Origin of the sequence: Actinophytocola xinjiangensis (assembly GCF_001921215.1) — a bacterium.
Taxonomy (GTDB): domain Bacteria; phylum Actinomycetota; class Actinomycetes; order Mycobacteriales; family Pseudonocardiaceae; genus Actinophytocola; species Actinophytocola xinjiangensis.
This window is the reverse complement of the sequence record NZ_MSIF01000013.1, coordinates 1-55,500: the sequence shown is the minus strand read 5'-3', so window position 1 is coordinate 55,500 and position 55,500 is coordinate 1. Positions and strand designations below refer to the sequence as shown.

The 55,500-nt window shown below is 71.4% G+C and carries 55 protein-coding genes and 1 pseudogene (1 of these 56 only partly in view); 32 read left to right on the top strand and 24 right to left on the bottom strand.

What is annotated here, in order from left to right; translation table 11 throughout:
* From BLA60_RS24500 to BLA60_RS24455, 10 genes are all read left to right on the top strand, one after another.
* On the top strand, positions 1-2,148 hold the 3' portion of the coding sequence (locus BLA60_RS24500; RefSeq protein WP_084735235.1) for a M14 family zinc carboxypeptidase. It extends 444 nt beyond the left edge of the window; the window shows 2,148 of its 2,592 coding nt (coding positions 445-2,592); its start codon lies off the left edge, out of view; its stop codon occupies positions 2,146-2,148.
* Between the two features lie 63 nt (positions 2,149-2,211).
* Positions 2,212-3,432: a threonine synthase gene (locus BLA60_RS24495; RefSeq protein WP_075135338.1), complete on the top strand. Its 1,221-nt coding sequence runs from the start codon at positions 2,212-2,214 to the stop codon at positions 3,430-3,432.
* Positions 3,429-4,166, top strand: a complete 738-nt coding sequence (locus tag BLA60_RS24490; protein ID WP_075135337.1) for an amino acid ABC transporter ATP-binding protein — start codon at positions 3,429-3,431, stop codon at positions 4,164-4,166. The genes BLA60_RS24495 and BLA60_RS24490 overlap by 4 nt, the downstream gene beginning before the upstream one ends.
* 14 nt (positions 4,167-4,180) lie before the next feature.
* Positions 4,181-5,080: a transporter substrate-binding domain-containing protein gene (locus tag BLA60_RS24485; protein ID WP_075135336.1), complete on the top strand. Its 900-nt coding sequence runs from the start codon at positions 4,181-4,183 to the stop codon at positions 5,078-5,080.
* Between the two features lie 4 nt (positions 5,081-5,084).
* Positions 5,085-5,753: an amino acid ABC transporter permease gene (locus tag BLA60_RS24480; RefSeq protein WP_075135335.1), complete on the top strand. Its 669-nt coding sequence runs from the start codon at positions 5,085-5,087 to the stop codon at positions 5,751-5,753.
* Positions 5,753-6,409, top strand: a complete 657-nt coding sequence (locus tag BLA60_RS24475) for an amino acid ABC transporter permease (RefSeq protein ID WP_075135334.1) — start codon at positions 5,753-5,755, stop codon at positions 6,407-6,409. The genes BLA60_RS24480 and BLA60_RS24475 overlap by 1 nt, the downstream gene beginning before the upstream one ends.
* Positions 6,410-6,423: 14 nt before the next feature.
* A complete protein-coding gene (locus BLA60_RS24470; RefSeq protein ID WP_075135333.1) occupies positions 6,424-7,104 on the top strand; it encodes a hypothetical protein in 681 nt (226 codons plus the stop codon).
* Positions 7,105-7,166: 62 nt separating this feature from the next.
* Positions 7,167-8,600, top strand: a complete 1,434-nt coding sequence (locus tag BLA60_RS24465; protein ID WP_075135332.1) for a pyridoxal phosphate-dependent decarboxylase family protein — start codon at positions 7,167-7,169, stop codon at positions 8,598-8,600.
* 22 nt (positions 8,601-8,622) lie between these two features.
* A complete protein-coding gene (locus BLA60_RS24460) occupies positions 8,623-9,012 on the top strand; it encodes a VOC family protein (protein WP_211288836.1) in 390 nt (129 codons plus the stop codon).
* A gap of 34 nt (positions 9,013-9,046) precedes the next feature.
* Positions 9,047-10,579, top strand: coding sequence for a hypothetical protein (locus BLA60_RS24455; protein ID WP_245812132.1), 1,533 nt, complete (start codon positions 9,047-9,049; stop codon positions 10,577-10,579).
* Positions 10,580-10,741: 162 nt separating this feature from the next.
* Here the strand turns inward: BLA60_RS24455 and BLA60_RS24450 are convergent, their stop codons facing one another.
* The 3 genes from BLA60_RS24450 to BLA60_RS24440 all read right to left on the bottom strand — a co-directional run bounded on the left by BLA60_RS24450 (position 10,742) and on the right by BLA60_RS24440 (position 13,750).
* Positions 10,742-11,746, bottom strand: coding sequence for a hemolysin family protein (locus BLA60_RS24450; RefSeq protein WP_075135330.1), 1,005 nt, complete (start codon positions 11,744-11,746; stop codon positions 10,742-10,744).
* Positions 11,743-13,113 (bottom strand): hemolysin family protein, encoded by a 1,371-nt coding sequence (locus tag BLA60_RS24445; protein WP_075135329.1) that lies wholly within the window; start codon positions 13,111-13,113, stop codon positions 11,743-11,745. Before BLA60_RS24445 ends, BLA60_RS24450 begins: the two co-directional genes overlap by 4 nt.
* 226 nt (positions 13,114-13,339) lie before the next feature.
* Positions 13,340-13,750, bottom strand: coding sequence for a VOC family protein (locus tag BLA60_RS24440; RefSeq protein WP_075135328.1), 411 nt, complete (start codon positions 13,748-13,750; stop codon positions 13,340-13,342).
* A 54-nt stretch (positions 13,751-13,804) separates the two neighbouring features.
* Between BLA60_RS24440 and BLA60_RS24435 the strand changes: the two genes are divergently transcribed.
* Complete coding sequence (locus BLA60_RS24435) at positions 13,805-14,344, top strand: GNAT family N-acetyltransferase (protein WP_075135327.1); 540 nt, start codon at positions 13,805-13,807, stop codon at positions 14,342-14,344.
* A 4-nt stretch (positions 14,345-14,348) separates the two neighbouring features.
* Here the strand turns inward: BLA60_RS24435 and BLA60_RS24430 are convergent, their stop codons facing one another.
* Genes BLA60_RS24430 through BLA60_RS24390 form a run of 9 tightly spaced genes read right to left on the bottom strand, consistent with a single transcriptional unit; the run spans position 14,349 to position 23,378 of the window.
* Entirely contained in the window at positions 14,349-15,524 is a 1,176-nt protein-coding gene (locus BLA60_RS24430) for an MFS transporter (RefSeq protein WP_162293006.1), read from the bottom strand.
* Positions 15,508-16,161 carry a UbiX family flavin prenyltransferase gene (locus BLA60_RS24425; RefSeq protein WP_075135326.1) on the bottom strand — a complete coding sequence of 218 codons (654 nt, stop codon included), beginning with the start codon at positions 16,159-16,161 and terminating at the stop codon, positions 15,508-15,510. Before BLA60_RS24425 ends, BLA60_RS24430 begins: the two co-directional genes overlap by 17 nt.
* A complete protein-coding gene (locus BLA60_RS24420; RefSeq protein WP_162293005.1) occupies positions 16,158-16,925 on the bottom strand; it encodes an IclR family transcriptional regulator in 768 nt (255 codons plus the stop codon). The genes BLA60_RS24425 and BLA60_RS24420 overlap by 4 nt, the downstream gene beginning before the upstream one ends.
* Before the next feature lie 18 nt (positions 16,926-16,943).
* Positions 16,944-18,380: a UbiD family decarboxylase gene (locus BLA60_RS24415; RefSeq protein WP_075135324.1), complete on the bottom strand. Its 1,437-nt coding sequence runs from the start codon at positions 18,378-18,380 to the stop codon at positions 16,944-16,946.
* Positions 18,377-19,111: an alpha/beta fold hydrolase gene (locus BLA60_RS24410; RefSeq protein WP_075135323.1), complete on the bottom strand. Its 735-nt coding sequence runs from the start codon at positions 19,109-19,111 to the stop codon at positions 18,377-18,379. Before BLA60_RS24410 ends, BLA60_RS24415 begins: the two co-directional genes overlap by 4 nt.
* The gene (locus BLA60_RS24405) at positions 19,108-19,572 is read right to left on the bottom strand and encodes a (2Fe-2S)-binding protein (RefSeq protein ID WP_075135322.1); all 465 of its coding nucleotides are present in this window, start codon (positions 19,570-19,572) and stop codon (positions 19,108-19,110) included. Before BLA60_RS24405 ends, BLA60_RS24410 begins: the two co-directional genes overlap by 4 nt.
* Positions 19,569-21,884, bottom strand: coding sequence for a xanthine dehydrogenase family protein molybdopterin-binding subunit (locus BLA60_RS24400; protein ID WP_075135321.1), 2,316 nt, complete (start codon positions 21,882-21,884; stop codon positions 19,569-19,571). The genes BLA60_RS24405 and BLA60_RS24400 overlap by 4 nt, the downstream gene beginning before the upstream one ends.
* Positions 21,877-22,704, bottom strand: coding sequence for an FAD binding domain-containing protein (locus BLA60_RS24395; RefSeq protein ID WP_245812131.1), 828 nt, complete (start codon positions 22,702-22,704; stop codon positions 21,877-21,879). Before BLA60_RS24395 ends, BLA60_RS24400 begins: the two co-directional genes overlap by 8 nt.
* Positions 22,704-23,378 (bottom strand): SRPBCC family protein, encoded by a 675-nt coding sequence (locus BLA60_RS24390; RefSeq protein ID WP_075135320.1) that lies wholly within the window; start codon positions 23,376-23,378, stop codon positions 22,704-22,706. Before BLA60_RS24390 ends, BLA60_RS24395 begins: the two co-directional genes overlap by 1 nt.
* Before the next feature lie 172 nt (positions 23,379-23,550).
* Here BLA60_RS24390 and BLA60_RS24385 point away from each other — a divergent pair, with 172 nt between their 5' ends.
* From BLA60_RS24385 to BLA60_RS45685, 6 genes and pseudogenes are all read left to right on the top strand, one after another.
* Positions 23,551-24,516, top strand: a complete 966-nt coding sequence (locus BLA60_RS24385; protein ID WP_075135319.1) for an ABC transporter substrate-binding protein — start codon at positions 23,551-23,553, stop codon at positions 24,514-24,516.
* 1 nt (position 24,517) lies between these two features.
* Positions 24,518-25,168, top strand: a complete 651-nt coding sequence (locus tag BLA60_RS24380) for an isochorismatase family protein (protein ID WP_075135318.1) — start codon at positions 24,518-24,520, stop codon at positions 25,166-25,168.
* Positions 25,165-25,950 (top strand): ABC transporter ATP-binding protein, encoded by a 786-nt coding sequence (locus BLA60_RS24375; RefSeq protein WP_075135317.1) that lies wholly within the window; start codon positions 25,165-25,167, stop codon positions 25,948-25,950. Before BLA60_RS24380 ends, BLA60_RS24375 begins: the two co-directional genes overlap by 4 nt.
* Positions 25,943-26,713: an ABC transporter permease gene (locus BLA60_RS24370; protein ID WP_154814554.1), complete on the top strand. Its 771-nt coding sequence runs from the start codon at positions 25,943-25,945 to the stop codon at positions 26,711-26,713. The genes BLA60_RS24375 and BLA60_RS24370 overlap by 8 nt, the downstream gene beginning before the upstream one ends.
* On the top strand, positions 26,710-27,474 hold the full coding sequence (locus tag BLA60_RS24365; protein ID WP_075135315.1) for an ABC transporter permease: 765 nt from the start codon (positions 26,710-26,712) through the stop codon (positions 27,472-27,474). The genes BLA60_RS24370 and BLA60_RS24365 overlap by 4 nt, the downstream gene beginning before the upstream one ends.
* A gap of 129 nt (positions 27,475-27,603) precedes the next feature.
* Positions 27,604-27,783 (top strand): annotated as a pseudogene (locus BLA60_RS45685) (sigma factor-like helix-turn-helix DNA-binding protein); the annotation flags it as partial.
* Here BLA60_RS45685 and BLA60_RS24355 read toward each other — a convergent pair.
* The 3 genes from BLA60_RS24355 to BLA60_RS24345 all read right to left on the bottom strand — a co-directional run bounded on the left by BLA60_RS24355 (position 27,768) and on the right by BLA60_RS24345 (position 32,284).
* Positions 27,768-28,997, bottom strand: a complete 1,230-nt coding sequence (locus BLA60_RS24355) for a phospholipase D-like domain-containing protein (RefSeq protein WP_084735231.1) — start codon at positions 28,995-28,997, stop codon at positions 27,768-27,770. The pseudogene BLA60_RS45685 and the gene BLA60_RS24355 overlap by 16 nt on opposite strands.
* A gap of 72 nt (positions 28,998-29,069) precedes the next feature.
* A complete protein-coding gene (locus tag BLA60_RS24350; protein ID WP_154814553.1) occupies positions 29,070-31,547 on the bottom strand; it encodes an ABC transporter permease in 2,478 nt (825 codons plus the stop codon).
* A complete protein-coding gene (locus tag BLA60_RS24345; protein ID WP_075135311.1) occupies positions 31,544-32,284 on the bottom strand; it encodes an ABC transporter ATP-binding protein in 741 nt (246 codons plus the stop codon). The genes BLA60_RS24350 and BLA60_RS24345 overlap by 4 nt, the downstream gene beginning before the upstream one ends.
* 83 nt (positions 32,285-32,367) lie before the next feature.
* Between BLA60_RS24345 and BLA60_RS24340 the strand changes: the two genes are divergently transcribed.
* From BLA60_RS24340 to BLA60_RS24330, 3 genes are read left to right on the top strand one after another with little or no spacing between them, the layout of a single operon-like run.
* Positions 32,368-33,543, top strand: a complete 1,176-nt coding sequence (locus BLA60_RS24340) for a sensor histidine kinase (protein WP_075135310.1) — start codon at positions 32,368-32,370, stop codon at positions 33,541-33,543.
* Positions 33,531-34,184: a response regulator gene (locus BLA60_RS24335; RefSeq protein ID WP_075135309.1), complete on the top strand. Its 654-nt coding sequence runs from the start codon at positions 33,531-33,533 to the stop codon at positions 34,182-34,184. The genes BLA60_RS24340 and BLA60_RS24335 overlap by 13 nt, the downstream gene beginning before the upstream one ends.
* Positions 34,185-34,237: 53 nt before the next feature.
* Positions 34,238-34,456 (top strand): antitoxin, encoded by a 219-nt coding sequence (locus BLA60_RS24330; protein WP_075135308.1) that lies wholly within the window; start codon positions 34,238-34,240, stop codon positions 34,454-34,456.
* A gap of 3 nt (positions 34,457-34,459) precedes the next feature.
* On the opposite strand, the gene BLA60_RS24325 is transcribed toward BLA60_RS24330, so the two are convergent.
* Complete coding sequence (locus tag BLA60_RS24325; protein WP_075135307.1) at positions 34,460-34,900, bottom strand: pyridoxamine 5'-phosphate oxidase family protein; 441 nt, start codon at positions 34,898-34,900, stop codon at positions 34,460-34,462.
* A 295-nt stretch (positions 34,901-35,195) separates the two neighbouring features.
* Here BLA60_RS24325 and BLA60_RS24320 point away from each other — a divergent pair, with 295 nt between their 5' ends.
* Both BLA60_RS24320 and BLA60_RS24315 read left to right on the top strand, forming a co-directional pair.
* Entirely contained in the window at positions 35,196-36,518 is a 1,323-nt protein-coding gene (locus BLA60_RS24320; RefSeq protein ID WP_075135306.1) for a dicarboxylate/amino acid:cation symporter, read from the top strand.
* Positions 36,519-36,572: 54 nt separating this feature from the next.
* Positions 36,573-36,902, top strand: coding sequence for a plasmid stabilization protein (locus BLA60_RS24315; RefSeq protein WP_075135305.1), 330 nt, complete (start codon positions 36,573-36,575; stop codon positions 36,900-36,902).
* Between the two features lie 27 nt (positions 36,903-36,929).
* On the opposite strand, the gene BLA60_RS24310 is transcribed toward BLA60_RS24315, so the two are convergent.
* A complete protein-coding gene (locus tag BLA60_RS24310) occupies positions 36,930-37,223 on the bottom strand; it encodes an iron-sulfur cluster biosynthesis protein (RefSeq protein WP_075135304.1) in 294 nt (97 codons plus the stop codon).
* Between the two features lie 164 nt (positions 37,224-37,387).
* Between BLA60_RS24310 and BLA60_RS24305 the strand changes: the two genes are divergently transcribed.
* A complete protein-coding gene (locus tag BLA60_RS24305) occupies positions 37,388-37,816 on the top strand; it encodes an ATP-binding protein (protein ID WP_075135303.1) in 429 nt (142 codons plus the stop codon).
* The gene (locus tag BLA60_RS24300) at positions 37,813-38,610 is read left to right on the top strand and encodes a SigB/SigF/SigG family RNA polymerase sigma factor (RefSeq protein ID WP_075135302.1); all 798 of its coding nucleotides are present in this window, start codon (positions 37,813-37,815) and stop codon (positions 38,608-38,610) included. The genes BLA60_RS24305 and BLA60_RS24300 overlap by 4 nt, the downstream gene beginning before the upstream one ends.
* 623 nt (positions 38,611-39,233) lie before the next feature.
* Here the strand turns inward: BLA60_RS24300 and ku are convergent.
* The gene (gene ku / locus BLA60_RS24295) at positions 39,234-40,187 is read right to left on the bottom strand and encodes a non-homologous end joining protein Ku (protein WP_075135301.1); all 954 of its coding nucleotides are present in this window, start codon (positions 40,185-40,187) and stop codon (positions 39,234-39,236) included.
* A gap of 74 nt (positions 40,188-40,261) precedes the next feature.
* Positions 40,262-40,519, bottom strand: a complete 258-nt coding sequence (locus BLA60_RS24290; RefSeq protein WP_075135300.1) for a hypothetical protein — start codon at positions 40,517-40,519, stop codon at positions 40,262-40,264.
* 176 nt (positions 40,520-40,695) lie between these two features.
* On the opposite strand from BLA60_RS24290, the gene BLA60_RS24285 reads away from it, so the two are divergent.
* The 6 genes from BLA60_RS24285 (at position 40,696) to BLA60_RS24260 (ending at position 47,813) form a co-directional block, all read left to right on the top strand.
* Entirely contained in the window at positions 40,696-41,283 is a 588-nt protein-coding gene (locus BLA60_RS24285; RefSeq protein WP_075135299.1) for a GNAT family N-acetyltransferase, read from the top strand.
* 10 nt (positions 41,284-41,293) lie between these two features.
* Complete coding sequence (locus tag BLA60_RS24280) at positions 41,294-42,316, top strand: LacI family DNA-binding transcriptional regulator (RefSeq protein WP_075135298.1); 1,023 nt, start codon at positions 41,294-41,296, stop codon at positions 42,314-42,316.
* 614 nt (positions 42,317-42,930) lie between these two features.
* Positions 42,931-44,304 carry an ABC transporter substrate-binding protein gene (locus BLA60_RS24275; RefSeq protein WP_075135297.1) on the top strand — a complete coding sequence of 458 codons (1,374 nt, stop codon included), beginning with the start codon at positions 42,931-42,933 and terminating at the stop codon, positions 44,302-44,304.
* Positions 44,305-44,364: 60 nt separating this feature from the next.
* Positions 44,365-45,303, top strand: a complete 939-nt coding sequence (locus BLA60_RS24270) for a carbohydrate ABC transporter permease (protein ID WP_075135296.1) — start codon at positions 44,365-44,367, stop codon at positions 45,301-45,303.
* 1 nt (position 45,304) lies between these two features.
* Positions 45,305-46,198: a carbohydrate ABC transporter permease gene (locus BLA60_RS24265; RefSeq protein WP_075135295.1), complete on the top strand. Its 894-nt coding sequence runs from the start codon at positions 45,305-45,307 to the stop codon at positions 46,196-46,198.
* 4 nt (positions 46,199-46,202) lie between these two features.
* Positions 46,203-47,813, top strand: a complete 1,611-nt coding sequence (locus BLA60_RS24260; RefSeq protein ID WP_075135294.1) for a glycoside hydrolase family 13 protein — start codon at positions 46,203-46,205, stop codon at positions 47,811-47,813.
* 48 nt (positions 47,814-47,861) lie between these two features.
* Here BLA60_RS24260 and BLA60_RS24255 read toward each other — a convergent pair whose 3' ends face one another.
* Positions 47,862-48,581: an SDR family NAD(P)-dependent oxidoreductase gene (locus BLA60_RS24255; RefSeq protein ID WP_075135293.1), complete on the bottom strand. Its 720-nt coding sequence runs from the start codon at positions 48,579-48,581 to the stop codon at positions 47,862-47,864.
* Between the two features lie 69 nt (positions 48,582-48,650).
* Between BLA60_RS24255 and BLA60_RS24250 the strand changes: the two genes are divergently transcribed.
* On the top strand, positions 48,651-49,469 hold the full coding sequence (locus BLA60_RS24250; RefSeq protein ID WP_075135292.1) for a LysR family transcriptional regulator: 819 nt from the start codon (positions 48,651-48,653) through the stop codon (positions 49,467-49,469).
* Complete coding sequence (locus tag BLA60_RS24245; protein ID WP_075135291.1) at positions 49,460-50,407, top strand: LLM class F420-dependent oxidoreductase; 948 nt, start codon at positions 49,460-49,462, stop codon at positions 50,405-50,407. The genes BLA60_RS24250 and BLA60_RS24245 overlap by 10 nt, the downstream gene beginning before the upstream one ends.
* Positions 50,408-50,411: 4 nt before the next feature.
* On the opposite strand, the gene BLA60_RS24240 is transcribed toward BLA60_RS24245, so the two are convergent.
* From BLA60_RS24240 to BLA60_RS24225, 4 genes are all read right to left on the bottom strand, one after another.
* Positions 50,412-51,818 carry a hypothetical protein gene (locus BLA60_RS24240; RefSeq protein ID WP_075135290.1) on the bottom strand — a complete coding sequence of 469 codons (1,407 nt, stop codon included), beginning with the start codon at positions 51,816-51,818 and terminating at the stop codon, positions 50,412-50,414.
* Positions 51,819-51,997: 179 nt separating this feature from the next.
* Positions 51,998-53,695 carry a glyoxylate carboligase gene (gene gcl, locus BLA60_RS24235; RefSeq protein ID WP_075135499.1) on the bottom strand — a complete coding sequence of 566 codons (1,698 nt, stop codon included), beginning with the start codon at positions 53,693-53,695 and terminating at the stop codon, positions 51,998-52,000.
* A gap of 20 nt (positions 53,696-53,715) precedes the next feature.
* Positions 53,716-54,597, bottom strand: a complete 882-nt coding sequence (locus BLA60_RS24230) for a 2-hydroxy-3-oxopropionate reductase (protein ID WP_245812130.1) — start codon at positions 54,595-54,597, stop codon at positions 53,716-53,718.
* Complete coding sequence (locus BLA60_RS24225; protein WP_075135288.1) at positions 54,594-55,376, bottom strand: hydroxypyruvate isomerase family protein; 783 nt, start codon at positions 55,374-55,376, stop codon at positions 54,594-54,596. Before BLA60_RS24225 ends, BLA60_RS24230 begins: the two co-directional genes overlap by 4 nt.
* Positions 55,377-55,500: the final 124 nt, after the last annotated feature.

Sequence of the window (55,500 nt, the reverse complement as noted above, 5' to 3'; positions counted from 1 at the left end):
ATCGCCCACCGGCTGGGTACGGAGAACTCCCCGTACATCAACAACATCCTGGACAAGGCCGTCATCCTGATGGTCCCGTCGCAGAACCCCGACGGCCTGCGACACATCAACGACTACTTCAACGCCACCGCCGGCACCAACTACGCGCGCGTCTACCCCGACCTGTACCAGAAGTACACCGGCCACGACGACAACCGCGACTGGTTCATGCTCACCCAGGACGAGTCCGAGCTGATGGTCTCGATCCAGAACAAGTACCACCCGCAGGCGTTCCAGGACGCCCACCAGGCCGGTACCGGCGCCCCGCGCATGTTCACCCCGCCCTACCTGTCCCCCTACGACCCCAACATCGACCCGATCACCGTGCAGCAGACCAACGACGCCGGCATGGCGATGCAGCGCGGCATGACCTCGGCCGGCATGAAGGGCGTCGGCTGGGCCAAGTCCTACGACTACTGGACGCCCTCGCGCCAGTACCAGGTCTACCACGGCGCGGCCCGACTGCTGACCGAGGCCGCCTCGGTGTCCAACCTGGCCTATCCGCAGGTCGGCGACGGTCCGCTTGGCCAGCAGGAGTCGGAGATCAACTTCATCGAGCCGTACGACTCCAACACCTGGACCCTGCGCCAGATCGTCGACTACACCTCGCAGGCCTTCTACTCCGCGGTCGACGAGCTCGCCAACGACGGCTACAACTGGCTCAAGGACTTCTACAAGGTCGCCAACAACGCCGTCACCCGCACCGACGCCTTCGCCTACGTCATCCCCGCCGGCCAGCGCGACCCGCAGGCCGTGCGCGACACCCTGGAGATCATGCTCAAGGGCGCGGTCGAGGTGCACCAGGCGAAGACCGAGTTCACCGCCGGCGGCAAGGCCTATCCGGCCGGCTCGTACGTCATCTACATGAAGCAGCCCTACTCCCGCTGGGCGAAGACGCTGCTCGAGGTGCAGCACTACCCGCAGCTGCTGCAGTACCCGGGCGGGCCGCCGCAGCGGCCCTACGACGTCACCGCGCACACCCTGCCGATGCTGCTGGGCTTCGACGCCGACCTGGTCACCGACGCGTTCTCCGTCGGCACCAAGCAGCTGAAGAAGGTCACCCCGGAGCCGGTGAGCATGCCGCCGGTCCCCGGTGAGGGCGGCGCCTACGTCCTGGGACCGGAGTCCTACGGCGTGTACCAGGTGGTCACCCGGTTGCAGAAGCAGGGCGTGCCGACCTTCCGCGCGGCGGCGGCGTTCAGCGACGGCGGCCGCGACTACCCGGCCGGCACGTTCATCGTGCCGCCGACCGGGCCGGCCACGACGGTGCTGACCAACCAGTCCAAGGCCACCGGGATCCCGGTGTACGCCATCGCCGACGTGCCGGCGATCGAGGGCGTGCAGCTCAAGGAGGGCACCAGGATCGGGCTGCTCAAGCCGCCCAACAACATGCCGGCCGGCTGGCTGATGTGGATGTTCGACCAGTACAAGGTCAACTACCAGATCGTGAAGGCCAAGGACTACCAGAACCTGTCCGGCAAGTACGACGCGATCCTGATGCCCGACGGGGTCAGCCGCAACTCCATCGTCAACGGGTTGAACGCCAACAACTACCCGAAGGAGTGGAGCTGGGCGTTCGGGGTCGGCGAGACCGGCTGGAACCAGCTGCGCCAGTTCGTCACCGACGGCGGAACGCTGGTCAGCGTCGGCAGCGCGGCGGGCACCGCGCAGGAGCTGTTCGGGCTGCCGTTGGAATCGGTGCTGCCCTCCAGCTCCTCGGTGTTCTACGGCCCGGGATCGTTGCTGCGTCAGGAGATCGACAGCGACGACCCGGCGGCGTGGGGCATGGAGGGCGACCACCCGGTGTGGTTCGAGGGTGACCGGGCCTACCGGATCACCGACCCGGCCAAGTACCCGCACACCGTGGTCGGCAAGTACCCGGCCGGCGACGACCAGCTGGAAAGCGGCTGGCTGATCGGCGGCGAGTACCTCAGCGACGCGGTGAACACCGTGTCCTGGCAGGTGGGCAAGGGATCGGTGGTCACCTTCGGCAACCAGGCCGCGTTCCGGACGTGGAACCGGGGCGAACAGAAGATGGTGTTCAACGCCCTGTTCAACGGCCCGGCCGAGCAGCTGTCCCCCGAGCGGTTCGCGGGCATCGCGGACTGACCCCGTGTCCGGGGAGGACGCCGGTGCGGCGTCCTCCCCGGACCAGACCCGAACAGGAGTCACGTGGACGGATCGTGGACCAGCGGGTTGTCCCACCTGGAGTGCGCGCGCTGCCAGACCCGCTACGACGCCGGCGAGGCGCACAACCTGTGTCCCTGCGGCGGCCCGCTGCTCGTGCGTTACGACCTGGACCTGGTGCGCGCCACGGTGTCCACCGAGGACATCGCGGCGCGGACGCCGGACCTGTGGCGCTACCGCGAGCTGCTGCCGGTGCTCGACCCCGGCAACGTCGTCACCCTCGGCGAGGGCATGACCCCGATCCTGCCGCTGCCGGTGCACGGGCGGGCGATCGGGGTGCCGGGCCTGCTGGTCAAGGACGAGGGCCTGCTGCCGACCGGCAGCTTCAAGGCCCGGGGCGCTGCGGTCGGCATCTCGCGGGCCAGGGAGCTGGGGATCGACCGGATCACCATGCCCACCAACGGGAACGCGGGCGCGGCGTGGGCGACCTACGCGGCGCGGGCCGGGCTGGGGTCGCTGGTGGTGATGCCGGCCGAGGCGCCGGCGATCACCCGGCTGGAGTCGGCGATGGCCGGGTCCCGGCTGTACATCGTGGACGGTCTGATCGGCGACGCCGGAGCGCTGGCCGCCCAAGCCGTGGCCGACGGCTGGTTCTCCACCGCGACGCTGCGCGAGCCGTACCGCATCGAGGGCAAGAAGACGATGGGCCTGGAGATCGTCGAGCAGCTCGGCTGGCGGATGCCGGACGTGATCGTCTACCCGACCGGCGGCGGCGTCGGTCTGATCGGGATCCGCAAGGCCCTCGACGAGCTGCGCACGCTCGGCTGGCTGACCGGTGAGCCGCCCCGGCTGGTGGCCGTGCAGTCCACCGGGTGCGCGCCGATCGTGCGGGCGTTCGAGGCCGGCGCCCGCACCGCCGAGCCGTGGGCGGACGCCACGACCGTGGCCTTCGGCATCAACGTGGCCAGCGCCATCGGCGACTTCCTCATCCTGGACGCCGTGCGGGACACCGGCGGGACGGCCGTCGCGGTGCCGGACGAGGACATCCTGGCCGCCCAGGCGGCCTGCGCGGCGGCCGAGGGCCTGCTGATGTGCCCGGAGGGCGCCGCGACGCTGGCCGCCGTGGAGCACCTGCGCGGCACCGGTTGGCTCTCCGGCGACGAGGAGGTGCTGGTCCTCAACACCGGCACGGCCCTCAAGTACCCGCACGCCGCCACGGTGCCGGACCCGCCGGTCCTGCCGAGGAACGCGAGCCTGCCGTCATGACCGGCGGCGCCATCGAACTGCGCGGCGTGCACAAGGCGTTCGGGGACGTCGAGGTGCTGCGCGGTGTCGACCTGACGGTCGCCACCGGGGAGGTGCTGGTGGTGATCGGGCCCTCCGGCGGCGGCAAGAGCACGTTGTTGCGCTGTGTGAACCTGCTGGAGCCGGTGACCTCCGGGCAGGTGCTGCTCGACGGTGAGGACATCACCGCCCCCGGCGTGGACCTCGACCAGGTGCGCCGCCGGATCGGCATGGTGTTCCAGCAGTTCAACCTGTTCCCGCACCTGTCCGCGCTGGACAACCTGACGCTGGCGCCGCGCAAGCTGCTGCGCACCGCCAGGGCCGACGCTGAGCAACGGGCGCACACGCTGCTGGAGCGCGTCGGCCTGGCCGACAAGGCCGCCAACTATCCGCGCCAGCTCTCCGGCGGCCAGCAGCAGCGGGTGGCGATCGCCCGCGCGCTGATGATGGACCCGCACGTGATGTTGTTCGACGAGGTCACCTCGGCGCTGGACCCCGAGCTGGTGAGCGAGGTCCTGGACGTGATGCGCGACCTCGCCGGGTCGGGCATGACGATGCTGTGCGTCACGCACGAGATGGGCTTCGCCCGCGAACTCGGGGACCGGCTGGTCTTCGTGGACGGCGGGGTGATCGCCGAGCAGGGTCCGCCGGCAACGGTGCTGGACGAGCCGAGACACGACCGTACCCGCCAGTTCCTCCGCAAAGTCCTGCGGTGACCCGAGGAGTCCCCATGCGTGCCCGCCTGTTGCTCCCGCTCGTCGTCCTCGCGCTGGCCGCCGCCGCGTGCGGCGGCGACGCCGACGAGCCCCCCGCCCAGCCACCGGTGACCGAGAAGGCCGACCTCGGCGTCGCGCTGCCGGAGGCCGTGCAGAGCCGGGGGGTGCTGGCCGTCGGCGTCAAGTGCGACTACCCGCCCTTCGGCTACATCGACGAGGCCGGCGAGAACGCCGGCTTCGAGATCGACATCGCCCGCCGGCTGGCCGGCTACGCCTTCGGCGACGAGGGCAAGGTCGAGCTGACCTGCGTGACCGGCGCCAACCGGGTGCCGTTCCTGACCACCAACCGGATCGACCTGATCATGGCGACGATGAACTACACGCCCGAGCGGGCGCAGACCATCGACTTCACCTCCCCGTACTTCGCCGGCGGGGTCAAGATGCTGGTGCCGGACAACTCGCCGATCGGCGGCTGGGACGACCTGGACGGCCGCTCGGTGATCACCATCAAGGGCTCGACGGCGAGCCTGTGGCTGGCCGAGTGCCGGCCCGAGGTCGAGCAGGTGCCCTTCGAGCAGACCAGCGAGGCGCTGACGGCGCTGCGCCAGGAACGCGCCGACGCCTTCGCCCAGGACGACACGCTGCTGGTGGACCTGGCGAAGAAGACCAGCGGTACCAAGGTCGTCGGCGAGGTGCGGGCGGACAGCCCGTGGGGCATGGGCGTGCGCAAGGGCGACGCCGAGATGCTGGCGTGGGTCGACGCGGCGGTCGAGAAGATGCGTGAGGGCGACGAGTTCTGGGCGGCGTTCACCGGCGCGGTCACCGACGAGGCGGTCCAGCAGGAGTTCGCCCAGGTGCTGCCGCGCCCGGACAACGAGCTGAGCTACCCGACCGGTCCGATCATCGAGTGCTGAGCCGATGGGCTACGAGTTCGACCCCGGCTACGTCCCCGACCACCTCCCGGAGCTGGTCGAGGGCCTGGGCCGCACGCTCGCGATCAGCGCGATCGGCATGCTCGGGGCACTGGTCGTCGGCGCGCTGCTGGGCGCGGTGGCGGCGCTGCGGGTGCCGGTGGCCCGCCAGCTGATCACCTGTTACGTGGAGGTGTTCCGCAACACGCCGCTGCTGGTGCAGATCTTCTTCCTGTACTTCGCGCTGCCGGAGGCGGGGATCTCGTTGTCGGGGTTCACCGTCGGCTGGCTGTCGCTGCTGCTGTGGGGCGGGGCGTACAACGTGGAGAACTTCCGCGCCGGGTTCGAGGCGGTCGAGCCGGGCTACGTCGAGGCCTGCCGGGCGCTCGGGTTCTCCCGGCTGGCGGCCTTCCGGCGCACGACGTTCCCGCTGGGCACGCGCATCGCGATGCCGTCGGTGACCAACACGCTGATCTCGGTGTTCAAGAACTCCTCGTTCATGGTGGCGATCAGCTACCCGGAGCTGACCGAGACCGCGGTCGGCCTGGTGGCGGTGTCGTTCCGGGTGTTCGAGCTGTTCGTGGCGATCGGGATCGTCTACCTGGGACTGGTGTGGCTGCTGTCCCTCGGTTCCGGCGCGCTGGAGCGCCGCCTGGCCGTTCCGGGAGGTCACTGATGCCGGCCTGGGTCGGACCCGTCGCGTCCTACGTCGGCCAGGGGCTGGTCACGACGCTGCTGTTGTCGCTGGTGAGCATCGCGGCCAGCGTGCTGCTCGGGGTGGTGGCCGGCACGCTGCTGACGTTGCCGTCGGTGGCGGTGCGCGCGGTGGTGCGGGTCTACGTGGAGATCTGGCGGGGACTGCCGATCATCATCACGTTGTTCTTCATCTTCTTCGTGCTGCCGGTGATCGGGCTGGACGTCGACACGTTCGTCGCGGCGGCGGTCGGGTTGACGCTGTGGGGCAGCGCGAACGTGGCCGAGGTGGTGCGCGGCGCCGTGCAGTCGGTCCCGCGTGGACAGTCCGAGGCCGGCGCGGCGCTCGGGTTCGGCTGGCGGCCACGGATGCGGTACGTGATCCTGCCGCAGGCCACCCGGCGGGCGCTGCCGCCGCTGGTCGGCCTGGTGGTGAACCTGACCCAGCAGACCTCGCTGGCCGCGGTGATCGGCCTGCTGGACGTGCTGGAGGCGTCCCAACGGTCGATCGAGCGGCTCACGCTCAGCGGCGGCCAGACCCACGCGGTGGAGATCCTGGGTGCGGTGCTGCTGGTGTTCTTCGTCATCTGCCTGCCGCTGACGGTGCTGTCCCGGCGCCTGGAACGCAGGCTGCGGTGAGACCTGGAGGTGTCGTGAAATTCCTGTGCGCACTGGTGTTCTGCGTGGTGGCGGCCGGCTGTTCGGCTGGCTGTTCCGCGCCGCCGGCCGCCGACGACCCGGCCGGGGTGGCGCCCCCGGCGACCATCTCGACCTATGCCAGCACCGAGGCGCCGGCCCCGCCGGCCGAGGTGGCCAGGGCGAACCGGGACGTGGCGCGGGCGGCCGTACCGGCGCGGGTGCCCGGGTTCACGCCGGCCGGCGCCGGGGAGGCGGTGCTGCGGCTGTGCCCGTCGCTGAGCAGGGTGGTGCCGGCGGACCTGGTGCACGCCTTCGGGGTGTGGTCGGGGACCGGGCGCGACGCCGGCCGTTCGCTGGCGGTGACCGCGGTGCTCGACCCGGAGAACGCGCCGGCCGACCAGCTGCTGGCGACCCTGCTGCCCTCGGACTGCCCGGCCCAGGTCGACGGCGTGCACTACGTGTTCGACCGCCAGCCGATCGAACGGTCGGATGGCTGGACCGGTGTGCTGAACACGATCCTGGCCACCGACCAGGCCACCGGCGAGCGCTCCTACGAGGCGGCCTACCTGCTGTCCAAAGGAGATGCGCTGCTGAACGTGGTGGCCGGGCGGGCCGGGCGGGCCACGTTCGACCCGTCGGTCGACCAGACCGCGGCCGACACCGTGGAGCGGGCGATCGCCGCTTTCGCGGTGTGATCATCGGCGGTGTGATCGTCGACGGGTGATCATCGGCGGGGTGCTGGCGTAGCCTGCGGGACATGGATCCTCTGCGGGAACGTTCGGTCACCGGGGACGTGTTGGACTCCGTCGCCGCCGCGGCGCACGGCTACCTGTCCGGGGTGGACGAGCGGCCGGTGAGCCTGCCGGGCGCGGCCGAGGTGCTCGCCGAACTGCACCGGCCGCTGCCCGAGGAGGGTGTCGGCGCGGCCGAGTCGGTCGCCGAGCTGTTACGGGTGACCGACCTGGCCGCCACCACGTCCTCCGGTCCCCGGTTCTTCCACTTCGTCGTCGGCGGGTCGACCCCGGCGGCGATGGCCGGCGACTGGGTGGCGTCGCTGACCGACCAGGTCGGCGGGCTGTGGACGTCCTCGCCGCTGGCGACCACGCTGGAGACGGTCGCGCTGGGCTGGCTCAAGGACCTGTTCGGCCTGCCGGAGTCCTGGGGCGGGGTGCTCACCCCCAGCGCCACGTTCGCCAACCTCACCGGCCTGGCCGCCGCGCGGCGCTGGTGGGCCGGGCGGCACGGGCGCGACGTGCTGGCCGACGGGCTGGCGGGGCTGCCGGCGATGCCGGTGTTCGCCAGCGGGTACGTGCATCCCAGCGTGCGCAAGGCGTTGCAGATCCTGGGGATCGGCCGGGACAGCGTGACGGTGTGCGCGCGCGACGACGCCGGGCGGATCGATCTGGAGCGGCTGGACCGTGAGCTGGCGGCGGCCGGCGGTCCGGCGGTGGTGGTGGCCTGCGCGGGCGAGGTCAACACCGGCGACTTCGACCCGATCGACGCCATGGCCGACGTGTGCGAACGGCACGGCGCCTGGCTGCACGTGGACGGCGCGTTCGGCCTGTTCGCCGCGCTCTCGCCGAGGACCGCGCCGCTGCTGGCCGGGGTGACCAGGGCGAACTCGGTGGCCGCCGACGGCCACAAGTGGCTCAACGTGCCGTACGAGAGCGGGTTCGTGTTCGTGCGCGACCCCGAGGTGCTGGCCGAGACGTTCGGCGGGTGGGGTGTGCCGTACCTGGCGTCGATGGACGACCAGCAGATCGACTACAACCAGCTGGGGCCGGAGTCCTCGCGCCGGGCGCGGGCGCTGCCGATCTGGGCGACGCTGCGCGCCTACGGCCGCGACGGTCACCGGGCGATGGTCGAGCGGCACCTGGACGTGGCCGCGCACCTGGGAAAGGTCGTCGAGGCGGCGCCGGACCTGGAGCTGCTGGCGCCGGTCGGGCTGTGCATCGTGTTCTTCCGGTACCGCCCGGACGGGGTGCCCGAGGAGGAGTTGGACGAGCTGAACGCGGCCGTCGGCCGGGCGCTGCTGGCCGACGGGCGGGTCTACGCGGGCACGACCGTCCACCGGGGGATGACCGCGTTCCGGCCGGCGATCGTCAACTGGCGCACCACCGAGACCGACGTGGAGCTGCTGGCCGAGGTGATCCGCGAGCTGGGTGTCCGATTCGTTCAAGACGGCCGGTGAGCACCGGGGTTACCGTCGGGGTATGGCACCACGATTCGACCTGATCGGGCTGGTGGTGGCGGACATGGCCGCCTCCCTGGCCTTCTACCGACGCCTGGGGCTCGACGTCCCGCCCGGCTCGGACGACCAGCCGCACGTCGAGGCCGGTCTGCCCGGCGGTCTGCGGTTCGCCTGGGACACCGAGGCGTCGGTCCGCGCGATCGACCCGTCGTTCGAGCGGCCGACGGGATCGGCGGTGGGGCTGGCCTTCCTGTGCGACTCACCGTCGGAAGTGGACACGGTGTACGCCGGGCTGGTCGCCGCCGGGTACCACGGGCACCTGGAGCCGTGGGACGCGTTCTGGGGTCAGCGCTACGCGACCGTCGCCGACCCGGACGGCTACCACGTCGACCTGTTCGCGCCACTGGGTTGATCTCCCCGCCACCCGACCGGCACTCTGGGTGGTGATGTCAGCACGCCAGAAACACCTCAACCAGGCCCTGCTGCGGATCCCCCGGCGGGCCGAGGGCACCGACCGCTCCACGCTGTCGGCGACCTACGTGACCGCCGGGTCGTTCGCGGCCCTGCTGCACTCCCCCGACCACCAGATCGTCTACGGGCGCCGAGGCACCGGGAAGACGCACGCGCTGCTCTACCTGAGCGACCTGCTGACCGGCACCGGCGACGTCGCCGTGTACGTGGACCTGCGCACGATCGGCTCGGCCGGCGGCATGTACTCCGACAGCGCCCAGAGCGCGGCGGTGCGCGGCACCCACCTGCTGGTGGACACGCTGGAGGCGGTGCACGACGAACTGCTCACGGTCGCCGTCGAACGCGAGGTCACCGACCCGACCGGGCTGCTGGGTGCCCTGGACGCGCTGGCGGCGGCGGCGACCGAGGTGAAGGTCGTCGGGGAGGTGGCGGCCGAGACGACCGTCGGCGGCTCGCACGAGTCCGACGAGGGCGTGGAGCTGAGCGGCTCGCCGAGGCTGTCGGCCGGGCGGCGGCGCACGGTCACCGCCGAGAGCCGGCTGGTGCGCACCGGCATCGAGCACCACCACGTGCTGTTCGGGCCGCTGACCAGGGCGCTGCGCGGGATCACCCGGGCGCTGGGCGGCGCGCGGCTGTGGCTGCTGCTCGACGAGTGGTCCAGCATCCCGCGTGACCTGCAACCGTTCCTGGCGGACCTGTTGCGCCGCAGCGTGCTCCCGATCCCGGGGGTGACGGTGAAGATCGCCGCGATCGAACGCCGCTCGCGGTTCGCCGCGCCCGCGTCGGCCGGCGACTACCTGGGCATCGAGGTCGGCTCGGACGCCGCGTCGGCGGTGAACCTGGACGACTTCCTGTCCTTCGACCAGGGCCGGTCGCGGGCCAGGGACTTCTTCGCGCAGCTGTTCTTCAACCACGCCAGGATCCGGCTGCTGACGATGATCGCCGACCCGCCGCCGGACCCGGCGACGTTCGTCGAGGACACCTTCCGCCGCAACGCCTTCGCCGAGCTGGTCCGCGCGGCCGAGTGCCTGCCCCGGGACGCGATCAACATCGCCGCGCTGGCCGCCCAACACGCCCACGACGAGCCGATCGCCATCGGCGACGTCCGCCGCGCGGCCCGCGACTGGTTCCTGCGCGACAAGCAGACCGCGATCGGCACCAACGAGCCGGCCAGGGCGACCCTGCGCGGCCTGGTCGACGAGGTCGTCGGCCACCGCCGGGCGCGGACGTTCGTGGTCGACCAGCTGGCCGCCGAACGCAACGGCACCATCGAGGACCTGCACGACGCGCGTCTGCTGCACCTGCTGCGCCGGGGCATCGCCGACCCCCGCCGCCCCGGCACCCTCTACGACGGCTTCGCCATCGACTACGGCTGTTACGTGTCCCTGCTGATGGACGACCCCAAGTTCCACGTCCGCGACCGGGGAGACTGGCTCAACAGCCCCAGGGGCGTCCCCCCGGAGGGCTTCAACCCCGGCAAGATCGCCATCGACCCCAGCACCCTGTAGGCCCCCGCACCGTCGCGAACCGGCCCAGTTGTCCACAACCGCCGGTCTTCCCTCCAGGAACTGTCGGTGCCCGCCGGTAGCGTGGAAACCGGGGGGCCGAAGGCCACGGGGGCACACCGCCGGTGGCGGGTGAACACCGTTCACCCGCCACCGGCAACCTGGTCAGGCCGTCGCCTGCGGCAGCAGCTGGTCGAGCAGGTCGTGCAGGGTCAGCAGACCGGCCAGCTCACCTTCCCGGTACACCAGCGCCAGGTGGTTGCTGCGGTCGCGCATCGTGGTCAGTGCCGCGTGCGCGGGCGTGTCGTCGGGCAGCGTGAGGACCGGGCGCATCAGCTCGGCCGCCGTCTTGGTGCCCAGCAACGCGTCGCGCACGTGCACCATGCCCAGCGGCTCGCCGTCCCACACCACCAGGCGCAGGTGGCCGCTGGTCCTGGCGGCGGCGCGGACCGCCGCCGGCCCGTCGGTCGGGGCGACGGTGACCAGTTCGGCGCGCGGGCGCATGATCTCCCGGACCGGGCGGGTGTGCAGGTCCAGCGCGGTCGCCAGCTGGTCGTGGCGCTGGTCGTCGAGGGCGCCGACCTCGCTGGAGTGGTCGAGCAGGTGCCGCAGGTCCTCGGGGGTGTGCCCGCTGTCCAGCTCGTCGACCGGCTGCACGCCGACCGCGCGCAGGCACCGGTTGGCCACCCCGTTGAGCAGCACCAGCGCCGGGCGGGTCAGCCACATGAACGCCCGCATCGGGATCGCCAGCAGGGTCGCCGACCGCTCGGGGTGCGCGATCGCCCACGACTTCGGGGCCATCTCGCCGACGACCAGGTGGATGAAGGTCACCACGATCAGCGAGAGCACGAACGCGACGACGTCGGCGGCCGTCTCCGGCAGGCCCCACGAGCTGATCATCGGGGTCATCAGGTGGTGCACGGTCGGTTTGGTGACCGCGCCGAGCACCAGCGTGCACAGCGTGATCCCCAGCTGTGAACCGGCGAGCAGCATCGACAGGTCCCGCGCGCTGCGCAGCGCGGCCCGCGCCGAGGCGCTGCGCTCGGCGGCCTCGGCCAGCCGGTGCCCGCGCGCGGCCACCAGGGCGAACTCGATGGCCACGAAGAACGCCGACAGCGCCACCACCAGCACGGTGATCACCAGCGCCAGCAACGGATCCAGGTTACTCACGACCGGTCACCCGCCATCTCGGCCGGCGTGGTCAGGATGCGGACGGTGTCGGGAACCTTGCGGGCCACGGTGCGGACCTCGACGGTCAGGTAGGTGGGGGCCCCCGGCTCGGCGCCGGGCGGGTCGGGCAGTTCGACGGTGACCGTGTCGCCGGGGTGGGGCAGGCGTTGCAGCTCGGCCATCACCAGGCCGGCGATGGTCTGGTAGTCGCCGGCCGGCAGGTCGTGGCCGAGCAGGCGCTCGGCCTCGTCGATGTGCATGGCGCCGGGCACCAGCCAGCCGCCCTCCTCACCGGGGCGGACCCGGTCGGTGTCCAGCGGGTCGTGCTCGTCGGTGATCTCGCCGACGAGTTCCTCGGCGATGTCCTCGGCGGTGACGACACCGGCCAGCCCGCCGTACTCGTCGACCACGCAGGCGAACTCGTCGTCGGCCGCGCGGAGTTGGTCGAGCACGGCGGCCAGCGGCAGCGACGCCGGCACCATCACCGGGCGGTGGGCGATCTCGCCGACCGTGGTGGTGTCCAGGAAACGCTCGTCGAGGGCGAGCACCTCGCGCAGGCACACCACGCCGACCACGTCGTCGACGTCGTCGCCGAGGACCGGCAGGCGTGAGTGGCCGGCGGCCATCAGCGCCTGGGCGTGGCGCACCGGCTCGTTGACGTCGATGGTGGTCACCCGGGGTCGCGGGATCATGGCGTGTTCGGCGGTGCTCCCCTGGAAGTCGAGCACCCGGTCCAGCAGCGCCGACAGTTCGGCCGGCAGGTCACCGCGGTCGCGGGACGCGGCCACGATGTGCTCCAGGTCGCGCGGGGTGGCGGCGTGCTCGACGTCGTGCACCGGTTCGATCCGGACGGCCTTGAGCAGCAGTTCGGCGGCCCGGTCGAACAGCCAGATCAGCCAGCCGAACACGCTGAGGTAGGCCTTGGTCGACCAGGCGAGCCTGGTCGCCACCGGTTCCGGTCTGGCGATCGCGAGGTTCTTGGGGAACAGCTCGCCGAAGACCATTTGCACCACGGCCGAGAGCAGCAGGGCCAGGACGGTGCCGATGGCGACGCCGACGCCGTGCGGCACGCCGACGCCGCCGAACAGGTCGCCGAGTCCGGCGCCGATCAGCGGTTCGGCGACGTAGCCGACGAGCAGGCCGGTCGCGGTGATGCCCAGCTGGGCACCGGAGAGCATGAACGACGTGCGTTTGGTGATCTCCAGCGCGCGGGCGGCCTCCGCGTCACCGGCGGCCGCGCGGGAGCGCAGGCGGGACCGGTCGACGGCCATGTAGCCGAACTCCTGCGCGACGAAGTAGCCCGTCAGCACGGAGAGCAGCACGACAACCACCACTCCGAGCAGCACACCGAGGAGGCTGAGGATCACGTGCCCACCGCCTCGGAGTGGCTACCACGAGTGGGCACGTCGCTACAGCATGGAGGATCTGGGTCGTCCTGAGCTGGTTCACAGCGTCCGGTTTCTGGTTCGCGGACGCTGCCGGTACTTCGATAGGAGTCCATGACCCTCTCTCGTTCCTCTCCGTTTCGGTGTCACACAAAATACCAGGACAACGACGCGGACCCGGACGAATCGGCCGGGAGAGGGTGCGGGTTCAGGCGCGGGCGGTGATCTGCTGGATGACCCAGCTGTTGCCGTCGGGGTCGGCGAAACCCAGGAAACCGGCGTTGTTCAGGTCGTCGTCGTCGGTGGCCGGGCGGGAGCCCTGCTGGCTCATGAACGTGATCTCGCCGACGTCGACGCCGCGCTCGGCCAGCTCGCGCCGGGCGCGCCGCAGGTCGGCCACGACCAGTTGCACGCCGCCGAGGGTGCCGGGGGCCAGCGGCGACGGGGCGCCCAGGACGATCGAGCAGCCGGAGCCCGGCGGCGTGAGCTGCACGAACCGGGTGTCCGGGCCGAGGCGGGTGTCGTGGTCGACGACGAAGCCCATGGCCTGTTCGTAGAACGTCTTCGCCCGGTCCACATCGGACACGGGAACCACGATGACCTCGATAGTCCATTCCATAACCAGATGGTTCTATAACCGTCCGGTAGGTGTCAAGTGAGTAGGCTCGAACCCATGGAAGAGTTGAGCACCGACCGGCTCGTCGTGCGCGAATGGGAGCTCGACGATGCCGCGCCCGCGCTGGCGATCTACGGCGCGGAGAAGGTCACCCGGTGGCTCACCCCGGCCATGGGCCAGGTCTCCGACACGACCGCCATGCGCGCCGTGCTGCACGCGTGGACCGAGGCGCAGCCGAACATGCTTCCCCCGAGGGGACGATGGGCGATCCAACGCCGCGAGGACGGCGAGGTCGTTGGCGGTCTGGGCATCCGCCTGCTGCCGCCCTACGACGAGGACCTGGAACTGAGCTGGCAGCTGCGGCCCGACGCGTGGGGCCAGGGCTACGCCGCCGAGGGCGGCACCGCCCTCATCCGCTGGGCGTTCACCCAGGAGATCGACGAGCTGTTCGCCGTCGCGCGGCCGTCCAACACCCGGGCCATCGGCACCGCCAAACGGCTGGGCATGGCCTGGGTCGGCGAGACCGACAAGTACTACAACCTGACCCTGCAGGTGTTCCGGATCCGCCCGGCCGACCTGCCGCCGGACTGGGACTGAGCCCTCACCGGCCCCGGGTGGCGTAGCGGCCGCGGCCGATCGTGGCCACCACCGCCAGCGGAACCGCCACCACCAGGGTGATCACGAACATCGTGGTGAAGTCGCCGGCGTCGACCATCGGCCCGAACACCGCCGCGCCGATCGCGCTGCCGGTGAACAGCATCGTCGCGAACAGCGACACCGCCGTGGCCCTGGCCTTCGGAGCGACGTCGGTGGCCCAGGTCTGCAACGTGGAGTGCATGAACGCCCAGCCGGCGCCGAGCAGCACCGTCCCGGCGACCACACCCAGCGCCGCGTGCGAGAGCGCCAGCACCACGTAGGCCAGCACCGCCAGCGTCCCGCCGATCAGGATGAGCCTGGCCGGGGCGAGGCTGCGGGTGTAGCGCTTGACCACCCGCGCGAACACCAGCACCGACGCGCCGTAGGCCGTGGTCAGCAGGCCGGCGACGGTGACCGACAGCCCGCTGGCGTGCAACACGGCCGGGAAGAAGGTCAGCGGCCCGAGCAGCACCAGACCCTCGGTGAGCGCCAGGGCCAGCACCAGCAGCGCCGGGCGGTTGGCCAGCACCGAGCGCAGCGACGCCCCGATCGGCGCCGGGTCGCCGGCCGGCGGCTCGGGCAGCCGGCGCATCACCACCGCCAGCACCCCGCCGACCACGGCGGTCAGCGCGAAGGCCACCCGCCAGCTGGTGAAGTCGGCCAGCGCGCCGGCGGCGACGGTGGCCAGCGACATGCCGACGGCGGTACTGGTCATCAGGTCGGTCAGCGGCGCCTGGCGCACCCGCACCGGCACGGTGTCACCGATGTAGACCAGCGCGCCGGGGATGGCCGCGGCGAAACAGGCGCCGGTCAGGCCGCGGGCGACGACCAGCCAGCCCACGCCCGGCACGAGGGCCGAGGCTAGGCCGAACACGGCGGCGGCGGCCAGCGACAGGCGCATGGTGCGCACCCGGCCGAGCCGGTCGGAGACCATGGCCCAGCAGATCTGGGCGATGCCGTAGCAGAGGAAGTAGGCGGCGGCGGCCTGGCTGACGGCCTCGACCGAGCCGTCGAGGTCGATGGCGATGACCACCAGCATCGGCGCGATCATCAACCGGTCGAAGGAACTGGTGAACGCGGCCGTCTGGAGCAGCCGTAAGGCGCCGCGCCCGGCGCCCTCGGGCTCAGTGCTGGTCGACACGCGCCTCCCACTCCACATCGGACCGGGCCGCCCCCAACGTACCGGCCCAGCGGAGATAGAGGTCGTGGTCGACGTCACACAGGTCGAGCACGCGGCCGGCCAGGAAGTCCACCAGGGCGGCCACGTCCCGCGCGCCGGCGTAGAAGGCGGGGGTGGCCGGCATGATGACCGCGCCCTCGGCCGCCAGCGTCCGCAGGTTGTCCAACGTCGACAGCCGCAGTGGGGTCTCGCGCAGCACGACGACCAGCGTGCGGCGTTCCTTGAGGGTCACGTCGGCCGCGCGCTGGACGAGGTTGTGCGTGACGCCGGTCGCGACCGCGGCGACCGTCGCCGTGGTCGCCGGCGCGATGATCATCCCCTTGGTCCGGTACGAACCCGACGACGGCCCGGCGGCGATGTCGGTGGCCGGCCAGTAACGCAACGCCGAGACGTCCCGGTCCAGCCACGCCGACAGGTCCTCGCGCCAGTGCCGGTCCCGCACCCCCCGGCCGGTCTCGTCGAGCAACGTCAACCGGGCCGCCTGGCTGACCATCACGTCGACGTCCTCGCCGGCGTCGATCAGCCCGCGCAGGATCGCCGCCGCGTACGGCGTTCCGCTGGCGCCGGTGACGCCGACCAGCCAGGGGCGCCGCGTCATGCCGGCCGCCGCCCACCGGTCCTGGCGGTGATCCGCTCGGCGCAGGCGGCGACCATGGCACCGATCCGGCTCGCGTTGTCCTCGTGTAACTCGGTGAAGAACGCCAACGAGCACACCACGGCCGCCACCTGCCCCCGGCGGTCGAACACCGGAGCCGCGACCCCGCTCTGGGCCATGTCGTACTGCTGGATGCTCGTCGAGAACCCGTGCTCCCGGGTCGAGGCCAGCACCGCGTGCAGCTCGTCGCGGTCGACGACGGTGTGCGGGGTGAACTGCTTGAGCCCCAACCGGTCCACCCACTCGTCGACCACCGCGCCCGGCTGCCAGGCGTGGTAGGCCTGCATGATCGCCGGCGCGGAGAACGGGAACCCCTCCCCCACGCCGACGGTCACCCGCACGCCCATCGCCCGCTCGGCCTTGGCGGTGACCACGTAGCCGCCGGAACCGTCCGGCGCGGCCAGGAACACCACGAAACCCAGCCGCCTGGCCAGTTCCTCGATCTCCTGCTGGGCGACGCTGGCCGCCATGTCGTCGGTGACGCCGGTGAGGGTGAGCAGCTTCGGGCCGAGCACCCAGCCCGACCGCTCGCCGGTGGAGGTCACCCAGCCGACGCGTTGCAGCGTGGCCAGGATGTTGTAGCAGGTGCTCCGGTTGAGCCCCAGCTCGCTGACCAGGTCCTTGGGCGCGACCGGATGCGGCCACTCGGCCGCCAGCCGCTCCAGGATCCGTACCGCCGACGACACCGCCGGGACGTCACCAGCCACCGCCACACCCCCTGCTGCTCATGCGAGCTCCCGCGCCCACTTGCGTGCGACAGACTCTAGGTACTCGGGGTCGCCCGTGGACACCTTCGGGAAGGTCGACCGGCGGTCGTAGGGACGGCAGGCGTCGATCACGGCCCGGCTGTTGAACGGCGGGGCGCCCTCGACCAGCAGCGGGTCGAGCTTGCTGCCCCAGGTCCCCGGCACGATGTCGATGTCCTTGGCCGGGTCGCAGCGGGTGCTCATCGCCCAGATCACCTCGTCGAGGTCGGCGGCGTCGATGTCCTCGTCGACCACGACCACGAACCGGTTCATGTAGGCCGCCGCCGGCAGCTGCGCGGTGAGGTGGCCGACCTGGCGGGCGTGCCCGGCGTAGCGCGGCTCGACCGACACCGCGATGAACAGCCGCCCGCCGCCCGACTCGTGCGCCCAGGCCTTGCGCACGCCCGGCACACCGGCGTTGACCAGCGCGTCCTCGATCATCGCGGACTTCATGACGGTCCGCATGTAGGAGTAGTCGTGCGGCGGTTTGCCGGGCGGGGCGCCGAGCATGATCGGGTCGTCGCGGTGGTACATCGCCACGATGTCCATCGCCGGGGCCGGGCGCCGCTTGCCGGAGTAGTAGCCGGTCCACTCGCCGAACGGGCCCTCGTCCTGGAGGTGGTCGGGGCGCAGCCAGCCCTCGATGACGACCTCGGCGGCGGCCGGGATCGGCAGACCGGTCTCGCCGGTGAGCACCGGCACCCGCTGGCCCAGGATCGCGCCGGCGTAGGCCAGCTCGGAGATCCCGGTCGGCACCTCGGTGCCGCCGGTGACCAGCAGCACCGGGTGGTGGCCGAAGGAGACCACGACCGGCGCGCGGCCGTGGCGCTCGAACCAGCGCTGGGTGTGCTGGGCGCCGTGCTTGCCCGGCACGGCGTTGATGGTGGCCGAGCGGCCGTCCTCGACGACCTCCATCCGGTAGCAGCCGCCGTTGATCTCGCCGGTCTCCGGGTCGGAGGTGATCACCAGGCAGCCGGTGCCGATGTAGCGGCCGCCGTCACCGGCGTGCCAGCGCGGCACCGGCAGGTCGAGCAGGTTGACGTCGGGGCCCTCGATCACGTTGTCCAGCAACGGGGACGCGGTGACCACCTCGGGCGGGAAGTCGGCAGCGCCGGCCGCCCAGCGCGACGGCTTGCCGCGCAGCGCGGCGACCAGGCCGGCGTCGTCGAGGTCGTCGCCCAGGTTGAGCGTGTGGCCGAGGCGCCGCGCGGACCCGGTGGAGCCGGTGAGCACCCGGCCGCTCGGGTAGCCGTCGATGTCGCTGAACAGCATGGCCTTCGGGTTGGCCCGCTGGTAGCTCAGCTCGGCGATCGCCCCGAGTTCGGTGTCCCAGTGGGCGCCCCGGACCGACCGCAGCTCACCGAAGCCGTCGATGGTCTCCAGCCAGGTACGCAGGCTCGTCGCGGGCTCGGTCATCGCGGTCCTCCCAGCAGGTGTGCGGCGGCGAGGTCGAGGGCGCCGGGCGCCTCGAACAGGCTGAAGTGCCGGGCAGCGGCGAACACCTCCAGGCGGGCGCCGGGGATGCCCCGCGCCAGGGCCCGCGCCATGTCGGGCGGGGTGGCGTAGTCGTGCTCGCCGACGACCACGAGCGTGTCGGCGGTGATCCCGCCGAGCAGCGCCGAGCCGTCGAAGGCGCCCAGGGCCCGGCAGGCCTGGGCGTGCGCACGGGAGTCGGTGGCCAGGAACAGCTCCGAGACCCGGGCGACCTCGGCCGGGTCACGCCGCGCGAACTCCGGGGAGAACCAGCGGTCGACCTGGAAGCTCAGCTGCCGCTCGCGGGGCTTGCCGGTGGCGTTGTCCGCGCGCTGCGCCCACGCGGTCTCCTTGTCCGGCCCGTAGTCGGCGGTGGTGTCGGCCAGCAGCAGCCGCTCGACCAGTTCCGGGCGGGAGCCGGCGAGGGCGATGGCGACACAGCCGCCCATCGACATGCCGGCCACGGCGACCGGGCCGTCGTCGAGCGACTCGATCAGCGCGGCGGTGTCGGCGGCCAGGTCCTCCACGGTGAACGGTGAACCGTCCCAGGTGGACTTCCCGTGCCCACGGGCGTCCAGCGCGACGACGTTCGCGTGCGGCGCCAGCCGTTCGGTGAGCGGGGCCCACAGTCCGCCGGACATGGCCAGCGAGTGCAGCAGGACGACCGTGCTCACGCCGGGGACCTCCGCTGTGCGGCGGTGGCGACCGCCCGGCGGATCTCCGGGTAGGTGCCGCACCGGCAGATGTTGCCCTCCAGGTGATCGGTGATCTCCTGCTCGGTCGGGCGGGGGTTGTCGGTGAGCAGCTCGGTGGACATCAGCACGAACCCGGGGATGCAGTAGCCGCACTGCGCGGCACCGCACTCGACGAACGAGGACACCACCGCGTCGTTCTCGTCCAGGCCCTCGGCCGTGGTGATCTCCGCGCCGTCGTAGCGGCGCGCCAACGCCAGGCAGCTGGACACGCTCGACCCGCCGGAGAGCACGGTGCACGCGCCGCACGCGCCCACCCCGCAGCCCTCCCGCACGCTGGTGGTGCCGACCTGTTCGCGCAGCACGTCCAGCAGCAGGGTGTCGTCCTCGACGGCGACGCGGTGGTCGACTCCGTTGACCTTCAACGTGATCCGGACGGTCACGACTCCTCCTCCTGCTTGTTCTCCAGCGCGGTGACGATCGACTCCGGGGTCAGCGGCAGGGTGGTCAGCCGGACCCCGACCGCGTCCCGCACCGCGTTGGCGATCGCCGGGGCGATGCCCAGGATCCCGGTCTCCCCCACGCCCTTCGCGCCGAACGGGCCGTCGTCGTGCGGGCTCTCCACGACGATCGGGGTGAGCTTGTCGGGCAGGTCCCTGATCGAGGGCAGCTGGTAGTCCAGCAGCGTGCCGTTGACCAGCTGGCCCTGGTCGAGCACCAGCTGGTCGAACAGCGCGTGCCCGATGCCCATGATCGCCGCGCCGGTCAGCTGCTGCTCCACCAGCGCGGGGTTGATCGCCCGGCCGACGTCCCCGGCGACCGCCAGGTGCTCGAGGTGCACCCGCCCGGTGGCGGTGTCCACGGTCAGCTGCACGCCGATCGCGCCGGCGAACCAGTGCTCGGTGACCTTCTCCGAGCGGCCGGTCTCCTTGTCGTAGGGCGCCCACGAGGTGGTGAAGTTGGCCTCGGCGGTCAGCGTCGCGCCGCGCGCGCCGAAGTGGCCGTGCACCAGCTCGGCGACCGGCACCGTCCGCTCACCGGACCGCAGGCCTTCCGGGGTGAGCTCCACGTCGGCCTCGGCGACCTCGAAGTGCTGGGCGCCCAACGCGATCAGCTTGTCCCGCATGGCCTGCGCGACGCGCCGCACGGCGTTGCCGGTGTGGTAGGTGGAGCGGCTGCCGGCGGTGATCGTGTCGTAGGGGGTGGCGTCGGTGTCCGCGCGCACGACGTGGATGCGCTCGGAGTTCATCGCCAGCACGTCGGCGGCGATCTGCGCCATGATCGTGTCGCTGCCCTGTCCCATGTCGACGGTGCTGATCAGCAGCGTCGCCGAGGCGTCCTGGTTGAACTGGAGCACGGCGTTGGCGATCGTGGGCGTCAGCACGGCCTTCACGCCGACGGCGACACCGCGCCCGCGCCGGATCCGCCCGCTGCCCCGCTCCAGCGGCTCGAACCAGCCGATGGCGTTGGCCACCGAATCCAGGCAGGTGACGAAGTCCGCGCTGTGCATGCGGGTGCCCATCGGCGCCTCGTCGCCCTCGCGCAGCAGGTGCCGGCGGCGGAACGCGTAGGGGTCCTCGCCGAGCCGGTGGGCCAGCTCGTCGATCAGCGACTCGTGCGACCAGGTCACCTGGGGCACGCCGAAACCCCGGAACGGGCCGGCGGAGGGCTTGTTGGTGTACACGCAGCGCGACCGCACGTGCGCGGTGTCGATGCGGTACGGGCCGGGCGTGACCATGCCGGACTTGGCGGTGATCCTCGGCCCGACGTCGGCGTAGGCGCCGGTGTCGTAGCGCACGTCGGCGATCGAGGACACCAGGTTGCCCTCGGCGTCGGCGGTCAGGCTGGAGGTGACGGCCGCGCCGTGGCGGGTGGTCAGCAGGAACGCCTCCTCGCGGGAGGCGACCAGCCGGACCTTGCGCCCGGTCGTCCAGGCCAGCGCGGCGGCCAGCGGCTCCAGCCGGTCGTACATCTTCGCGCCGAAGCTGCCGCCCAGCGGGCGGGTGGTCACCCGCACCCGCGACAGCGGCAGGTCCAGCAGGTCGGCGATGGTCTGCCGCACGTAGGACGGGGTCTGGGTGGTGGTCAGCATCTCCAGCCGGCCGGCGTCCACCCAGGCGATCGTGCACGGCAGTTCGATCGGCACGTGGTGGGTCGGCGGCGCCCAGAACTCGCCGGTCACCGTGTGCGCACCGGCCTCGCGCGCGGCCTGCGCGTCGCCGTGGCGCAGCGTGTAGGTGTAGTTGACGTTGGTGTCGCGCACGCCGCGCAGGTGGCGCAGGTCACCGAAGACCGACGACGGCTTCAGCTCGTCGTGCACGAAGGCGCTGCCCTCCAGAGCGTCGGCCAGGTCGTAGACCGGTGGCAGCTCGTCGTAGTCGACCCAGACCGCGTCGGTGGCCGCGCGCGCGGTGGCGAGGTCGGCGGCCAGCACCGCGGCCACCGGCTCGCCGACGTAGCGCACCTTCTCGTGCGCGAGCGCCGGCTGGTCGGCGAAGGCCGGGCCGGTGAGCAGCCGGTCACCGAACTGCTTGTACAGGTCCGCGCCGGTGAGCACCGCGTACACGCCGGGCATGGCCAGCGCGTCCTCGGTGTGCACCGCGCCGATCAGCGCGTGCGGCTGGGTGCTGCGGTGCACGGCGACGTGCGCGGCCGCGCCGACCGGCTGGTCGCCGACGTGCGAGACCAGCCCGCGGACCCGGCCGGCGGTGTCGAACCTGGCCCGCCGGCCCCCGACCCATCCCTGCTCAAGCATGCTGAAGGTCCTTCCACGCGGCGCGAACCGCGTCCTCGACCGTCGCCCTGGCCAGGCGGCGCTTGTAGGCAACGCCGCCGCGCACGTCGGGGATCGGGTCCAGCTCGGGTTCGATGGCGGCCAGCGCGGCGTCCACCGCGCCCTGGTCGTCGAGGCCGGTGGCGTCGCACGCCACGTACCTCGGGGTGGGGGCGACCGCGCCGAGTCCGATGTGCATCGTCGAGCCGGTGACCAGCACCGAGGCGGACGCGCACGGCCAGTCGTTCTCACCGAGCGAGGAGTTCTTGACGAACCGGCCGGCGCCGGGCGGCTGGGCGGGGATCCGGATGCCGGAGACCAGCTCGTCGTGCTCGATCGCGGTCTCCTGGAAGTCCACGAAGAACTCCCGGACCGGGATCTCCCGGGTGCCGCGCACGGAGCTGGCCAGCACGGTGGCGTCGAGGACCAGCAGCGCGGTCGGCGGGTCGAGCCGGTAGTCGCCGTGGGCGATGTTGCCGCCCGCGCTCGCGGTGTTGCGCACCCGGGGGTTGGCGACCTGGTGGTAGGCCTCGGCGGCCAGCGGGGCGTGGGCCCGGACCCGCTGGTCGGTCTCCATCCGCCGCACGCTGACCATCGGACCGACGGTGAGAACGCCGGCACCGGGGGTGATCTCGCGCAGGCCGGGGATCCCGGCGAGGTCGACGAAGTTGTCGGCGAACAGGATTCCCTGCTTGATCAGGATCTGGATCGCGGTGCCGCCGCCGTAGACCATCGGGTTGTCCACCGTGGACAGCAGCTCGACGGCCTCGTCCAGGGTGTCCGGCCGGTGCAGGGTCGGCATCAGCGGCCCCGTCGGAGCAGGGCGACCAGCAGGGCGACCAGCGAGGTGAGCACCGCGGCGGCGGCGAGGCGGCGGCCGGTGGGGTCGGCGACCGCGACGGCACCGCCGGTGCTCGTCGGGGCCGCCGAGTCTGTGGTGGCGTCGGGGGTGGGGGCGGGGAGCGTGACCGGTGTGCTGGCCGGGCGGGCCTTCTTCTTCGTCTCCGGGAGTTTGTCCTCGGGGGCGCCGCAGGCGATGGCCAGGGCGCGGGCGAACTCCAGTTCGATCTCGCGGCTGCGGCGGCGGATGATCGGCTCGCCGAGGCGGCCGAGCTTGCCCCACAGGGCCATGTCCATCTCGTAGCCGATGACCGCCGAGTCGCTGCCCTCGGGGCGGACCGCGAGGCGGGCGTCGATCTTGATGGAGCTGCCGAGCCGGCGGTCCTCGCCCTTGAGGACGGCGGTGACCTCCTTGGTCTCGGTGTCCTCGCTGATCGTCTGGATCGCGGCGGAGAACCCGGCGGAGAACCGCACGTGGGCGATCTCGTTCACCAGCTTGCCCCGGTAGTTCTTCTCGTCCACCCGCTCCAGCTGTTCGCAGCCGGGGATACAGCCGCGCATGGTGTCGGGGTCGAAGAACAGGGCGAAGACCTTGTCTGGTGCCGCGGGTACGGAGAACTCGGAAGCAAGTTTCATTGAGACCGCCATAGGAGACTAGAAGTCCTGTCAGCGAGACAGTAGGAGGGTAGATTCGCGGTGTCAAGAACTCGCCGTAGGATCGTGACAGGCCTTGACGTCGCTGTTTACCAGTCCTTAGCATCCGCTCCACAGGACAACGAGTGTCATATAGAGGACCAGGGAGTACCCCATGGCCATCACCAAACGTCTTCTGGCCGCCGCGGCGGTCGGGCTGATCGCGCTCTCCGCGACGGCCTGCGGCGGACAGGACGCCGCCTCGGACGACGGCGACCCCCGCACGCTGCGCATCGCGCACAACTCCAACGCAGCCGCCCTCCCGGTGCAGGTGGCCATGGCCGAGGGGATCTTCGACAAGCACGACCTCAAGGTCGAGTTCACGAAGGTGGAGAACATCGGCACGCTGCCGGGCACGCTCGGCCGCTCGTTCGACATCGCGCTCTCCGTGCCGACCACCGTCATCTCCGCCGCCCAGCAGGGCATCCCGGTCACCCAGGTGTCCGGCGCGACGCTCGACGTCGAGGACAACCCGACCGGCTTCGTGATCGGCTCCAAGACCTCCGGGGTCACCGACATCAAGCAGCTCGCCGGCAAGACGCTGGGCGTGCTGACCGAGACCGGCACCACCCACGTCGCCACCAAGGCCTGGCTCAAGCAGGAAGGCGTCGACCCGGCCAGCGTCAACATCGTGCAGGTCGACGGCCCGGCCCAGGCCGACCAGCTCGCCGCCGGCCGGATCGACGCGGTCGAGACCGTGATGCCCTTCGCCACCAGCGTGCTCGCCGACGACAACGCCGTGAACCTCGGCGACCCCTACCTCAAGCTCGCCCCCGAGCTCTCGGCCATCCTGTGGATCTCCCGCCAGGACTGGGCCTCGAGCAACGCCGAGGTCATCGCCGACTTCCAGGCCGCGCTGGATGAGGCGGCCGAGTTCATCGCCGGCAACGACGACAAGGCCCGCCAGGTGCTCAAGGAGTACACCGGCCTGCCCGACCCGGCGATCAAGGCGGCCGTACTGCCCACCTACACCACCGAGGTCCGCCCGCAGGACATGGAGATCTGGCTCGACGCGATGCGCGAGGCGGACGGCTTCGACGGTGATGTCGACCTGAACGCGCTCGTCGCGTCCCAGGGCTGACATGACTGCGGTGTGGGACGAGTTCGTCCCGTCCGGGGAGCTGGAACGGTTGCGGGCAAGCGGTTTCGGCAGCGAGGTCGAGCTCGGCGAACGACCCTGCCTGCTGGTGATCGACGTGACCCTGTCGTTCATCGACACCAGCTACCCGACCGGGTGCGGGCAGGTCGGTTGGGACCGGCTGCCCGCGATCGTCTCGCTGCTGGAGACGGCACGGGCACGCGGGATCCCCCGCGTGCTCACCGCCGGCTCCCCGGCCGACGCCGAGTTCGTCGGCGGGGCGGTGAAGCTGAGCCAGGACCGGGACACCGCCCGGCTGGTGCACGGCGCGCCGTTCCCACCCGAACTCACCCCGCGCGAGGACGAGTACGTGGTGCACAAGGCCAAGGCCAGCGCGTTCTTCGGCACGCCGCTGCTGACCTACCTGACCCGCCACCGGATCGACTCGCTGATCGTCGCGGGCACCACCACCTCCGGCTGCGTGCGGGCCAGCGTCGTCGACGCCGCGTCCCACGGCTACCGGGTACTGGTCGCCGAGGATGCCTGCTTCGACCGGTCGCCGTTCGCGCACGCGGCGAACCTGTTCGACATCGAGGTCAAGTACGGGTCCGTCGTGGACACCGCGCGGGCGAACGAACTGATGGGAACACGATGACACCGACCATCTCCTGCACGGACCTGGAGGTCACGCTGCCCGGCGCGTCCGGCGCGGTGAACATCCTGGCAGGGGTGAACCTGTCCGTCGCCAAGGCCGAGTTCGTGTCGATCCTGGGCACGTCGGGCTCCGGCAAGACCACGCTGCTGCGGGTCCTCGGCGGGCTGCTGCCGGCCACCGGCGGCGAGGTCCGCTGCGACGGCACCCCGATCCAGGGCCCGCCCGACGGCGTGGTCACCGTGTTCCAGGACTACGCGCACTCGCTGCTGCCGTGGCGGACCGTGCGGCGCAACGTCGCCCTGGGCATCGAGGCACGCCTGGGCAGGGCCGAACGCGACGAGCGGGTCGACGAGGCGCTGACCATGGTCGGCCTGCTGGAACGGGCCGACGAGTACCCGTGGCGCCTGTCGGGCGGCATGCAGCAGCGCGTGCAGATCGCCAGGGCGCTGGCCACCCGGCCCCGGGTCCTGCTGATGGACGAGCCGTTCGGCGCGCTGGACGCGATGACCAAGGCGTCGTTGCAGGACCAGCTCCAGCAGGTGCAGTCGCTGACCGAGACCACGATCGTGTTCGTCACCCACGACGTGGAGGAGGCGGTGTACCTGTCCGACCGGCTGGTCGTGCTCAACGGCAGCCCGGCCGACATCGGGCTGACGCTGGACATCCCGCTGCCCCGCCCGCGCCACCAGATCTCCACCAAGGAACGCGCCGACTACCTGGAGCTGCGGCACCGGGTGTACGAGGCGCTCGGCCACACGGTGGGTGAACCGGCCCGTGGCTAGGCGGATCAACGTCCTGGGCGCCGCGGTGTTCGTGCTGGCGCTCGGGCTCTGGGAGCTGCTGGTCCGCACGTCCATCCTGGACTTCGCGTACCTGCCGCCGCCGACGGTCGTCGCGCAGGGCCTCGGCGAGCTGGTCTCCTCCGGCGAGCTGGGCGAGGCGCTCGGGCACACGCTGTTCGCGGCGCTGAGCGGGTGGGCGTTGGCGGCGCTGGCCGGCGTGGCCGCCGGGTCGGTCCTCGGCCTGGTCCGTCCGGTGTGGATGTACTCGATGGCGAGCCTGGAGGCGTTGCGGGCGCTGCCGATCGTGGCGTTCGTGCCGGTCGCGGTCCTGCTGTTCGGGTTCTCCGTGCAGACCGAGATCATGGTCGCCTTCTACGCGGCGCTGTGGCCGATCCTGCTGAACACGATCAGCGGCATGCGCACCGAGCCGAGGATGCTGGAGTCCGGCGCGGTGCTGCGGCTGTCCCGCGCGGCCGTGCTGTGGAAGATCCGGCTGCCCGGCGCGACCGCGATGATCGTGGTCGGCCTGCGGCTGGGCCTGTCGGTGTCGCTGGTGCTGACCCTGGTCGCCGAGATGGTCGGCAACCCGGCCGGTCTCGGCTTCCTCCTGGTGGAGAAGGGTCAGGCGTTGCAGCCGGGCCAGATGTTCGCGGCGGTGTTCGTCATCGGGGTCACCGGCATCATCCTCAACGCACTCGTGATGGGCGCGGCCCGGCTCGCCTTCCGCGGGCAGATGGCGTCCTCCGGGGAGGTTTCGTCATGAAAGCCAAGAAGGAACGCGGCGGCACCCCGATCCGGGGACTGCTGCCGCTGGTCGCACTGCTGGTGATCTGGGAGCTGGTCGGCGACCCGGCCTCGCCGTACTTCCCGCCGCCCTCGACCTGGATCGACGGCATCCAGCCACTGATCGACGCCGACAAGCTGCTGCCGGCCATCGGTCAGACGTCGCTGACGTTCGTCCTCGGCCTGGCGATCGCCACCGCGCTGGGGGCGATCGTGGGCACCCTGGTCGGCGCCAGCCGCTCGGTCGACCGGGCACTGTCGCCCAGCCTGGAGTTCCTGCGGGCGCTGCCGGCGGCCTCGCTGGTGCCGGTGGCCGCGCTGGTGCTCGGGTACACGACGCAGATGAAGCTGGTCGTGGTGGTGCTGCCGGCGACCTGGCCGATCCTGCTGACCTGCCGCACGGCCCGGCGCACGCTCAGTCCGGTCCTGCTCGACACCCCGCGCACGCTCGGACTGTCCACCTGGCACCGCACGACCAAGATCCTCACCCCGGCGCTGACCCCGGCCGTGCTGCTGGGCGTGCGGGTCGCCGCGCCGCTGGCGCTGATCATCACGCTGCTGGTGGAGATCGTCACCCGGGTCAACGGTCTGGGAGCAGCGCTCGGGGCGGCCCAGGCCGGGTTCCTCTCCGCCCAGGTGTACGGGTTGCTCACGATCGCCGGCATCCTCGGGTTCGCGGTGAACTGGATCGTCACCCGGGCCGAGACGTCGGTCAGCCGCCGCATGCGCGGCACCGTGTAGCCCGAGCGGCGCGACCCCTGCGCCGTTCGGCGCATTACCGCTCCCGGTGGCGTCATGCCCGTCACGTCGTCACGTTCCTCTCACCGTCGAGAGGACGAGACGATGATGACGAACGAGTGCGGGGACCACGACAGATCCCGGGGCGGGCTGGAGGTCCTTTCCCCACGACAGCGCGAGATCATCCGGTTGCGCGTCGTGGTCGGGCTGTCGGCGGCCGAGACCGCGCACCGGTTGGGCATGGCTCCCGCGGCGGTGCGCATCGCCCAACACCGTGCGCTGAACCGGCTGCGCGCTCACTTGCAGGGGTAGTTGGCCTTCGAGCAGGTGATGCCGTAGTTGTAGGCGTCCTTGAAGTGGTTCATGTACCCGGTGTACAGCGGGTGGGTCGCGCCGGTCTCCCAGCCCATCTTGACGAACAGCTCCTCGTTCTCGTTGAGGGCGTCCTGGGTCCAGTTCTGCGAGCCGGTGTACACGCGGTAGCGGTAGGTGCTGCCGAACTTGCCGTACAGGGCGAAGTACTTGTCGTGCACCTTGTTCATCCGGCGGATCTTCACACCGGCGCCGAGCAGTTCGTCGTAGACGCCCTTGCTCATGCTGATCCCCTTGGAGGCGTCGCCACCGACGACCATCCACACCCAGCACCCGGCCCGCCGGTACCGCTTGACCTCCTCGACGAGCTTGGGGCGCCCGGAGGTCACGCTCGCCATCCCGATCCGCAGCCGGCAGTTGGCGTCGGGTGTCACGTCGTCGAGCCGGGTGACGATGGTGTCGGTCTGCCCGGCCCGTTCCGGCGAGGCGTAGACGTCGGCCGGCAGGGCCATGTAGTAGCCGCGCTGGGAGGCGGAGTCGTAGTAGTCGTTGTTGGCGTAGTGCCGGCGGGCGTACATGTCGTTGAAGTTGGCGTTCAGTCCGTCCATCAGCGACTCGGCGCCGTACACGGTGATCGCGTTGTTGAACGACTGCGGCCCGGTGGAGTAGGTCAGGTTCGACGACCCGAACCAGGAGACGTGGTTGCGGGCCGTGCCGGCGGGGTCGACCGTCCGGCTGAAGGTGAACATCTTGGTGTGCATGTCACCGTCCGGGCTGGTGGAGACGCACCCCGTCCCGCCGTTGGAGTTGGTGCAGAACTTGTGGCTCAGTTTCTTCAGCGCGGCGACCGACGGGTCGGTGGAGGACGCGTTCTTCCCGTCGATCACCACCTGGACGCTGACGCCTCGGTTCTTGGCCTTCACCAGGTCGTCGGCGACGCCGTCGATGCTGATGGAGTGGATGGCCCCCCGGATCCGCGCCCCGGACGGCGTGCGCTGGATGAGCCGGCGCAGCTCGTTGACGATGGTGTAGTCGCTTCCGTTGCGGGGGTTGGAGAAGTGCGCCCACACCGGCCGGTTGGCGATCGTGGCCCTGGTCGAGGACACGGCGACGCCGACGTCCCCCGCCTCGACGATCTCGGCCGCGTGCCCGGTCGGCGCCGGCGGCGCCAGCAGAACCCCGGCCACCAGTGCTCCGATCACCAACACCTTCATGCCCGACCACTCCAAGGTTCAGAATTGACCAACCGGCGCAGTATTCCCTTACTTTCCGACAGAGGTCAACCGTCACGCCCGCTCGGAGATCACCTCGACCGGCCGTGCCCGCAACGCCACCCGGGTGGGCACCGCCACCGACCCGATCCCCAACACCGCGGCCACCCCCACGATCCCCAGGTACACCAGCGCGGGAACCGAGGGCACCACCGACTCGGTCAACCCCAGACTCATCCCCATCAGCGGCGGCACGGCCGCCACCGTCCCCACCACCACGGCCGTCACCACCACCAGCGACGCCTCCACCCGCATCATCCGCACCACCTGCACCCGCCGGGTCCCCACCAGCCGCAACAACGCGAACTCCCGCCCCCGCGCCGCCGTGGCCATCACCAACGTGTTCACCACGGCGATGGCCAGGTAGGCCAGGATCACCACCAGCGCGATCAGGTTCGTCCACGACTGGGTGTCGCGGCCGTCCTGCCCGGCGGCCGCCAGCGACGCCCGGTCGAGGACCTCGATCCCCGGGAACCCGGACAGCACCGGCGCGGCCGACCCGGACACCAGCACCGAGTGGTCCAGCCGGGACGTCGTGTGGGCGGCCAGCAGGTCGTGCGGCAGCGTCACCTCGCCCAGTCCCAGCCCCCGCCCGTAGACCGCGACGACCGAGGCCCGCACGGCCGCACCGTCGCCCAACCGAAGGTCCACAGTGGACCCGACGTCGGCACCCAACGTCCCGGCGGCGGTCACGCTCAACGCCACCGACTCCCCGCGCAGCGCCGACAGGTCCCCCTCCCGGGGATCGAGGTCCATCGTCTCGGCCAGCCCGTCCGGCGACACGCCCTGGGCGGCGAACGTCGCCACCTCCCGCCCGTGGGGCGCGAACACCTGGCTGCGCACCACCGGCGTCACCGCGCTCACCCCCGGCGCCCGCCGCACCGCGTCGACCACCGCCGGGCCCACCCCGGCGGCCCCGGTGACCACGTAGTCCGCCACGACACCGGCGTCGGCCTGCTCGGCGGCGGCCGCCGCCACCGTCGTCTGCGTGAAGACCTGGACCGACGCCATCGTCACCGCCAGCACCAACGGCGTGACGACCCCGGCCAGCCGCCGGGTGTTCGTCGACACACTGGCCACCGCCAGATGCCCGGCCACCGGCGAGATCCGCGCCAGCACCGGCCCGGCCAGCCGCACCGCGCCGGCGACGACCACCGGCCCGCACAACAGGATCGTGACCACCCCGAACAGCGCCGACCCGGCGGCCCCGGCCACCGCCGCCTCCCCCGGCAGGAACAGCGGCACCACCGAGGTCCCCAACCACAGGGCCCCGGTCACCCACGCGACCACCACCCGCCACCGGGGCAACGCCGGAGGCTCGACCGACACCTCCCGCAACGCCGACACCGGATCGATCCGCGCCGGCCGCCGCGCGGCGAAGTACCCGGCCGCCCGCGAGGTGCCCACCACCAGCAGCACGGCCGCCACCGCCGGCAACGGGCCGATCGCCAACCCGAAGTCGGCCGGCACCAGCCCCGCCGACGCGAACGCCGACCGCAACGCGAACGCCACCGCGAACCCCGGCCCCGCGCCGAGCACCGCCCCGACACCGGCGACCCACAGGATCTCGGCGCCCAGCATCCGGTGGATCTGCCGGGGCGTGGCCGCCACCGCCCGCAGCAACGCCAACTCCCGCAGCCGCTGCCGCACGGCCAGCCCGAGCGTGCCGGCGACCACCAGCATCACGATCATCATCGCCGTCCCGGCGAACGCCAGCGTCAACACCACCAGCTGCGACCGCACCGATCCGACGTCCAGGAACTCCACGTCCCCCCGGTCGTCACCGGTGTGGGCAACGATGTCCAGGTCGGACAGTGCGGCGGTGATCCGCGCCGCCAGCTCGTCCGGATCCCCGTCGGCCACCACGCCGACGACGTCCACCTGGTCAGGTCGCCCCGACAGCTCCCGCGCCACGTCGTCGGCGAAGAACAACGCCGGCTCACGCCCCAGGGTCACCCCCGCCGGCGGATCAGCGACCCCGACGACCGTGTACCGGCCCGGCTCCCCGCCGATCGCCACCGGCAGCCGGTCGCCGACCGCGACCCCCGCCCGCCCGGCCAGCTCCCGGTCGACCACCACCTCGCCCGGCGCGTCCGGGACGTCCCCGTCCGCGACCGACAACGGCGTCAACACCGACGAGCTCCACCCGAACCCCCTGGCCCCCGCCACCCCCGCGACGGTCACCGGCACGGAGGTCTCCCCCACGGCCCGCTCCACCCCCGCGACGTCCGCGACCCGCGCGACGGCCTCGGCCGGCAACGGCACCCGCTCGGCGAACGGCAGGTCAAGGTCCTCCACCACCGGCAACGCCTGCGCCCCACCGACCACCACCGAGGCGCCCCCATAGCGTTGCGGCGCCACACCGGCGCGCAACCCCGACTCGAACAACACCCCCAACGCCGTCAGCAGGGCGCTGGCGCACAGCACCGCCACGAACACCGCGACAAAGCTCCCCGCGCGATACCGCAGGGAGGCCAGCGTGAACCGCCTCACCACTCCCCCAACCCGGTCATCCGCTCCGCGACGGCAGCGGCGGTCGGCGACTCCAGCGCCCCCGCCAGCCGCCCGTCGGCCAGGAACACCACCCGGTCGGCGAACGAGGCGGCGCCCGGATCGTGCGTCACCATCACCACCGTCTGCCCGGTCGTGCGCACCACCGCCCGCAGCAGTTCCAGAACCTGCCGCCCGGTCCGCGTGTCCAACGCCCCGGTCGGCTCGTCGGCGAACACCACCTCCGGCCGGGTCACCAACGCCCGCGCGATCGCCACCCGCTGCTGCTGACCGCCCGACAACTCCGCCGGCCGATGCCCCAGGCGGTCCGCGAGCCCCACCGTCGTGACCACGTGCTGGAGCCACCCGGCCTCCGGCGCGGCGGCCCCCAGCACGAGCGGCAACTCGATGTTCTGCCGCACGGTCAGCGACGGGACGAGGTTGTAGGCCTGGAACACGAACCCCACCCGTGAACGGCGGAGCTCGGTCAGGGCCCGCTCCCGCAGACCGGTGAGATCGATGTCCCCCAGGCGGACGGTGCCGTGGGTGGGCCGGTCCAGACCGGCGGCACAGTGCAGAAAGGTGCTCTTCCCCGAGCCGGAAGGCCCCATGATGGCGGTGAACGTCCCCCGGGACAGGGAGACCGTCACCTTGTCGAGGGCGGTGACCGCTCCGGGACCGGACCCGTACACCTTGGACACCTCGGTCAGCCCCACGGCGGCGGTCGTTGTCATGGTCATGCGGCAAACCTAGGAAGGTCGGGGCCGGGTGACGATCCCGCTGGCTACCTGGTTGGTGGTATACCCAGCACTACCCTGGCCCCATGCGCCACCGCCTCACGACCCTCTGGCTGTCCACGCGCCAGCTGGCTCCGGGCCTGGCGACCGGCTTCGCCGCCCTCACGTTGCTCCCCCTCAGCGTCTTCGCCACCCTCCTCGCCCTGGTCAATCCGGGGCGGATCCTGCCCGGCGCCCCTGTTCTGCACGCCCTCGCCAACCACGAGCGGCTCCGGATCGGGGCGCCCGTCCCGGAGGTCACCGAGCCGACCCTCCGGGATCCGGTGACCCGACGGAATCTCCTCTGGCTGCCCTGGCACGCCGTCGCCAACACGGTCGTCAGTCTGTTCGTGCTGGCGCTGCCGCTGGCCTCGGTCAACGCGCTGCTGGTCCCGACCTTCTGGTGGCTGTTCCCGGCCGACGACCCGATCGCCTCCCCCTATCCGGTCACGTCCTGGGGTGTCGCGGCGACCATGCCGCTGATGGCGGTCGTCTACGCCGTGCTCGCGCTGACCGTCACGCCGTGGATCACCGGGGTGTTCGGTCGGACGGCCGGCCGGATTCTCGCTGTTCCGACCGGCGCCCGGTTGGCCCAGCGGGTCGCCGAGCTGACCGCCAGCCGCGCCGCGGCGCTGGAGGCGCACGGCGCCGAACTGCGCCGGATCGAGCGCGATCTGCATGACGGCACCCAGAACAAGCTGGTCGCCGTGGCGATGCATCTGGGCATCGTCGAGCGGGAGCTGCGCCGCGATCCGGACAACGCCCTGCCGCTGGTCCTGCGCGCCCAGGACGCCGCCACCGACGCCCTCAGCGGGCTGCGCGACGTCGTGCGCGGCATCTACCCGCCGGTCCTGGCCGAACGGGGACTCGACGGCGCCATCGCCGGGCTGATCGCCCGCTGCCCGGTCCCCTGCGCGCTGACCACCCTCGGCCCGCTGCGCGCCCCGGCGGCGGTCGAGTCGGCCGCCTACTTCGTGGTCGCCGAGGCACTGACCAACATCGCCAAGCACAGCGGGGCGCAGCGCGCCTCCGTCACCCTGACCAGGGAGGACACCCTGACCATCGAGATCACCGACGACGGCCACGGCGGCGCCGACGAGACGACCGGCACCGGCCTGGCCGGGATCCGCCGGCGGGTCGCCGCCTTCGAGGGGCGCACCGAGGTCACCAGCCCGCCCGGTGGCCCGACGCTGCTGCGGGTGGAGCTGCCATGCGGGTCGTGATCGCCGAGGACGACGCGCTGTTGCGGGAGGGGCTGGTGTTGCTCCTGCGCAGTGAGGGAATCGACGTGGCGGCGGCCGTCGACAACCCGGACGACCTGGTGACCGCGCTCGCCGACCACCAGCCGGACGCGGCCATCCTGGACGTCCGGCTCCCGCCGACGTTCACCGACGAGGGCCTGCGGGCAGCGGTCGAGGCCCGACGCCGGGTCCCCGGCCTGCCGATCCTGGTCCTGTCCGCCTACGTCGAGGACAGCTACGCCGGTGACCTGCTCGCCGGCGGTGCCGAGGCGGTCGGCTACCTGCTCAAGGAGCGGGTCGGCAAGGTCGCCACGTTCCTCGACGCGCTGCACCGGGTGGTGGCCGGCGGCACCGTGCTCGACCCCGAGGTGGTCTCCCAGCTGATGGTCCGCCGCCGGGCCGACGACCCGATCCGCGCCCTCACCCCCCGCGAGCGCGAGGTCCTGGCGTTGATGGCCGAAGGCCACGCCAACCAGGCCATCGCCGACCGGCTGGTGGTCACCGAGACCGCCGTCAGCAAGCACATCCGCAACATCTTCGCCAAACTGGGACTACCACCGGGTGAACACGGCCACCGCCGGGTCCTGGCCGTGCTGACCTACCTGCAGACGTCCTCGGCATAGGAACCAACCGGCGGGGTACACCGTTGACCGAGCAGAGAGAAAGGACGCCGCCCATGATCAAGAAGCTCACCGCCCTGGCCGGCACCGCCGCGGCGGCCCGAGGTTACATCCGCAAGAACCCCGAGAAGGTCAACGCGTTGGCCTCCAAGGCCGGCGCGTTCGTCGACAAGCGCACCAACGGCAAGTACCACGACAAGATCGACAACGCTCTGCACAAGGTCCGCAACGCGACGACCAAGCAGCACGGCAAGCCGGACACCCCGCAACCCTGACGCTCAGGGCGTCACGGAGACCCGCCCGTCGATGTCGGCGGCGGGTTCGAGGATGGAGTACTCGGAGGCGACCGCGCGGTACAGGCGCAGCCGCGCGTTGCCGGAGATCCGCTCCATACCCCAGGCCGCGAGACCGCGCCGCTGCGACACGCGGGAGAAGATCTCGATCCCCCGCACGGTCTCGCCGGCCGTGGCCGACATGTACACGGCCTCGGCGTGCCGGGGCTTGACCGTCGGGTCGTACACCACCATCGCGATCTCCGGCCGCTCGGCGATGTTGCGCGAGTGCCGCGCGTCCGGCGACGAGACCCAGTAGAACTCCCGGTAGTCCTCCTGTGCGAACCACACCGGCGACACCCACGGCACACCCGCCGCGTCGGCGGTAGCCAGAACCACGAAGGAATTGCTATCGAGAATCCCCCGGGCGATCTCGTCTCTTCGCATGGCGCAAGACTAGTGAGCGTCTCTGGTCAAATCCTGGTGCCGCAACAGCTTGCGCGCTGACCGACGCTGGACCCGCGTCGCTGGGGAACGGCCGTGCCCGCCACCCACGCGACTCCTACCCGAACCGGCCGCGATCCCCGGCGGTGGGTCGGCGGTGGGTCGGCGGGGTGCTCCGGTCGTCGGGCACAAGGGCTGACCCACATCGTGGGACGGGGAAGAACCCGCCCTGGCCTGCCGTTTCCGGCGGTGGCGGTCCCGACCGGGACCCCGCGAACCGTCGTCCCCAGGAGCCGGCATGTCCACGGAATCACCCCGCTCGCGCCGCACCACCTACTTCGGCCTGGCGGTGCTCGCCGGCCTGGTGCTCGGCGCGGTCCTCGGTTTCGTCGCGAAGCAGGGGGAGGTGTCCTGGCTCGCGACGACCCTGGCGCGCATCGGTGAGGTGTTCGTCAGCCTCGTCCAGTTCACCGTCATCCCGCTGGTGTTCACGGCGATCGTCGTCGGGATCACCAGCCTGCGCCATCTCGGCGGTCCGAGGGTGGCGGCGCGGCTGGGCGGACGCACGGTGGCGTGGTTCGCCGGGACGTCGCTGATCGCGGTGCTCATCGGCATCCTCATCGGCACTGTCGGCAACCTGGGCACCGGTGTGGCGGTCACCCCGTCGGAGGAAGCGGTGGCGAACATCGCTGAGCGTGCCCAGGGTGACTGGTGGTCGTTCGTGCAGGGCATCGTGCCAAGCAACGTGTTCAGCGCCTTCACCGAAGGCGAGATCCTGCAGGTCGTGTTCCTGGCGCTGCTCGTCGGCGCGGCCGCCTACGCGCTCGGCGAGCGCGCCGAGGCGTTCGTGTCGTTCAACCGGGCGGCGTTCGGTGTCATCCAGAAGGTGCTCGGCTGGATCATCTGGCTGGCCCCGCTCGGCGTGCTGGGCCTGCTGGGCAACGCGTTCGCCAGCTACGGCAACGAGTTCTTCGCGCCGCTGGTGTCGCTGATCGTCGCGGTGTACGTGGGCTGCGCGCTCGTGCTGTTCGTCGTCTACCCGATCCTGCTGCGCACGGTCGGCGGGATCAGCCCGGTGACGTTCTTCCGCAAGTCCTGGAACGCACTGCAGTTCGCGTTCGTCTCGCAGTCCTCGGGTGCGACGCTGCCGCTGTCCCGGCAGGCCGCGGTGGACCTGGGCGTGCCGCGCGGCTACGCCAGCTTCGCCGTCCCGCTCGGCACCACGACCAAGATGGACGGTTGCGCCGCGGTGTTCCCGTCGATCACCGCCATCTTCATCGCCAACATGTTCGACATCCCGCTCGGCTTCGGCGACTACGTGCTGATCGTGCTGGTCGCGGTGTTCGGCTCGCTGGCGACCGCCGGCACCACCGGCTGGTTCACCATGCTCACGCTGACGCTGGCCGCGGTGAACCTGCCGCCCGAGGTGATCGCCACCGGCATCGCGATCGTGTTCGCCATCAACCCGATCCTGGACATGATGCGCACCGCCACCAACGTCGCCGGCCAGATCGCCGTGCCGGTACTGGTCGCCCGCTCGACCGGGATCCTCGACGAGGACGCGCTCAACGCCCCCGTCGGATCACCCGTTCCGGCGGACGAGGAGTTCGCCGCCGCATGATCCGTCCCGCGTCGGGTACCCGGTGGCCGGCACAGCTCCGAAGGGATGGAAACGATGCCGCAGGCATGGAACGACAAGCGTGAACGCCAGTACGACGCCATCCGGGACGCCGAGCGCGGCCGGGGCGCGAGCACCAAGCGCGCCAAGGAGATCGCGGCGCGAACGGTGAACAAGAACCGTGCCCGGTCGGGTGAGTCGCGGACCGCGAGCCGGACCTCGGTCCGGGACGTCTCACCCCAACACCGGGGCGGGAAGCGGTCGGGCAACCGGCTGGGACCGGGCGGGCCGACCAGGGACCAGCTCTACAACGAGGCCAGGAAGAAGAAAATCCCTGGCCGGTCGAAGATGAACAAGAAGCAGCTGGCGAAGGCCCTGGGTCGGTGATCCGCCCGGCCTGACCGGCGGGGTGGCTCAGGTTCGTTCGAGAACGGCGAAGTTGAGCTGCCCCTCGGCGTCCGGCTGCACGTCGAGCACCTTGTCCGACAGGAAGTCGGCCGCCTGCTCCTCGAGGAACACGTTCGCCCCGGCATCGGCGGTGACCACCTGGTCGCCGTCGACCGGGGCGGCCGCCACACTGAGCGCCAGTGCGGTCGAGGAGTCCTGCTCCGTGTGCATCGAGAACCGCACCCCGCCCTGGTCACGCACGCCGCTCTGTTCGGCCAGCGCGGTGATCGCCTCGGCTGCCGCTTCCGTAACCGCCAACATCGTGGCTCCTTCCTTCGACGGCTGTTTCTGGCGTTGCCCGTCCCACCGTAGGTGCGCCCGTGCGGCGGCGCCGATCCGGGCGGGCTAACGTGGGTTGGGCGAGCGGCCGGGCAGGCCGGTCGCGGGGCACGTTTCGAGCTGAGGATTGTGGGTAGAGCAACGCCATGAGCGTAGGAAGTGGAGCCGGCCGGTCGGACGAGATCGAGCTGCGCATCGGGGCCGAGCTCACGAACCTACCGATCATCCGTTCGCTTGCCGCGAGCATCGCCATGCGCGCCGACTACGACCTCGACTCGATCGCCGACCTGAAGCTGGCGGTGGACGAGGCGTGCTCGACGCTGATCACCCGTGCGACGGTCGACGCGACCCTGTTGTGCGGGTTCACGGTCTCCAAGGACGAGATCCGTTTCCGGGTGACGATCAGCTCGGACAGCGACGTGCCGCCCAGCAGCGACTCGTTCGGCTGGCGGGTACTGACCACCCTCACCGACCAGGCCAGGAGCTGGGTCGAACGCGACGGGCAGGGCGGTGAGCGGCCCGGGAACCTGGTGCACATCGAGCTGGCCAAACGTCGTGCGGAAGGCCCGGCGTGACCGGCACGCAGAGTTCGGAGCGCGGCAACGACACCGGCTACGAGCACCTGACGCCCCTGTTCGCCGAGATGGCGAAACTGGCGCAGGACGATCCGCGCCGGGGTCAGCTGCGCAACGAACTGGTGACCGGACACCTGCCGCTGGCCGAGCACATCGCCGCCCGCTTCAGCAACAGAGGTGTCCCCCGCGAGGACCTGGTCCAGGTCGCCACGTTGGGCCTGATCAACGCGGTCGACCGCTTCCAACCCGACCGGGGAACCGACTTCCTGTCCTTCGCCGTCCCGACGGTCATGGGCGAGGTCCGCCGCCACTTCCGCGACGCCAGCTGGTCGATGCACGTGCCACGGCGCCTCAAGGAACTGAACCTGGCCATCAACTCCGCCAGCGCCGAGCTGTCCCAACGCCTCGGCCGCGCGCCGACCCCGTCCGAACTGGCCAAACACCTGGAACTGAGCCCCGAGCAGGTGTACGAGGGCCTGGAGGCGGGCAACGCCTACCACTCCATGTCCCTCGACGAGGCCCTCTCCCCCAACGCCGACTCCGACTCGCTGGGCGAAACCCTCGGCGAACCCGACTCGGCGTTGGCCGGGGTGGAGGACTACGAGTCGCTGCGGCCGTTGATCGAGCGGCTGCCGGAGCGGGAGCGTCAGATCCTGACGCTGCGGTTCTTCCGGCACATGACGCAGACCCAGATCGCCGAACGCATTGGCATCTCACAGATGCACGTGTCACGACTGCTGGCGAGGACGCTCGAGAACCTGCGCCAGGGCCTGCTGGCGGACGAGGCCGAGTAGCCCTTTTCGGGCGGTGACAAGGGATTCCGGTGTGGTGGTTCGGCCTCCGGCCCCCGGTCACCACGCTACCGCCCCACACCGACAGTGTCGGCTTACGCGTCGGCGCGCTGTGGACACATGGTCCAGCCGTGCCATGTGCGAGGGATCTGACTTCCGTTCGCGACCCGAAGTTGTCCACAGGCGCGGCCGACGACCCCCACCGGTCGTCCGAGTCGGGTTGACTGGCGGACATCGGGAGAAAGGGAGAACACCGTGAACGACACAGTCAGGCGAGCAGGGCACGTCCGGGCGACGACCGCTGACCGGTCGCGCGACAGCGGCCGGCGTGGGGCATCCCGTCAGCGACGCGACGGCGCAGGGCCGTCAACGGACGCGCGCGGGAGCCGGCCGCCCACATCGGCAACCACGACCTCACCCCACTCGACGCCCACGCCCCTTGGCCACCTGTCCGCTCGTCTCCCCCGGCGAACGTTCCCCTTCGCCGCACCCGACGCGCACGCCGTCACCACCGCGCGGGGCGGACGGCTCGACCGAACCTCGAGCAGGGTGGCGGCCGTGGGTCTCGACACGTCAGCCCGGCGGCCGACCGCATCACGGCCGACCACCGGGCTGACGGGAGACGATCAGCGCGTCGGGGTCCGGGGGCGGCGAGCGGCCCGCCTGGCGGTCTTCCTCGCCTCGGCGGCCTTGGTCTCGGCGGCCCTGGCCTTGGCAACCGGGTCACCGGCGCCCGAGCCACCGGTGGGCGAGTTGTCGGTGGGCCGGGCGGCGGTGGACGGGGCGTCGGTGGGCGGCGCGTCGGTGGGCGAGTTTTCCTTGTCCGCCAAGGAGGTTCGCAGGGCGGTGAGGAGGTCACCGGCGCGTTCCCTCTGGCGGGCGGCGGTGGGCTGGACCACCTCGTTGCCCTCGATCTTGGCGCGGACCAACTCGGAGAGGGCCTCCTTGTACCTGTCCGTGTAGCGGGCGGGGCTGAAGGACTCGCTCAACGCGTCGATCAGCGCCACCGCCTCGGTCAGCTCGTCCTCGGAGATCGCCACGTCCTGGTGGAGGAAGGGGAACTCGGGCGGGCGGATCTCGTCGGGCCAGAGCATCGTTTCCAGGACGATGACCTGGTCACGGATCCGCAGCACCCCGAGCGACTCCCGCTGACGCAACGCCACCTTGACGATCGCCACTCGACCGGACTGCTGGAGGGCCTCGGACAACAACAGGTACGGCTTGGTGCCCACGGGCTCGGGCTCCAGGTGATAGCTACGCGCGAAGTAGATCGGGTCGATCTCGGTGATCGGGGCGAACGTCTGTACCTCGATCGCCTTGGAGGTGGACAGCGGCAGCAGCGCCAGGTCCTCGTCGGTCAGGACGACGGTGTCGCCGCCGGGCAGGACGTAGCCGCGTGCCACGTCCGCGCCCTCCACCACCGTGCCGTCGACCTCGCAGATCTTGCGGTGCCGGATGCGGCCGCCGTCGCTCGCGTGCACCTGGTGCAGGCCGGTGGACCGCTCCTCCGTCGCGCCGTAGGCGCGGACCGGGATGCTCGCCGCGCCGATCTTGATCGTGCCGTTCCAGACGCTTCGCATGGGTGTTCCTCCCCGTTGACGTCATGTGCAGATTATCGGCACAGACGTGCAGGTCAAAGGCCCAAACGGGTGATCTATTCGAACAAATGTTCACCCTCGGCGAGTGCCTCCGCGGCGTGCTCGGCGGCCCTCGACGCAGCCTGGAGGACCTCGGAGAGGGGGCCAGTGTGAAACTCTGACAAACGGGACAAAGTACTCGCGATATGGCGCTGGCCGGACACCAGCTGGGCCAGCACCGCGCCGAGGTCGTCGGGCGGCAACGAGGCCGCCAACTCGGCGGCACACGACTCCAGATGGGAGGTCAACACCGACGCCGGAAGGATCACCGCCACGGTCGGGCATGCTGCCACCGGATCCGGCGCGCACCGGGGAGACACTCCGGGCGGGCGCCGTTCGAAACGCGCCGTTCGAACGCGGTGCCGGACGCGGTGCCCAAAACGCGGTGCCCGAACGCGGTGTCCGAAAAATGGGTCACCAGGGCGGCACTCGCACTGCCAGGATCCCGGCCATGCACGCCTTCCTGGAGACCGAGCGCCTGCGGCTGCGACGGTTCACCCTCGATGACGCCGACCTGCTCGTCGAGCTCGACAGCGACCCCGAGGTCATGCGCCACCTCACCGGCGGCCGGCCGACCTCGCGTGAGCGGATCGAGAGCTCCACGCTGCCCCGGATCGTCGAGGACTACCTCCAGCACCCCGGGCACGGCGTGTTCGCGGCGTTCACCAGGGGCGGTGACGAGTTCGTCGGGTGGTTCATGCTGGTGCGCGACCCGGACGCCCCGGCGGGCGAGGCGGAGCTGGGTTACCGGCTGCGGCGCGCGGCGTGGGGCCACGGCTATGCCACCGAGGGCAGCACGGCCCTGCTCCGGCACGCCTTCGTCGCGCTCGGGCTGCGGCGGGTCGTCGCCGACACGATGACCGTCAACGCCCGGTCGCGGCGCGTGATGGAGAAGGTCGGGCTGCGTTACCGGCACACCTACTTCCCGCCGTACGCGCCGATCCCGGGATCCGAGCACGGCGAGGTCCGGTACTCGCTCGACCAGGACGAATGGGGCGATTCCGCAAACCAGCGCAAGAACTTGCACGGGCTGTCGTAGAGTTGCGGCCATGGCGCAACGACGGCTGTCCGAAGTGGCCCAGAAGGTGGGCGTCAGCGAGGCGACGGTGAGCCGGGTGCTCAACGGCAAGCCCGGCGTGTCCGAGGCGACCCGGCAGGCCGTGCTCACCGCGCTGGACGTGCTCGGCTACGAACGACCGACCCAGCTACGCGGCGAACGTGCCCGGCTCGTCGGACTCGTGCTGCCCGAGCTGCAGAACCCGATCTTTCCCGCCTTGGCCGACGTCGTCGGCAGCGCGCTCGCCCAGCAGGGCTTCACGCCGGTGCTGTGCACCTGCACCGGCGGGGTGTCCGAACCGGACTACGTGGAGCTGTTGCTGGCCCAGCAGGTCTCCGGTGTGGTGTTCGCCGGCGGCAGCCACGCCGAGGCCGACGCCTCGCACGAGCACCACTACCAGCTCGCCCGGCGCAAGCTGCCGGTCGTCCTGGTCAACGCGTCGATCGACCTCGACTACCCGGTGGTGTCCTGCGACGACGCCGTCGCCATCGAGCAGGCGTTCGGCCATCTCGTCGCGCTGGGCCACGAACGGATCGGGTTGGTTCTCGGCCCGCGTGATCATCTTCCGTCGCAGCGCAAGCTGGTTGCGTTCCGCCAGTGCGCCGAGCGCGCCGGCATCACGGTCGACGACAGCAACGTCGGGCACACCATGTTCTCCGTCGAGGGCGGTCAGGCCGTCGGCACGCGGCTGGTGCAGACCGGCATCACCGGCCTCATCTGCGGCAGCGACCCGCTGGCCCTCGGCGTCATCCGCGCCGTCCGGCGCCTCGGCCTCAACACCCCCGACGACGTCTCCGTCATCGGCTACGACGACTCGGCCTTCATGACCTGCACCGACCCGCCGCTGACCACCGTGCGCCAGCCCATCGAAGCGATGGGCCGGGCGGCGGTCGACCTGCTGGTCAACCAGATCGCCGGCATCGAGGTCTCCATGGAGGAACTCCTCTTCGAACCGGAGCTGGTCGTGCGCGCCTCCGCCGCCCCCGCCAGGACCCGCCGCCCCAGCATGGCCTGACCCGCTCCCGCACCCTGGACCTTCACCCGCCACCACCCCCGGAAACGCTCCGCGCCGCCGGCGTGACGAACACGCCCACACCGAAGCGTCGGCAACCGGGGAAGGCGGCACCCCAGCCGCGACGCCGGCGGCGCTGAACAGCTGGTCCGCGACGCCGGAGCAGCGGGCTCGCGCCGGCCGACGAGCTGGCCAGGCCACCGACGGCACCAGGCTGCCCCACAGCGCGTTCCCCGCCTCCTGACCACGACGTTCCGGCGCTGGGCGACGGTGCTCCCGGATCATCACCGACGGGCGTCGGCCGGCACTTCGCTGACGGTCCCGATATCGGGCCGAACGCGCGCGGTGGTGAACGCCGTGGCGACCCCCGCACGCGCGGCGCCGAGCGACGGGCGTCGACTCCTCCACGCGGGGCGCCGCACCGCCACCGCCGGCCCCGGCGTCCGCGAAAACATCCGCTGGTCGTACGACGGGTGGGACGTTCGCGTTCACCTGACCGCTGTGGAGTCGGGTTTTTACGTGGATGTTGTCGGAGTCTTGCGTCTTTGTGCTGGGGCGATCTATGGTGTGGCTCACAGATTTTCGTCCGGTCCCCACCACGCAAGGTTGTCCAGACAATGAGCACAGGTATTCAGCGCAGAACACTGGCCTTGGCGCTGGCGGCGGGCCTGACGGTCGCCGCCTGCGGTAGCGGAGACGACGGCGGGGGTGAGTCCGCCGGCGGCAAGATCACCATCACGGTGAACGGGCAGCCGGCCAAGAGTCAGCCGTTCGAGCGGAAGGTGTTCGACGCCGACGTCGCCGCCTTCGAGAAGGAGCACCCGGAGATCGACATCGAGCCCCGCGAGGGGTTCATGGATCCCACGACGTTCGCCGCGAAGCTCGCCGGCGGGCAGCTTGAGGACGTCTTCTACGTCTACCTCACCGACCCGGCCAACCTGATCGCCCGGCGCCAGGCCGCCGACATCTCCGACTTCGTCAAGGACGTCCCGCACTACGAGGAAATCCAGCCCGAGCTGCGCGACATCTTCACCGACGACCAGGGCAAGATCTACGGCCTGCCCACCGCCAACTACTCGATGGGCCTGCTCTACAACCGCACGCTCTTCACCCAGGCCGGCCTCGACCCCAACACCCCGCCCACCACCTGGGACGAGGTCCGCGAAGCCGCCAGGAAGATCACCGCGCTGGGCAACAACACCCAGGGCCTTGCCGAGCTGTCCCGCAACAACCAGGGCGGCTGGCACTTCACCACCTGGATGTACTCGGTCGGCGGGCAGGTCGCCAAGAAGGACGGCGACAAGTGGGTCGCCGACTTCAACAACGACAAGGGCCGCGAGGTCGCCGAGACCCTGCACGCCATGCGCTGGGAGGACAACTCGCTGGGCGCCAAGCAGCTCCTCGAGTTCGAGGACGCCCAGAAGATGTTCGGCGCCGGCAAGCTCGGCATGTTCGTCGGCGCCCCCGACAACATCCCGCCGCTGGTCAACCAGTTCGGCGGCGACTACGCCGACGTCGGCCTCGCCCCGCTGCCCGGCGGGCAGGGCACCCTGATCGGCGGCGAGGGCTACATGCTCAACCCCAAAGCCACCCCCGACAAGATCCGCGCCGGGCTGACCTGGATCCAGTGGAAGTACCTCAACCCCGACCGCATGGAGTCCACGCTCAAGAGCTACGCCGAGCAGGACCAGCCGATCGGCCTGCCGACCGCCCCGCCCAACGCCGCCGCCGACGTCTGGACCGGCGAACTCCAAGAGAAGCAGAAGGCCCTGCGGGAGAAGTACGCGAACGTCCCGGTCGAGAACTACCAGGCGTTCGTCGACGGCCTCACCGAACTGAGCAAGCACATCGAGCCGCCCAACGCCCAGCAGGTCTACGCCGCGCTGGACAACGTGATGCAGGGCGTGCTCACGAACAAGGACGCCGACATCGACACGCTGCTCGCCGACGCGGAGTCCAAGGTCAACCAGGCGCTCGCGCAGGTCAACTGAGCCGATCCGGCCGGGGTGGGACAACACCGCCCCGGCCGGGTCCCCCCACCGGGAGTGCCGATGTCAACCACCGTCCTCGCGCCGCCGCGCGACACCGGAGGGCCACCGGCGCCGGCCGACCGGGTCGGCCGGCTGCGTCGCAAGGTTCTCGACAACCTCACCGCCTACGGGTTCCTGTGCGCGGCGCTGGTCGTGTTCGCGCTGTTCTCCTGGTACCCGATCGTGCGCGGGGTGCTGCTGAGCTTCCAGCAGGTCAACTTCATCACCGACCCGGAATGGGTCGGCTGGCAGAACTTCCAGACCCTGTTCGCCGACCCGCTGTTCGGCATCGCCTGGCGCAACACGCTGCTGTTCACCGGACTGGCCCTGGTCATCGGGTTCGCCATCCCGTTCGCGGTGGCCGTGGTGCTCAACGAGCTGCGGCACGCCAAACCGTACTTCCGGATCGTGGTCTACCTGCCGGTGATGCTGCCCCCGGTGGTCGTGGCGATCCTCTGGAAGTGGTTCTACGACCCCGGCCCCGGCCTGTTCAACAGCGCGCTGCGACTGTTCGGACTGCCCGAGCTGTCCTGGCTGGACGACACCGGCACGTCGATGATCTCGCTGGTCATCGTGGCCACTTGGGCGTCGATGGGCTCCGCGACGCTGATCTACCTCGCGGCGCTGGCGACCATCCCCGGTGAACTGTACGAGGCGGCCGAACTGGACGGGGCGAACGTGTGGCAGCGGCTGCGGCACGTCACGATCCCGCAGACCCGGTTCGTGCTGCTGGTGATGATGCTGATGCAGATCGTGGCCACCATGCAGGTGTTCACCGAGCCCTACATCATGACCGGCGGCGGCCCGGAGGACTCCACGGTCACCCTGCTCCTGCTGCTCTACCGGTATGCCTTCGTCTACAACGACTTCGGCACGGCCAGCGCGTTGAGCCTGCTGCTGTTCGTCGTCCTCGGTGCGTTCTCCGCGCTGTACCTGCGGCTCACCAGGACCAGGAGCTGACATGACCGTCCGCAAGGAACGTCCGAACAGGACACTGCTGTCACCGTGGACGCTGGAGAAGCGGTCCGGCAGGATCGGCTACTGGCTGGTCTTCGGCGTGGTGTTCCTGCTGTTCACCGCCGCGTTCGTCACGCCGCTGGTGTGGATGCTGCTCGGCGCGATGAAGTCCCCGGCCGAGCTGGCCCAGATGCCGCCGACCATCCTGCCCGAATCACCCGACGTCGGCGCCTACCGCGAGGCGTGGGACTTCATGGAGCTGGCCGGCTACTTCCGCAACACCGTCGTCGTCGCCGCCGGCGCCTGGCTGGTGCAGCTCGCGGTGTGCGTGCCGGCCGCCTACGCGCTGTCCAAGCTGCGCCCCGTGCTCGGCAAGTGGGTGCTCGGGCTGATGCTGGCCACGCTGATGCTGCCGGCCTCGGCGCTGCTCGTGCCGACCTACCTGACCATCACCGACGTCCCGCTCCTCGACGTCAACCTGATCAACTCCCCCGCCGCGATCTGGCTGCCGGCGGCGGCGAACGCGTTCAACATCTACCTGCTCAAGCGGTTCTTCGACCAGATCCCGACCGAACTGCTCGACGCGGCGCGCATCGACGGTGCCGGCAACGTCACCACCCTCGTGCGGATCGTGCTGCCGTTGTCCCGGCCGATCCTCGCCGTGGTGTCGATCTTCGCGGTGGTCGCGGCGTGGAAGGACTTCATCTGGCCGCTGCTGGTCCTGCAGGACCCCGGCATCCAGACCCTGAGTGTGGCGCTACAGCGCTACGAGGAATTCACCCCGATCAACCTGATGATCGCCGGTCTCGTGCTGGCGAGCATCCCGATGGTCGTGGCATTCCTGATTTTCCAACGGCAGATCCTGGCCGGTCTCACGGCCGGCGGTATCAAGGGGTGATTTCGTGGCACAACACGATTGGTGGCGCGGCGCGGCGATCTACCAGGTCTACATCCGCAGCTTCGCCGACGGCGACGGTGACGGCACCGGCGATCTCGCCGGCGTGCGCACCAGGCTGCCGTACCTGTCGGAGCTGGGCATCGGCGCGATCTGGTTCAACCCCTGGTACCCGTCGCCGATGGACGACGGCGGCTACGACGTCGCCGACTACCGCGACATCGAGCCCGCGTTCGGCACGCTGGCCGAGGCGGAGAAACTGATCGAGGAGGCGCACACCCTCGGCATCCGGATCATCATCGACATCGTCCCCAACCACTGCTCCGACGTGCACCCGTGGTTCACCGCCGCGGTCGCCGCCGGCCCCGGATCGCCCGAGCGCCAACGGTTCTGGTTCCGTCCCGGCCGGGGTGAGCACGGTGAGCTGCCACCGAACAACTGGCAGTCGCGCTTCGGTGGGCCGGCGTGGACGCGGGTCACCGAACCCGACGGCACGCCCGGTGAATGGTTCCTGCACCTGTACTCCTCCCGCCAGCCCGACCTGAACTGGACCGACCCCGAGGTCGCCGAGGAGTTCGAGGACATCCTGCGGTTCTGGTTCAACCGGGGCGTCGACGGCTTCCGCATCGACGTCGCCGACGGCCTGGTCAAGGCCGACGGGCTGCCGGACGTGACCGACGAGACCGCGCCGCTGCCCTACTCCGACCTCGACGGCGTGCACGAGATCTACCGGCGGTGGCGGCGGATCGCCGACAGCTACCCGGACAAGCGGGTGTTCGTCGGCGAGATGTGGCTGCCCGACCCGGAGCGGTTCGCCATGTACCTGCGACCCGACGAGCTGCACTCGGCGTTCAACTTCGACTTCCTGTCCTGCCCGTGGGACGCCGACCGGTTGCGTGAGGTGATCACGGCGACCCTCGCCGCCCACGCGCCGGTGAACGCGCCGGCCACCTGGGTGCTGTCCAACCACGACGTGACCCGGCACGTGACGCGGTACGGGCGGGCCGACACGTCGTTCTCGTTCGCCGACCGCCAGCACCGGGCCCCTACCGACCCGGTGCTGGGGACCCGCCGGGCACGCGCCGCCGCCCTGCTCACGATGGCGCTGCCCGGCGGGGTCTACATCTACCAGGGGGAGGAACTCGGGCTCGCGGAGGTGGAGGACCTGCCGGACGAGGTTCGGCAGGACCCGGTGTTCGCGCGGACCGCCGGGCGCGACATCGGGCGGGACGGGTGTCGGGTTCCGGTGCCGTGGTCCGGGGAGACCTCGCCCTACGGGTTCAGCGGCAACGGGGCGGCGCCGTGGTTGCCGCAGCCGGCGGGGTGGGGGGCGTTCACGGCGCAACGGCAGGCCGATGATCCGTCGTCGATGTTGGAGTTGTACCGGCGGGCGTTGCGGGTTCGTGCCGAGGAGTCCGCGTTGGGCGACGGGTCCATGCGGTGGCTGGAGAGGGGGGCGGGGGTGTTGGGGTTCGCCCGGGGGGACGGGTTCGTCTGTGTGGTGAACCTGTCGGGCGAGGCGGTGGAGTTGCCCGGGTACTCCGAGGTTCTGGTGTGCAGTGGGGAGTTGGTGGGCGGACGGTTGCCCGCCGACACCGCTGTGTGGCTTCGCCGCTGAGGCCTGCCGGGCGCCTCCGCCGAACGGAGGCGCCCGGTTCTCCTGTCGCTACCAGGTGATGGGGCCGTTGTCGTCCACAAAGGCCGCGGTGGGGCCGTCGGGGCCCAGGGTCGCCATGTGGACGGCCAGGGTGGCGGCCTGGTCCGGGGTCCTGGGGCCGTCGTTGCCGTTGAGGTCCGTGGCCACGTAGCCGGGGCAGATGGCGTTGACGAGGATGCCCTGGTGTCGCAGGTGTTTGGCGTACTGGGCGGTGACGGCGTTGAGGGCCGTCTTGGAGACGGGGTAGCCGAGCATCGCCGGCATGTCCGCCAGGGAGCCGCCGGCGGGGGCGGTCATGTCGGTCAGGGAGCCCACGGAGCTGGAGACGTTCACGACGCGGGCGCCGGGGCGTAGCAGGGGGAGCATGGCCTCGGTGACCGTGATGACGCCGAAGACGTTGACGTCGAACACGCGGCGGATCTCGGGAAGGCCACCGGAGCCGGGGACCTGGGTGCCGTCGCCGGTGATGCCGGCGTTGTTGACCAGGACGTCGAGGGCGCCGAAGCGGGTTCGGATCTCCTTGGCCGCCTGGGTCACGCCGGGTTCGTCGGTGACGTCCAGTTCCACGCCGTGGACATCGCCTGTCAGCCGGGACAGGGCGGCGGCTCGGCGGGTGGCGTCCCGTGCCCCGACCAGGACCGTGAAGCCCCGGGCGGCCAGTTGGGCGGCGATGGCGAAGCCGATGCCCTTGTTCGCCCCGGTGACCAGGGCGGTCCTGCGTTCGTTCATGGGTCGAGGACATCATCGACGGCGCGTGCGGGCCAGGACCCGTTGGGTGGGGCGCTATACCCTCGGGGTATGGAAAGCCGTGAGTTGGGGTACTTCGTCGCGGTGGCGGAGGAGTTGAACTTCGGGCGGGCGGCGCAGCGGCTCGGGATGGCGCAGCCTCCGCTGTCGCGGGCCATTCAGCGGCTGGAACGCCGGCTGGGCGTGCGGTTGCTGGACCGCACGAGTCGGCGGGTGGAGTTGACGGCGGCCGGGGAGACCCTGCTGCGCGAGGGCCGCAAGGCGTTGACGGCGCTCACCGCCGCCGAGCAGTTGACCCGACGGGCGGGGGCTCCCGGGCTCGTGCTCGCCGTCAAGCCCGGTGGGGACGGCGGGATCCTGGAGAAACTGCTCGCCCGGTGCGCGAGCGAGGCGCTTGACGTCCAGCTGCGACTGTGCGGGATCGGGGAACAGGAACACCTGTTGCGGATGGGAGAGGCCGACGTCGCCCTCCTGCACCTTCCCTATGACGAGCCGGCGGGGTTGGCCACGCAGGTTCTGCTCACCGACGGCGAGGTCGTGTTGCTGCCGGCCAGCCACCGGCTGGCGGACCGGGAATCGTTGAGTCGCGCCGACCTCGCCGGTGAGGAGGTGTTCACCTGGACCGGGGAGTGTCCGTCGCTGGGTGGGCCGATTCGCGACACCGGGCAGGTCACGCAGCTGGTCTCGCTCGGCGGGACGCTCGCGGTGCTGCCGGCGTCGTTCGTCGGGCATCTGCCTCCCGGGCTCGCCACGGTTCCGCTCGCCGACGGGGACACCTCGTCGGTGGCGCTCGCCTGGCGGGAGGACAGCCGGTCGCGCACGCTGGCGAAGCTGGTGCTGTTGGCCTCGGAGGTGTCGCCGTGGAACTGAGTGTGGTCGCCGCGTCCCGGGAGGACGGGCAACCCCCCGAGGAGGCGCTGCGGTGCGCCGCGCTGGCCGACCGGTTGGGGTACCGGGAGGTCTGGCTCGGTGAAGGTCCGACGTGGGACGCGTTCGTGCTGGCCACCGCGGTGGGGCTGGGCACCTCGCGGGTGGCGCTGACCGCCGGGCCGGTTCCGGTGTCGGTGCGTGATCCGGCGACCCTCGTGCGGGGCGCGGCCGGTGTCGAGGGGGTGGTCGGGCGGCCGGTGGGGGTGGCGCTGGGCACGTCCAGCGTGCGGGTCGTCGAAGGGGTGCACGGGCGGCCTCGGGCGAGGCCGGTCGCCGACCTGCGCGCCGCCGCCCGCGCCTACACCGCCCACCGGCGCGGCGAGTGGTTCGGCGCCACCGACACCCACGGGTTCACCCCGAGGCTCCCGCCGGCCACCGGTCCGTTGACCGTCGCCGCGTTCGGGACCAGGGCGGTCGACGTCGCCGCGCGGTATGCCGACCGGATGCTGTTGGACGTGGTCAGCGTCGACCAGGTTCGGGAGCTGCGGGCCACCCTTGACCTGGCCGCCGCCCGCCACCGGCGTCCGGCGCCCCGGCTCGCGGCGTGGCTGCCGGCGGCCGTCGACCCCGACGACGCCTCCCTGGACCAGCTGCGGCGCTCGGTCGTCGGCTACTTCCCGGTCCAGGGCTACCGCGAGGTCTTCCTCGGCGCCGGCTTCGGCGCGGCCATCGGCCTGTTCGACGCCGGCGCCCCGCGCGACGAGGTCCTCGCCGCGCTCCCCGACGACGCCGCCACCACCGTCGGGCTGGTCGGCAGCGCCGACACCGTCCGCGCGCGACTGGCGACCTACGCCGAGGCCGGGCTCGACGAGGTCGCCCTCGTGCCGGCCACCGCCGGGGACCCGGCCGGGGAACGCACCCTCACCGCCCTCGCCTAGGGAGTCACAGACCCAGCTGCCAGCGGATGCCGCGGCGGGCGGGTTCCGGGTGGTGGCCGGCCGACCACGGCGAGTCCGGCAGCGGCCCGTGGACGTTGGGCAGGCGTTCCACCGGTGTCCTGGCCATCACCACGTTCAGGAAACCGATCGTGCGGACCACCAGCTGGTCCACGAACACCCCGGGGTCGGCGTACCGCACGCCCTGGTCGACCTCGTGCACGCCCCAGGCCGTGGCGGTGCCGAAGTGGTCGAACAGCGCCGCCAGCTCCGTGGCCGACGAGGACGGCAGGGTCACCAGCACGCTGGGGCGCTCGGGCCGTCGCGCGCCCAGCAGGCCGTCCAGTTCGGACAGGTGCAGGGAGTCGCGCAGCGCCCCGATGCCCTTGACCAGGACGCGGCCGGGGCTGCGGTCGCCGACCAGCGCCGCCAGGTTCTTGTCCTTCTCGCGGACCTTCTTCACCCAGTCCTGGCGCTGCCAGCCGGCCGGGTGGCGCTCCCCCAGGTCCAGCGCCAGGTGGGCGACCCTCGCCGAGATCTCCACCGCCGAGGACAGCCGCAGGACCACGTCGTCCAGGCACGACAGGACCGCCGACGGGGTGTCGGCGGTCTTGGCGCGGTTGATCACCTGGTGCAGGGTGTCGCGGGACTCCAGTGCCCTGGCGACCCTGGCGATCAGGGCGCCGGCCAGGCCCGCGGCGGCGGCGGACTGGTGGCAGGCGGCCGACCAGCGCCACACCGCCGGCATCAGCTCCATCGCCCCGACCGCGAAGTAGTCGCCCCGGGGCAGCGGCGGGTCGACCGAGTAGACGCCCTGACCGCGCAGGTACAGGCCGACGACCGCCAGCGCCTCGGCCGGGCGCGCCACCTTGGTCCGCGACGACCGGCCGCGCGCCAGGTACAGGTAGGGCCGCTCGGTCACGAACAGGTCGGCGTCCATGCCCAACGCCACCCGCAGGGCCAGCGCGTCGGCCGAGCGCCGGGCCGCGGCGACCTCGGGGGCGAGGTCCAGGTAGGCGACGGCCTCGTCGGCGTGCCGGCGGCGGTCGAGGTAGGCCGTGGCGCGCACGGGTCTTCGGTTGGCGCAGAACACGATGCCCCGGCTCTCCGGCCGCCCGTCCGGTGGGTCGACGGTCACCCAGCCCTCGTAGGCGCGGCCACCGTCGGTCAGCTCGTAGGGGCGGGTGCCCGGCGGCGGACCGTTGTCGGCGTAGCGGAAGCAGGTCACGTGCTCGTGGCCGAGCAGGCCGGTCAGGACCTCCTCCACGGTCGCGGCGGTCTGCGCCGGGACGCGGTACAGGTCGCCGTCGATCATCACCCGCAGGCGGCGCAGCGGTGCCCGTGGCGCGAACGGCGACTCGTCTCCGCTGTGCGGGTCAGGGTCGTCCGGCCACTCGACGTGTGAGCTGAGCATGCCGTGGTGTTGCCCGAGTCGTGGGATCAACTGTGTGCTCGCTTCATCCCCGATGGTGCCCCGAACCAGAGCAGGGATGGTACTCCGAGCCAGAAAAACGGGGGTGACCCGCACACCAGGCCACCCCCGTCACCGTGTTCAACGACCGGCGGCGCCTGGTGATGCGGGTCAACTCCCGTTCAGTCGGCCGGGGTCAGCTCCGGCAGCGGCTCGAACTCCTTGATCTCGTCGATGGACACCGGGCCCATCGCCGCGTTCGCCTCGCGTTCGACCATGATCTCCACCAGGACCGGCAGGGACTGTTCGGCTGACTCGGCCGACGCCCAGGCCAGCGCCTCGCGGATCTCGCCGGGGTGTTCCACCCGGCGCGCCGGACACCCGAACGCCGACATCAGCTGGACGTGGTCGATGCCGCCCTCGCCGTAGTGCAGGTCCACGGCGTAGTTCATCTCGTAGGGGATCTCCGCCTGCCGGATCAGCCCGAGGTACTCGTTGTTCACCATGACGATCACGAACGGGATCCGGTACTGCGCGGCGACCGCGATCTCCTCCATGAGGAACTGGAACGAGTAGTCGCCGGCCACGGCCACGACCTGGCGCTCGGGGAAGGCGCACTTGACGCCCATCGCCGCCGGCACCTCCCAGCCCAGCGGACCGGCCTGCCCGCACACCAGGTACCGCCGGGGCAGGTAGGTGTGCTGGAACTGGCCCGACCAGATCTGGTACAGCCCGATCGCGGTGACGAACGTGGTGTCCGGCCCGAAGAACTCGTTGAGCTCCCGGTACACCCTCGGCGGCTTGATCGGCACGTCGTCGAAGTCGTCGCGCCGGCCGAGCGAGGACCGCAGCGACGCCACCCTGGCCGGCCAGTCGCCGGGGCGCGGGGTCGCCGGCACCGCCTTGGCGCACGCGCTGATCGCCGCGAGCGTCGGCCGCGCGTGGCCAACGACGCCGAGGTCGGGCTCGAACACCTTGCCGATCTGGGTGGCCTCGATGTCGACGTGGATGAACCGGCGGCCCTTGGTGTAGACGGACAGGTCACCGGTGTGCCGGTCCCCGAAGCGCGCGCCGACCGCCAGCACCAGGTCGCTCTCCAGGAACGCCTGGTTGCCCCAGCGGGTCTGGGTCTGCAACCCGGCCATCCCGGCGAACAGCTCGTGGTCCTCGGGGAAGGCGCCCTTGCCCATCAGCGTGACCTGCACGGGGATGTTCAGCGACGTCGCCAGCTCCATCAGCTCGGCCGTCGCGTCGGCGATGATCACCCCGCCGCCGGCCAGGATCAGCGGGCGCTGGGCCGAGAGCAGCAGGTCGACCGCCGCCCGCACCCGCGAGGCCGAGGGCTGGGGCACCTCGACCGGCAGCGGCTCGTCGATCGCCGGGTCGTAGCCGCACATCCCGCGCTGCACGTCCAGCGGCAGGTCGATCAGCACCGGACCCGGGCGGCCGGACCTGGCGATCCGGAACGCCTCGCGGAACACCCACGGCGCCTGGCCTGGCTCCTTGAGCTGCACCGCCCACTTGGTGACCGGCTTGGCGATCTCCACGATGTCGACCGCCTGGAACGCCTCCTGGTGCAGCTTGGCCCGGGGCGCCTGCCCGGTGATGCACACCATCGGGATCGAGTCGGCCATCGCCGTGTACAGGCCGGTGATCATGTTGGTACCGGCAGGACCGGAGGTGCCGATGCACACCCCGACCTTGCCGGTGGCTCGTGACCAGCCGTCCGCGGCGTGCGTGCCGCCCTCCTCGTGCCGCACGGTGATGTGCTTGATGCCCGAGGTGCGCATCGCCGCGTACAGCGGCAGGATCGCCGCGCCGGGGATGCCGAACACCGTGTCGACACCCTCGGACTCCATGACCGCGACCGCGGCCTCCATGCACGGAATGGTCTTCACGCTCAGTCCCCTTTGCCGGAGAGGTTCTCCGCGACCATGAGCAGGGCGGAGTGGTCTAGTTGGCCGTAGCCCTGGGAGCGCGCGGCCGAGATCAGCTGCGCGACCAGCGCGCCGACCGGCAGCGCCACCTCGGCCTCGCGCGCCGCGTCGAGCACGATGCCCATGTCCTTGTGGTGCAGGTCGATCCGGAAACCGGGGGCGAACTTCCTGGCCACCATGGTCTCCCGCTTGAGTTCCAGGATCCGGCTGCCGGCCAGTCCGCCGGCGAGCACGTCGAGCCCGACCCCGGCGTCCAGGCCGGCGGACTCCAGCAGCACGATCGCCTCGGCCACCAGCGCGTAGGTGCCGCCGACGACCAGCTGGTTGGCCGCCTTGACGGTCTGCCCGGCGCCGTGCGGTCCGACGTGGACGATCGTCTTCCCGAGCGGGGCGAACACCGAGGCGGCCGCGTCGAAGTCCTCCTCGGTGCCGCCGACCATGATCGACAGCACGCCGTCGATGGCCCCGCGCTCGCCGCCGGAGACCGGCGCGTCGAGCACCCGCACGTCCTTGTGGGCGGCCTCCTGCGCGATCAGCCGCGAGGTCTGCGGCCGGATCGTGGACATGTCGAGGTAGAGCACCCCCGGTTTGGCCGAGTCGAGGATGCCGCCCTCACCGAGGGCCACCGCCTCGACCTGCGGGTGGTTGGGCAGCATGGTGATCACCACGTCGGCGTCGGCGCAGGCCTGCGCGACCCCGGCGGCGACCGTGCCGCCCTGTTCGGCCAGCCGTTCGCGTGCGGCCGGCACCACGTCGTGCCCGATGACCTCGAACCCCGCGCGTAGCAGGTTCGCGGCCATCGGACCGCCCATGATGCCGAGCCCGATGAACCCGACGGTTGTCATCCTCGTTCCTCCAGCCATCCGAAGCTGTCCGCGCTGGGTCCGACCGGCTTGTACTCCAGGCCGACGTACCCGTCGTACGGGCTCGCGGCGAGCAGGTCGAACACCTCGTTCCAGTCGATCTCGCCGGTGCCGGGCTGACCCCGGCCTGGCGAGTCGGCGATCTGGACGTGGCCGAAGCGGTCGGCGTGGTTGGTGACCAGCGACGCGGGGTCCTCACCCATCCGGTGCAGGTGGTAGAGGTCGGCCAGGAATGCCGTTCCCGGCACCTGGTCCACCACCTCGAGCGCGGCTTTCGAGGTGGTGAGGGGGTAGCGGGGGTTCTCGTGGGCGTTGATCGCCTCGACCACCACGGTCGCGTCGATGCGGCTGGCCGCAGTCACCGCCAGGGCCAGGTTCTCGAGCGCGAGGTCGGGGTCGGTGTCCTCGGCGGTGTTGCCGTACAGGGCGTTGAGCACGCGGGTCCCCATCCGGCCGGCGAACCCGACGGCGACGTCGATGTTGTCGCGGAACCGCTGGCTGGTGGAGCGGGCCGAGAGCAGGCCCCGGTCGCCGGCGGCCATGTCGCCGGCGTCGAAGTTGAGCCCGACGAGCCGGACCCCGGCGTCGTCGATGGCGCGGGCCAGCGCGTCGGTCTCGGTGTCGCCGGGTACCGGGCCGGCGAAGGGCCACCACAGCTCGATCGCGTCGAACCCGAGCGCCGAGGCGGCGGCCGGCCGTTCCAGCAGCGGCAGTTCGGTGAACAGGATGGACAGGTTGACGTCGAGACGTGGGTACGCCACGGGACTCTCCCAACAGGACTCAGGCGACGGGTTGGACCAGGCTCGCGCGGGCGAGTTCGGCGGTCTCGGACGGGGTCTTGCCGACCTTCACCCCCGCCGCTTCCAGTGCTTCCTTCTTCGCCGC

What these genes read in the sequence shown, in the direction of transcription:
- BLA60_RS24490 (WP_075135337.1), top strand. Translation starts at nt 3,429, where the DNA reads ATGACCGGCGGCGCCATCGAACTGCGCGGCGTGCACAAGGCGTTCGGG.
- BLA60_RS24485 (WP_075135336.1), top strand. Translation starts at nt 4,181, where the DNA reads ATGCGTGCCCGCCTGTTGCTCCCGCTCGTCGTCCTCGCGCTGGCCGCC.
- BLA60_RS24480 (WP_075135335.1), top strand. Translation starts at nt 5,085, where the DNA reads ATGGGCTACGAGTTCGACCCCGGCTACGTCCCCGACCACCTCCCGGAG.
- BLA60_RS24475 (WP_075135334.1), top strand. Translation starts at nt 5,753, where the DNA reads ATGCCGGCCTGGGTCGGACCCGTCGCGTCCTACGTCGGCCAGGGGCTG.
- BLA60_RS24465 (WP_075135332.1), top strand. Translation starts at nt 7,167, where the DNA reads ATGGATCCTCTGCGGGAACGTTCGGTCACCGGGGACGTGTTGGACTCC.
- BLA60_RS24460 (WP_211288836.1), top strand. Translation starts at nt 8,623, where the DNA reads ATGGCACCACGATTCGACCTGATCGGGCTGGTGGTGGCGGACATGGCC.
- BLA60_RS24455 (WP_245812132.1), top strand. Translation starts at nt 9,047, where the DNA reads ATGTCAGCACGCCAGAAACACCTCAACCAGGCCCTGCTGCGGATCCCC.
- BLA60_RS24440 (WP_075135328.1), bottom strand. Translation starts at nt 13,750, where the DNA reads ATGGAATGGACTATCGAGGTCATCGTGGTTCCCGTGTCCGATGTGGAC.
- BLA60_RS24435 (WP_075135327.1), top strand. Translation starts at nt 13,805, where the DNA reads ATGGAAGAGTTGAGCACCGACCGGCTCGTCGTGCGCGAATGGGAGCTC.
- BLA60_RS24425 (WP_075135326.1), bottom strand. Translation starts at nt 16,161, where the DNA reads ATGACGCGGCGCCCCTGGCTGGTCGGCGTCACCGGCGCCAGCGGAACG.
- BLA60_RS24415 (WP_075135324.1), bottom strand. Translation starts at nt 18,380, where the DNA reads ATGACCGAGCCCGCGACGAGCCTGCGTACCTGGCTGGAGACCATCGAC.
- BLA60_RS24400 (WP_075135321.1), bottom strand. Translation starts at nt 21,884, where the DNA reads ATGCTTGAGCAGGGATGGGTCGGGGGCCGGCGGGCCAGGTTCGACACC.
- BLA60_RS24395 (WP_245812131.1), bottom strand. Translation starts at nt 22,704, where the DNA reads ATGCCGACCCTGCACCGGCCGGACACCCTGGACGAGGCCGTCGAGCTG.
- BLA60_RS24390 (WP_075135320.1), bottom strand. Translation starts at nt 23,378, where the DNA reads ATGAAACTTGCTTCCGAGTTCTCCGTACCCGCGGCACCAGACAAGGTC.
- BLA60_RS24385 (WP_075135319.1), top strand. Translation starts at nt 23,551, where the DNA reads ATGGCCATCACCAAACGTCTTCTGGCCGCCGCGGCGGTCGGGCTGATC.
- BLA60_RS24380 (WP_075135318.1), top strand. Translation starts at nt 24,518, where the DNA reads ATGACTGCGGTGTGGGACGAGTTCGTCCCGTCCGGGGAGCTGGAACGG.
- BLA60_RS24375 (WP_075135317.1), top strand. Translation starts at nt 25,165, where the DNA reads ATGACACCGACCATCTCCTGCACGGACCTGGAGGTCACGCTGCCCGGC.
- BLA60_RS24365 (WP_075135315.1), top strand. Translation starts at nt 26,710, where the DNA reads ATGAAAGCCAAGAAGGAACGCGGCGGCACCCCGATCCGGGGACTGCTG.
- BLA60_RS24355 (WP_084735231.1), bottom strand. Translation starts at nt 28,997, where the DNA reads ATGAAGGTGTTGGTGATCGGAGCACTGGTGGCCGGGGTTCTGCTGGCG.
- BLA60_RS24345 (WP_075135311.1), bottom strand. Translation starts at nt 32,284, where the DNA reads ATGACCATGACAACGACCGCCGCCGTGGGGCTGACCGAGGTGTCCAAG.
- BLA60_RS24340 (WP_075135310.1), top strand. Translation starts at nt 32,368, where the DNA reads ATGCGCCACCGCCTCACGACCCTCTGGCTGTCCACGCGCCAGCTGGCT.
- BLA60_RS24335 (WP_075135309.1), top strand. Translation starts at nt 33,531, where the DNA reads ATGCGGGTCGTGATCGCCGAGGACGACGCGCTGTTGCGGGAGGGGCTG.
- BLA60_RS24330 (WP_075135308.1), top strand. Translation starts at nt 34,238, where the DNA reads ATGATCAAGAAGCTCACCGCCCTGGCCGGCACCGCCGCGGCGGCCCGA.
- BLA60_RS24325 (WP_075135307.1), bottom strand. Translation starts at nt 34,900, where the DNA reads ATGCGAAGAGACGAGATCGCCCGGGGGATTCTCGATAGCAATTCCTTC.
- BLA60_RS24320 (WP_075135306.1), top strand. Translation starts at nt 35,196, where the DNA reads ATGTCCACGGAATCACCCCGCTCGCGCCGCACCACCTACTTCGGCCTG.
- BLA60_RS24315 (WP_075135305.1), top strand. Translation starts at nt 36,573, where the DNA reads ATGCCGCAGGCATGGAACGACAAGCGTGAACGCCAGTACGACGCCATC.
- BLA60_RS24310 (WP_075135304.1), bottom strand. Translation starts at nt 37,223, where the DNA reads ATGTTGGCGGTTACGGAAGCGGCAGCCGAGGCGATCACCGCGCTGGCC.
- BLA60_RS24305 (WP_075135303.1), top strand. Translation starts at nt 37,388, where the DNA reads ATGAGCGTAGGAAGTGGAGCCGGCCGGTCGGACGAGATCGAGCTGCGC.
- ku (WP_075135301.1), bottom strand. Translation starts at nt 40,187, where the DNA reads ATGCGAAGCGTCTGGAACGGCACGATCAAGATCGGCGCGGCGAGCATC.
- BLA60_RS24285 (WP_075135299.1), top strand. Translation starts at nt 40,696, where the DNA reads ATGCACGCCTTCCTGGAGACCGAGCGCCTGCGGCTGCGACGGTTCACC.
- BLA60_RS24280 (WP_075135298.1), top strand. Translation starts at nt 41,294, where the DNA reads ATGGCGCAACGACGGCTGTCCGAAGTGGCCCAGAAGGTGGGCGTCAGC.
- BLA60_RS24275 (WP_075135297.1), top strand. Translation starts at nt 42,931, where the DNA reads ATGAGCACAGGTATTCAGCGCAGAACACTGGCCTTGGCGCTGGCGGCG.
- BLA60_RS24270 (WP_075135296.1), top strand. Translation starts at nt 44,365, where the DNA reads ATGTCAACCACCGTCCTCGCGCCGCCGCGCGACACCGGAGGGCCACCG.
- BLA60_RS24265 (WP_075135295.1), top strand. Translation starts at nt 45,305, where the DNA reads ATGACCGTCCGCAAGGAACGTCCGAACAGGACACTGCTGTCACCGTGG.
- BLA60_RS24255 (WP_075135293.1), bottom strand. Translation starts at nt 48,581, where the DNA reads ATGAACGAACGCAGGACCGCCCTGGTCACCGGGGCGAACAAGGGCATC.
- BLA60_RS24250 (WP_075135292.1), top strand. Translation starts at nt 48,651, where the DNA reads ATGGAAAGCCGTGAGTTGGGGTACTTCGTCGCGGTGGCGGAGGAGTTG.
- BLA60_RS24240 (WP_075135290.1), bottom strand. Translation starts at nt 51,818, where the DNA reads ATGCTCAGCTCACACGTCGAGTGGCCGGACGACCCTGACCCGCACAGC.
- gcl (WP_075135499.1), bottom strand. Translation starts at nt 53,695, where the DNA reads ATGGAGGCCGCGGTCGCGGTCATGGAGTCCGAGGGTGTCGACACGGTG.
- BLA60_RS24230 (WP_245812130.1), bottom strand. Translation starts at nt 54,597, where the DNA reads ATGACAACCGTCGGGTTCATCGGGCTCGGCATCATGGGCGGTCCGATG.